At 61.7% G+C, this 57,671-nt stretch carries 54 protein-coding genes (2 of these 54 only partly in view); 40 read left to right on the plus strand and 14 right to left on the minus strand.

Features of this window, described 5'->3' with window-relative positions:
* The 3 genes from GJB56_RS02130 to GJB56_RS02140 form a co-directional block, all read left to right on the plus strand.
* Positions 1-9,172, plus strand: partial view of a non-ribosomal peptide synthetase gene (locus GJB56_RS02130; RefSeq protein ID WP_113684471.1) — the 3' portion only. Its footprint begins 4,577 nt before the window's first position; 9,172 of the gene's 13,749 nt are visible here — the last part of the coding sequence; the start codon falls outside the window, past its left edge; it ends in the stop codon at positions 9,170-9,172.
* Between the two features lie 257 nt (positions 9,173-9,429).
* Entirely contained in the window at positions 9,430-15,288 is a 5,859-nt protein-coding gene (locus GJB56_RS02135; protein ID WP_154606639.1) for a non-ribosomal peptide synthetase, read from the plus strand.
* A gap of 65 nt (positions 15,289-15,353) precedes the next feature.
* Positions 15,354-15,923 carry a histidine phosphatase family protein gene (locus GJB56_RS02140; RefSeq protein ID WP_230091116.1) on the plus strand — a complete coding sequence of 190 codons (570 nt, stop codon included), beginning with the start codon at positions 15,354-15,356 and terminating at the stop codon, positions 15,921-15,923.
* Positions 15,924-16,006: 83 nt separating this feature from the next.
* Here the strand turns inward: GJB56_RS02140 and GJB56_RS02145 are convergent, their stop codons facing one another.
* The 4 genes from GJB56_RS02145 to GJB56_RS02160 all read right to left on the minus strand — a co-directional run bounded on the left by GJB56_RS02145 (position 16,007) and on the right by GJB56_RS02160 (position 19,891).
* Entirely contained in the window at positions 16,007-17,056 is a 1,050-nt protein-coding gene (locus GJB56_RS02145) for an alpha/beta hydrolase (RefSeq protein WP_054188111.1), read from the minus strand.
* 140 nt (positions 17,057-17,196) lie between these two features.
* Positions 17,197-18,051 (minus strand): ABC transporter permease, encoded by an 855-nt coding sequence (locus GJB56_RS02150; RefSeq protein WP_113683119.1) that lies wholly within the window; start codon positions 18,049-18,051, stop codon positions 17,197-17,199.
* A complete protein-coding gene (locus GJB56_RS02155) occupies positions 18,051-18,914 on the minus strand; it encodes an ABC transporter permease (protein WP_054188112.1) in 864 nt (287 codons plus the stop codon). The genes GJB56_RS02150 and GJB56_RS02155 overlap by 1 nt, the downstream gene beginning before the upstream one ends.
* Complete coding sequence (locus GJB56_RS02160; protein WP_054188113.1) at positions 18,911-19,891, minus strand: daunorubicin/doxorubicin resistance ABC transporter ATP-binding protein DrrA; 981 nt, start codon at positions 19,889-19,891, stop codon at positions 18,911-18,913. Before GJB56_RS02160 ends, GJB56_RS02155 begins: the two co-directional genes overlap by 4 nt.
* Before the next feature lie 434 nt (positions 19,892-20,325).
* On the opposite strand from GJB56_RS02160, the gene GJB56_RS02165 reads away from it, so the two are divergent.
* Positions 20,326-21,180: a glycosyltransferase family 2 protein gene (locus tag GJB56_RS02165; RefSeq protein ID WP_069145813.1), complete on the plus strand. Its 855-nt coding sequence runs from the start codon at positions 20,326-20,328 to the stop codon at positions 21,178-21,180.
* 7 nt (positions 21,181-21,187) lie between these two features.
* Here the strand turns inward: GJB56_RS02165 and GJB56_RS02170 are convergent, their stop codons facing one another.
* From GJB56_RS02170 to GJB56_RS02190, 5 genes are all read right to left on the minus strand, one after another.
* Positions 21,188-22,132 (minus strand): diiron oxygenase, encoded by a 945-nt coding sequence (locus tag GJB56_RS02170; protein WP_113683090.1) that lies wholly within the window; start codon positions 22,130-22,132, stop codon positions 21,188-21,190.
* A gap of 6 nt (positions 22,133-22,138) precedes the next feature.
* Complete coding sequence (locus GJB56_RS02175; protein ID WP_113683089.1) at positions 22,139-23,080, minus strand: prephenate dehydrogenase dimerization domain-containing protein; 942 nt, start codon at positions 23,078-23,080, stop codon at positions 22,139-22,141.
* A gap of 8 nt (positions 23,081-23,088) precedes the next feature.
* A complete protein-coding gene (gene pabB / locus GJB56_RS02180) occupies positions 23,089-25,173 on the minus strand; it encodes an aminodeoxychorismate synthase component I (protein ID WP_113683088.1) in 2,085 nt (694 codons plus the stop codon).
* Positions 25,170-25,694, minus strand: a complete 525-nt coding sequence (locus GJB56_RS02185; RefSeq protein WP_019747551.1) for a chorismate mutase family protein — start codon at positions 25,692-25,694, stop codon at positions 25,170-25,172. Before GJB56_RS02185 ends, pabB begins: the two co-directional genes overlap by 4 nt.
* Before the next feature lie 85 nt (positions 25,695-25,779).
* Positions 25,780-26,256, minus strand: coding sequence for a hotdog fold domain-containing protein (locus GJB56_RS02190; RefSeq protein WP_003940943.1), 477 nt, complete (start codon positions 26,254-26,256; stop codon positions 25,780-25,782).
* Between the two features lie 575 nt (positions 26,257-26,831).
* Here GJB56_RS02190 and rpsJ point away from each other — a divergent pair.
* From rpsJ to truA, 32 genes are all read left to right on the plus strand, one after another.
* On the plus strand, positions 26,832-27,137 hold the full coding sequence (rpsJ, locus tag GJB56_RS02195; RefSeq protein ID WP_003938093.1) for a 30S ribosomal protein S10: 306 nt from the start codon (positions 26,832-26,834) through the stop codon (positions 27,135-27,137).
* Positions 27,138-27,154: 17 nt separating this feature from the next.
* Entirely contained in the window at positions 27,155-27,811 is a 657-nt protein-coding gene (gene rplC, locus GJB56_RS02200) for a 50S ribosomal protein L3 (protein WP_003940826.1), read from the plus strand.
* On the plus strand, positions 27,808-28,482 hold the full coding sequence (gene rplD, locus GJB56_RS02205; RefSeq protein ID WP_003940723.1) for a 50S ribosomal protein L4: 675 nt from the start codon (positions 27,808-27,810) through the stop codon (positions 28,480-28,482). Before rplC ends, rplD begins: the two co-directional genes overlap by 4 nt.
* Positions 28,479-28,784, plus strand: a complete 306-nt coding sequence (gene rplW / locus GJB56_RS02210; RefSeq protein WP_003940990.1) for a 50S ribosomal protein L23 — start codon at positions 28,479-28,481, stop codon at positions 28,782-28,784. Before rplD ends, rplW begins: the two co-directional genes overlap by 4 nt.
* Positions 28,785-28,823: 39 nt before the next feature.
* Positions 28,824-29,660, plus strand: coding sequence for a 50S ribosomal protein L2 (rplB, locus tag GJB56_RS02215; protein WP_003940895.1), 837 nt, complete (start codon positions 28,824-28,826; stop codon positions 29,658-29,660).
* Between the two features lie 13 nt (positions 29,661-29,673).
* Entirely contained in the window at positions 29,674-29,955 is a 282-nt protein-coding gene (gene rpsS, locus GJB56_RS02220) for a 30S ribosomal protein S19 (RefSeq protein ID WP_003940820.1), read from the plus strand.
* Entirely contained in the window at positions 29,952-30,356 is a 405-nt protein-coding gene (gene rplV, locus GJB56_RS02225; protein WP_003940717.1) for a 50S ribosomal protein L22, read from the plus strand. Before rpsS ends, rplV begins: the two co-directional genes overlap by 4 nt.
* Positions 30,356-31,162: a 30S ribosomal protein S3 gene (gene rpsC, locus GJB56_RS02230; RefSeq protein WP_003941003.1), complete on the plus strand. Its 807-nt coding sequence runs from the start codon at positions 30,356-30,358 to the stop codon at positions 31,160-31,162. Before rplV ends, rpsC begins: the two co-directional genes overlap by 1 nt.
* 3 nt (positions 31,163-31,165) lie before the next feature.
* Positions 31,166-31,582, plus strand: coding sequence for a 50S ribosomal protein L16 (rplP, locus tag GJB56_RS02235; protein ID WP_003940899.1), 417 nt, complete (start codon positions 31,166-31,168; stop codon positions 31,580-31,582).
* Positions 31,582-31,818 (plus strand): 50S ribosomal protein L29, encoded by a 237-nt coding sequence (gene rpmC, locus GJB56_RS02240; RefSeq protein WP_003940734.1) that lies wholly within the window; start codon positions 31,582-31,584, stop codon positions 31,816-31,818. Before rplP ends, rpmC begins: the two co-directional genes overlap by 1 nt.
* On the plus strand, positions 31,815-32,096 hold the full coding sequence (gene rpsQ, locus GJB56_RS02245; RefSeq protein WP_003941020.1) for a 30S ribosomal protein S17: 282 nt from the start codon (positions 31,815-31,817) through the stop codon (positions 32,094-32,096). Before rpmC ends, rpsQ begins: the two co-directional genes overlap by 4 nt.
* A 346-nt stretch (positions 32,097-32,442) precedes the next feature.
* Complete coding sequence (rplN, locus tag GJB56_RS02250) at positions 32,443-32,811, plus strand: 50S ribosomal protein L14 (protein WP_003940951.1); 369 nt, start codon at positions 32,443-32,445, stop codon at positions 32,809-32,811.
* Entirely contained in the window at positions 32,811-33,128 is a 318-nt protein-coding gene (gene rplX / locus GJB56_RS02255) for a 50S ribosomal protein L24 (RefSeq protein WP_003941019.1), read from the plus strand. Before rplN ends, rplX begins: the two co-directional genes overlap by 1 nt.
* Before the next feature lies 1 nt (position 33,129).
* Complete coding sequence (rplE, locus tag GJB56_RS02260) at positions 33,130-33,696, plus strand: 50S ribosomal protein L5 (RefSeq protein ID WP_003940924.1); 567 nt, start codon at positions 33,130-33,132, stop codon at positions 33,694-33,696.
* 4 nt (positions 33,697-33,700) lie between these two features.
* Positions 33,701-33,886 (plus strand): type Z 30S ribosomal protein S14, encoded by a 186-nt coding sequence (locus GJB56_RS02265; protein ID WP_003940698.1) that lies wholly within the window; start codon positions 33,701-33,703, stop codon positions 33,884-33,886.
* Between the two features lie 452 nt (positions 33,887-34,338).
* Positions 34,339-34,737: a 30S ribosomal protein S8 gene (rpsH, locus tag GJB56_RS02270; RefSeq protein WP_003940873.1), complete on the plus strand. Its 399-nt coding sequence runs from the start codon at positions 34,339-34,341 to the stop codon at positions 34,735-34,737.
* Between the two features lie 14 nt (positions 34,738-34,751).
* Positions 34,752-35,291, plus strand: coding sequence for a 50S ribosomal protein L6 (rplF, locus tag GJB56_RS02275; protein ID WP_003940970.1), 540 nt, complete (start codon positions 34,752-34,754; stop codon positions 35,289-35,291).
* Between the two features lies 1 nt (position 35,292).
* Positions 35,293-35,700, plus strand: a complete 408-nt coding sequence (rplR, locus tag GJB56_RS02280) for a 50S ribosomal protein L18 (protein ID WP_113683086.1) — start codon at positions 35,293-35,295, stop codon at positions 35,698-35,700.
* A 31-nt stretch (positions 35,701-35,731) separates the two neighbouring features.
* A complete protein-coding gene (gene rpsE / locus GJB56_RS02285) occupies positions 35,732-36,403 on the plus strand; it encodes a 30S ribosomal protein S5 (protein ID WP_003940718.1) in 672 nt (223 codons plus the stop codon).
* A complete protein-coding gene (gene rpmD, locus GJB56_RS02290; RefSeq protein WP_003940751.1) occupies positions 36,403-36,582 on the plus strand; it encodes a 50S ribosomal protein L30 in 180 nt (59 codons plus the stop codon). Before rpsE ends, rpmD begins: the two co-directional genes overlap by 1 nt.
* 2 nt (positions 36,583-36,584) lie before the next feature.
* Positions 36,585-37,028 carry a 50S ribosomal protein L15 gene (gene rplO, locus GJB56_RS02295; protein ID WP_019747555.1) on the plus strand — a complete coding sequence of 148 codons (444 nt, stop codon included), beginning with the start codon at positions 36,585-36,587 and terminating at the stop codon, positions 37,026-37,028.
* Positions 37,029-37,285: 257 nt separating this feature from the next.
* Complete coding sequence (gene secY / locus GJB56_RS02300) at positions 37,286-38,605, plus strand: preprotein translocase subunit SecY (RefSeq protein ID WP_020906895.1); 1,320 nt, start codon at positions 37,286-37,288, stop codon at positions 38,603-38,605.
* Positions 38,602-39,147, plus strand: coding sequence for an adenylate kinase (locus GJB56_RS02305; RefSeq protein ID WP_003940868.1), 546 nt, complete (start codon positions 38,602-38,604; stop codon positions 39,145-39,147). Before secY ends, GJB56_RS02305 begins: the two co-directional genes overlap by 4 nt.
* Positions 39,147-39,944, plus strand: a complete 798-nt coding sequence (map, locus tag GJB56_RS02310) for a type I methionyl aminopeptidase (protein WP_003940806.1) — start codon at positions 39,147-39,149, stop codon at positions 39,942-39,944. The genes GJB56_RS02305 and map overlap by 1 nt, the downstream gene beginning before the upstream one ends.
* Before the next feature lie 313 nt (positions 39,945-40,257).
* Complete coding sequence (infA, locus tag GJB56_RS02315) at positions 40,258-40,479, plus strand: translation initiation factor IF-1 (RefSeq protein WP_003418601.1); 222 nt, start codon at positions 40,258-40,260, stop codon at positions 40,477-40,479.
* Between the two features lie 90 nt (positions 40,480-40,569).
* Positions 40,570-40,683, plus strand: coding sequence for a 50S ribosomal protein L36 (gene rpmJ / locus GJB56_RS02320; protein WP_003938068.1), 114 nt, complete (start codon positions 40,570-40,572; stop codon positions 40,681-40,683).
* A gap of 250 nt (positions 40,684-40,933) precedes the next feature.
* On the plus strand, positions 40,934-41,308 hold the full coding sequence (gene rpsM / locus GJB56_RS02325; protein ID WP_003940834.1) for a 30S ribosomal protein S13: 375 nt from the start codon (positions 40,934-40,936) through the stop codon (positions 41,306-41,308).
* Positions 41,308-41,721 (plus strand): 30S ribosomal protein S11, encoded by a 414-nt coding sequence (gene rpsK, locus GJB56_RS02330; RefSeq protein WP_003940683.1) that lies wholly within the window; start codon positions 41,308-41,310, stop codon positions 41,719-41,721. The genes rpsM and rpsK overlap by 1 nt, the downstream gene beginning before the upstream one ends.
* A gap of 22 nt (positions 41,722-41,743) precedes the next feature.
* The gene (gene rpsD, locus GJB56_RS02335) at positions 41,744-42,349 is read left to right on the plus strand and encodes a 30S ribosomal protein S4 (protein WP_003940769.1); all 606 of its coding nucleotides are present in this window, start codon (positions 41,744-41,746) and stop codon (positions 42,347-42,349) included.
* A gap of 120 nt (positions 42,350-42,469) precedes the next feature.
* Entirely contained in the window at positions 42,470-43,531 is a 1,062-nt protein-coding gene (locus tag GJB56_RS02340) for a DNA-directed RNA polymerase subunit alpha (RefSeq protein ID WP_003941016.1), read from the plus strand.
* A 29-nt stretch (positions 43,532-43,560) separates the two neighbouring features.
* A complete protein-coding gene (rplQ, locus tag GJB56_RS02345; RefSeq protein WP_020906897.1) occupies positions 43,561-44,118 on the plus strand; it encodes a 50S ribosomal protein L17 in 558 nt (185 codons plus the stop codon).
* Positions 44,119-44,124: 6 nt separating this feature from the next.
* Positions 44,125-45,009: a tRNA pseudouridine(38-40) synthase TruA gene (truA, locus tag GJB56_RS02350; protein ID WP_113683085.1), complete on the plus strand. Its 885-nt coding sequence runs from the start codon at positions 44,125-44,127 to the stop codon at positions 45,007-45,009.
* Between the two features lie 57 nt (positions 45,010-45,066).
* Here truA and GJB56_RS02355 read toward each other — a convergent pair whose 3' ends face one another.
* Positions 45,067-46,209 (minus strand): acyl-CoA dehydrogenase family protein, encoded by a 1,143-nt coding sequence (locus GJB56_RS02355; protein ID WP_020906899.1) that lies wholly within the window; start codon positions 46,207-46,209, stop codon positions 45,067-45,069.
* Positions 46,210-46,266: 57 nt separating this feature from the next.
* On the opposite strand from GJB56_RS02355, the gene GJB56_RS02360 reads away from it, so the two are divergent.
* Both GJB56_RS02360 and GJB56_RS02365 read left to right on the plus strand, forming a co-directional pair.
* A complete protein-coding gene (locus GJB56_RS02360; RefSeq protein ID WP_021343562.1) occupies positions 46,267-46,845 on the plus strand; it encodes a TetR/AcrR family transcriptional regulator in 579 nt (192 codons plus the stop codon).
* Between the two features lie 22 nt (positions 46,846-46,867).
* Positions 46,868-47,425 carry an NADPH-dependent FMN reductase gene (locus GJB56_RS02365; RefSeq protein ID WP_020906901.1) on the plus strand — a complete coding sequence of 186 codons (558 nt, stop codon included), beginning with the start codon at positions 46,868-46,870 and terminating at the stop codon, positions 47,423-47,425.
* 16 nt (positions 47,426-47,441) lie between these two features.
* Here GJB56_RS02365 and GJB56_RS31585 read toward each other — a convergent pair whose 3' ends face one another.
* Entirely contained in the window at positions 47,442-48,281 is an 840-nt protein-coding gene (locus GJB56_RS31585; RefSeq protein ID WP_230091117.1) for a hypothetical protein, read from the minus strand.
* Positions 48,282-48,302: 21 nt separating this feature from the next.
* Complete coding sequence (eccE, locus tag GJB56_RS31590) at positions 48,303-49,082, minus strand: type VII secretion protein EccE (protein WP_230091118.1); 780 nt, start codon at positions 49,080-49,082, stop codon at positions 48,303-48,305.
* Positions 49,083-49,179: 97 nt separating this feature from the next.
* Here eccE and eccB point away from each other — a divergent pair, with 97 nt between their 5' ends.
* Positions 49,180-50,646, plus strand: a complete 1,467-nt coding sequence (gene eccB / locus GJB56_RS02375) for a type VII secretion protein EccB (protein ID WP_092763845.1) — start codon at positions 49,180-49,182, stop codon at positions 50,644-50,646.
* Positions 50,647-50,660: 14 nt separating this feature from the next.
* Here the strand turns inward: eccB and mycP are convergent, their stop codons facing one another.
* Together mycP and eccD are read right to left on the minus strand one after the other, a co-directional pair.
* Positions 50,661-52,073, minus strand: coding sequence for a type VII secretion-associated serine protease mycosin (gene mycP, locus GJB56_RS02380; protein WP_020906904.1), 1,413 nt, complete (start codon positions 52,071-52,073; stop codon positions 50,661-50,663).
* A gap of 14 nt (positions 52,074-52,087) precedes the next feature.
* Positions 52,088-53,554 carry a type VII secretion integral membrane protein EccD gene (eccD, locus tag GJB56_RS02385; RefSeq protein WP_030535145.1) on the minus strand — a complete coding sequence of 489 codons (1,467 nt, stop codon included), beginning with the start codon at positions 53,552-53,554 and terminating at the stop codon, positions 52,088-52,090.
* Between the two features lie 224 nt (positions 53,555-53,778).
* Between eccD and eccCa the strand changes: the two genes are divergently transcribed.
* Positions 53,779-57,671, plus strand: the 5' portion of a protein-coding gene (gene eccCa / locus GJB56_RS02390; RefSeq protein ID WP_230091203.1) for a type VII secretion protein EccCa. 127 nt of this gene lie beyond the right edge of the window; only the first 3,893 of its 4,020 coding nucleotides appear in the window; the start codon lies at positions 53,779-53,781; the stop codon falls past the right edge of the window.

Here is a 57,671-nt window from a genome sequence, read left to right on the forward strand (position 1 = left end):
TACTGCCGAGAGGTTCGTGGCGAATCCGTTCGGGTCGGCAGGCTCGCGGCTGTACCGTACCGGAGATCAGGTCCGGTGGAACGGTTCGGGAGAGCTGGACTATCTGGGCCGCACCGACTTCCAGGTCAAAATCCGTGGACTCCGAATCGAACTCGGCGAGATCGAAGGGGCCCTGGTGGCACTCGATTCGGTATCGGCTGCTGTCGTGGTGGTACACAAGGACAGCCTGGTCGGAGACCGCCTGGTGGCTTATCTGGTACCAGCACACGGGGCCGACGTCGACATCGCGGCGATACGTTCGACCGTCGCGGCGCGTCTGCCTGACTACATGGTGCCGTCCGCGTTCGTGGCGATCGAGACGGTTCCATTGAACGCCAACGGAAAGGTCGATCGGCGGGCCCTGCCCGAGCCGACGTTCGCGACACTGTCATACCGCTCTCCGACCACTGTGGTCGAAGAAACTGTGGCCCAGATCTTTTCGGATGTTCTGGGTGTAGCTCAGGTCGGTCTCGACGACGACTTCTTCGAACTCGGCGGCAACTCGTTGATTGCCACGCGAGTTGTCTCACGGCTCGGTCAGTCCTTGGACACCGTAGTGCCGGTACGACTGCTGTTCGACGTGTCGACGGTCGAGGCCCTGGCCGCACGACTGAGCACTCATACCGGCGACGCGGGGCGGATGCCTCTCGTCCCGCAGGAGCGTCCCGAGCGAGTCCCGCTGTCGTTGGCGCAGCAGCGAATGTGGTTCCTCAACCGGTTCGAGCCGGAATCCGGGGTCGACAACATTCCGGTCGCCGTGCGGTTGACCGGTCCGTTGAACACGGCGGCTCTTGCGGGGGCCGTGCGGGACCTGATCGACCGTCACGAAAGCCTACGCACGATCTATCCCGAGATCGACGGCGTCGGTTACCAGCAGGTTCTCGGTTCGGCGGCAGTCGATCTCGATCTGTCACCGGTTGGAGTTCCGGCCGAGGCTGTGGAACTCCGTGTGCGGGAGCTGATCCAGCCCGGATTCGACGTCACGGTCGAGATCCCTCTCCGTACCGCGCTCTTCCAACTTGCCGACGATGAGTACGTGCTTGTCTTCGTCGTCCATCACATCAGCGGAGACGGTTTCTCGATGGTGCCGTTGGTACGTGACGTGGTGACAGCGTATGCGGCGCGATCGCACGGGCGTGCGCCGTCCTGGTCGCCGCTGGCTGTCCAGTTCGTCGACTACACCCTGTGGCAGCGTGAGGTGCTCGGCAGCGAGGACGATCCGCACTCGATCATCTCGGGCCAGGTCAACTACTGGAAGAGCCGGCTCGCGGGAATCCCGGATCAGCTGGACCTGCCGACCGATCGGCCACGTCCAGCCGTAGCAACGAACGGTGGTGCAGAGTACCAATTTGCCATCGAGCAGGGCGTCGTCGATTCCCTCGACCGAATTGCGCGTGAGCATCAGGCTTCGCGATTCATGATCGTGCACAGTGCATTCGCCGTGATGCTGGCGCGCCTGTCCGGCACCTCCGACATCGTGATCGGTACTCCGGTCGCGGGGCGTGGTGAGCAGGAACTCGACGATGTGATCGGAATGTTCGTCAACACACTCGTGTTGCGGACGAACGTCGATCTGTCGCTGTCGTTCACGGAATTGCTTCGCAGCACGCGTGAGTCGGACCTGCAAGCGTTCGCGCATGCCGACGTGCCGTTCGAGCGCCTCGTCGAAATCATCAACCCGGAACGATCGCAGTCACGCAATCCGCTGTTCCAGGTCATGCTCACGTTCCAGAACGTCGCCCAGGGCAGCGACGAATCGGCCGACATCGACGGCGTCACGGTATCGGCCCTCGACGTCGATGCGTCCGTGGCGAAATTCGATCTGCAATTGACGATCACCGAGCATGACGGTGAACTCCGTGGACTCTTCACTTACGCAACGGATCTGTTCGACCGTAAGACGGTGGCCTCCTTCGTCCAGTATCTGACCGCGACTCTCTCGGCGGTCGCGGCTGCCCCCGCTGGGCCGGTCGGGGACGTCGACGTCGTCGGCGACTCCGATCTGGGGCTGGTCGTCGAGCGCTGGAACAGCACCGGTCACGATGTTCGCGATGTGACGCTGGTGGATCTGTTCGATGAACAGGTCGTCCGCTCTCCCCATTCGATCGCGCTGACCTTCGATGGGAATCAGCTGACGTATCTCGAATTCGACCGGCGGGTCAATCAACTCGCCCGCAAACTCGTGTCGGAAGGCGTCGGCCCGGATATCCTGGTCGGCTTGGCCATTCGCCGAAGCTTCGATTTGCTGGTGGCGATGTACGCGGTAGTCAAGGCCGGCGGCGGCTATCTGCCCATCGACCCCGATCAGCCCGTCGAGCGCAACGAATACGTCGTGTCGACTGCAGCTCCGATCTGTGTGTTGACCACAGAGAGAGATGGATTCGACGCTGAGGGAGTGCTGGTAGTCAGGATCGATACCGTAGACCTGTCCGGTTGTTCCGACGCACCGGTCACCGACGCGGACCGCCTCGGCCCGCTGCGAGGGGAGAACACGGCGTACGTGATCTTCACCTCCGGGTCGACGGGCAAACCGAAGGGCGTTGCGGTGTCACACCGCGCGATCGTCAACCGGCTGATCTGGATGCAGGCCGAGTACAGCCTCCTCGGCGACGACGTGGTCCTCCAGAAGACTCCCTTTACCTTCGATGTCTCCGTGTGGGAGTTCTTCTGGCCGTTGCAAGTCGGAGCTCGACTGGCGATCGCTGCCGTCGACGGCCACCGAGATCCGGCCTATCTGGCCGCGCTGATCGCGTCCGAACGAGTGACCACCATTCACTTCGTGCCGTCGATGTTGGAAGTGTTCCTCGCGGATACGGTTGTCACGAGGTCTTCTACCCTTACCCGAGTCTTCGCCTCGGGTGAGGCGCTCGCCCCGCAGGTGGCCGCGCAGTTCCGGACGGTTCTTCCCGGAACTGAACTGCACAATCTGTACGGACCGACGGAGGCCGCGGTCGACGTGACCTTCCATGAGGTGACGGACGCCGACACCACCACCATGCCGATCGGCGCGCCGGTCTGGAACACACGCGTTCTGGTACTCGACTCACGACTGCATCCGGTGCCCGTCGGGGTCGCGGGCGAGCTCTACCTCGCGGGAGTGCAGTTGGCCCGGGGGTACGTGGCTCGGCCGGACCTCACCGCGGACCGGTTTGTCGCCGATCCGTTCGGACCTGCCGGCTCACGCCTGTATCGGACCGGAGACCTGGTGCGATGGAATGCGTCGGGTGAGTTGGTATACATCGGACGTACCGACTTTCAGGTCAAGCTACGCGGACTACGCATCGAGCTGGGGGAGATCGAGTCGATCCTGCGTGATCATCCGTCGGTCGGTTCGGTGGTGGTTGCCGTCCGGAACGATCAACTGGTCGCGTACCTGACGGCGGCCGGTGAGTCTCTGATCGATTGGCTGGAACTGGAATCGATACTGGGGAAACATCTTCCGTCATACATGGTGCCCACGGCACATGTTGTTCTGGACGAACTGCCGCTCAACGCCTCGGGAAAACTCGACCGGAAGCAACTGCGCGATCCTGAGGTCGAGATCGCGGTCTTCCGGGAACCCGAATCTGTGGTCGAGGTCGAAGTTGCGCGTATTTTCGCCGACCTCCTCGGTATCGGTCAGGTCGGCTTGGACGACGACTTCTTTGCGCTGGGCGGTAATTCACTGATCGCGACGCAGATCGTCGCTCGACTCGGGCATGCACTCGACACCACTGTGCCGGTCCGCATCCTGTTCGATGCATCGACAGTGGAGTCGCTCGCGGCGCGAATCGACGTGCTCGTGGGGCGGGGCGGCCGTCCGCCGCTCGAACCACAGGAGCGCCCTGAGTTGGTTCCGCTGTCGATCGCGCAGCAGCGCATGTGGTTCCTGAACCGATTCGATTCGGCGTCCGGAGTGGACAACATTCCGATCGCGATCCGGTTGACGGGGGATCTCGACATCGAGGCCATGCAGGCAGCTCTTCGTGATCTGTTCGAGCGACATGAGATTCTCAGGACCACATATCCGGAAGTCGACGGTATCGGATACCAGCGAGTCCTCGACACCGCGGATGCACTGCCTGATCTGTCGCCAGTACGTATCCACGAGTCCGTCGTCACCGACCGGGTGGCGGAATACGTACTCGCCGGATTCGATGTCACTGCAGACGTGCCGGTCCGGGCACGTTTGTTCGATCTTGCCGACTCGCAGTACGTTCTGGTGTTCGCCATCCATCACATCAGCGGTGACGGCTTTTCGATGGGGCCGCTGGTCCGGGACGTCGTCTCGGCGTACGCCGCGAGGTCGCAGGGAATCGCTCCGACGTGGAAGCCGCTACCGATCCAATTCGCGGACTTCGCGCTGTGGCAGCGCCGGGTACTCGGTGTCGAGTCCGATCAGGGATCGTTGATCTCGAAACAGATGGAATACTGGAAGTCGCAACTGGACGGATTGCCCGTCGAACTGACCCTGCCGTCGGATCGGCCGCGTCCGCGAGTCGCTTCACACTCCGGTGCCGAGTACTGCTTCGATATCGAAGCGGCCATGCACGAATCATTGAATCATGTTGCGCGAGAACATAATGTGTCACTCTTCATGGTTCTGCACAGTGCGCTGGCCGTCCTGCTGGCGAAGCTGTCCGGCACCGCCGACATCGTGATCGGTACACCAGCGGCCGGACGAGGTGAACAGGCTCTCGATGATCTGATCGGCATGTTCGTCAACACTTTGGTCCTGCGGACCGAGGTCGACCCGGGCGAGTCGTTCACTGCACTCCTGTCGAAGGTACGGGACACCGATTTGGCCGGTTTCGAGAACGCTGACGTTCCGTTCGAGCGTCTGGTGGAAGCACTGGACCCCGAACGGTCGCAGGCGCGTAATCCGCTTTTCCAGGTGGGCTTTTCGTTCCAGAATCTCGGTCAGGGTGCGCACGGATCCGTAGAGATTCCGGGCCTGAGCATTTCCGGTGTCGACATTGCGCCGACGTTGGCAAAGTTCGACCTGCAGTTCACGGTCTGGGAGACTCCGGCTCAGGCGGGCGGGCTCACCTTCGCCGTCACCTACGCCACCGATCTCTACGACGAATCGACGATTGCAGGCCTCGAGTCACGACTGAACGCCGTGCTGACATCCGTCGTCGCCAATTCGTCAAATGCAGTCGGCGACATCGACATTCTCGGTGAGGACGAACGCCGGACGATACTCGAAGGGTGGGCCACGCCCGGGGCGGTCGTCGACGACTCGACCACTCTGGCCGGACTGTTCGATGCACAGGTGACCCGATCACCGAACGAGATTGCGGTGGTCTTCGGAGACGAGCGATTGACGTATCGGGACATCGATTCCCGCGCAAACTGTCTGGCCCGCACGCTGATCGATTCGGGAGTCGGATCCGAGGACCTGGTAGCGGTCCTCTTGCCGCGATCGGTCGATCTGGTCGTGGCGCTGCTCGCCGTCGTCAAGTCTGGTGCCGCGTATCTGCCGATCGATCCGAGCTATCCGGATGAGCGGATCGCATATACCCTTGCCGACGCGTCTCCGGTGTGTGCGATCGTCGCTCCGGATTCGCTGCGGGAACTGCCCTGCCCTTCTGTCTCGCCCCGGGACGCCGCAGCCGACTCCCGCCCCGTGACCGACGCAGACCGCGTGCGGCCTTTGCGTTCGAGAGACCTGGCGTACGTCATCTACACATCAGGATCTACCGGCCGCCCCAAAGGTGTTGCGGTCACTCATCGGAACGTTGTGGAGTTGTTCGCCAACGCGCAGACGGAATTCGCATTCGATTCCTCGGATGTGTGGACTTTGTTCCACAGCTACGCATTCGACTTCTCGGTGTGGGAGCTGTGGGGTCCGCTCATTCACGGCGGTGTACTCGTGGTCGTCGACTTCGAGACGTCGCGTTCGCCAGACCAGTTCAGACAATTGCTGACCACCGAGGGCGTCACGGTGCTCAATCAGACTCCGTCGGCTTTCTACCAGCTTGCGGAGGCGGACCGTGTTTCCGGAGGATCGGACGGTACCGCGTCGGATCTTGCGCTCCGGTACGTGATCTTCGGTGGCGAGGCACTCGATCTCGCACAGCTGACCCGGTGGTACGACCGTCATCCGGACGACTCGCCGCAACTGGTCAACATGTACGGAATCACCGAGACCACGGTGCACGTCTCTTATCTCCCGCTCGATCGTGCGAGCGCGGAGACCGCGACGGCGTCGTTGATAGGTCGACCACTCGACGGCCTTCGGGTGTACGTACTCGACGACCGTTTGCAGCCCGCTGCGATCGGCACGGCCGGCGAGATCTACGTCGCTGGCGGACAACTGGCACGCGGGTATCTGGGGCAGAGCGGATTGACGTCCGGGCGGTTCGTCGCGAATCCGTTTGCATCACACGGCGAGTCGATGTACCGAAGCGGCGATGTGGCGCGCTGGAACCGCGCCGGCCAGCTCGAATACCTGGGGCGTTCCGATTCGCAGGTTCAGCTTCGAGGTTTCCGGATCGAACTCGGCGAGGTCGAGACGGCCCTGCTCCGAGTCGGTGGTGTCGCCCGTGCCGTGGCCGTCGTCCGCAAGGACGCAGATCTGGGCGATCGGCTCATCGCGTACGTCGTGCCCGAGGCCGGTTCGGACCTCGACGCGAGCACGGTCAGCACAAGTGCGGCCGACTTCCTCACCGGCTACATGGTTCCCGACGCGACAGTGTTGTTGGACGCCTTGCCCCTCACGGTGAACGGGAAGCTCGACTCCGCTCGGCTGCCTGCACCCGTCTTCGCTTCCGCCGAATATCGAGCGCCGGTGTCCGACACCGAGAAGGCCGTGGCGACGGTATTCGCCGAATTGCTGGAGGTTCCTCAGGTCGGACTCGACGACGAGTTCTTCGAACTCGGTGGTAACTCATTGATCGCGACCCGGGCGGCGGCACGACTGAGCCGATCCCTCGACGCCACAGTCCCCGTACGGACTCTGTTCGACACCCGGACAGTCGAAGAACTCGCGAGCGCGATCGAAGTCCACGTCGGAACCGGTTCGCGAAAGCAGCTCGTTGCCCAAGATCGCCCCGAGCGCATTCCGCTGTCTCTGGCGCAGCAGCGTATGTGGGTGCTCAACCAGATGGACACCGACGCCTCGACCTACAACATCCCGATGGCGCTGCGTCTGGCCGGGCAGTTGGACGTCGATGCGCTGAAATTTGCTCTGCGTGACGTGATTTCGCGCCACGAGTCACTGCGAACGCTTTACCCGTCCGACGAGCTGGGGCCGGTGCAGCGGATCGTCGGCGCCGACCTCGTGCCCATGTTCGGGGAACCGACAGCGGTCCACGACGGCGCGCAGATGTACACGAAGGTCGTCGAATCGACGACCGCCGGATTCGATGTGTCATCGGAGGTTCCGGTACGTACTGATCTTCTCCAGATCGGAGAAGATCAGTACGTGTTCGTACTCGTCGCGCATCACATCGCGGCCGACGGGCAGTCGATGGGGCCACTGGCCCGCGACGTGATGGTGGCCTACGAAGCGCGTACCCGGGGCAGTGCACCATCGTGGAGCCCACTCCAAGTGCAGTACGCAGACTTCGCGCTGTGGCAACGCGACGTACTGGGATCGGTAGATGACGCGGGAACGATCGCCGCGCGCCAACTCGACTTCTGGCGCACAGCGCTCGACGATCTGCCTACCGATGTCGGCTTGCCGACAGACCGACCGCGTCCCGTGGTGCAGTCCGCCGCAGCGGGGGCAGTCCAGTTCACCGTCGACGCTGATGTCCACTCGCGACTGAGCGATATCGCCCGAGCGAAGAACGCCACGGTGTTCATGACAATCCACGCCGCACTGGCGGTCCTGATCTCGAGGTTGGGTGGAGGCTCCGACTTCGCGATCGGTACCGCTGTCGGCGGCAGGGGCGAGCGCGCCCTCGACGATCTCGTCGGTATGTTCGTCAACACACTCGCGCTTCGCACCACGGTCGATGCCGGTGCACGCTTCGAGGATCTCGTTTCGCATGTGCGCGACGTCGACCTGGCCGCGTTCGGCGAAGCCGATGTTCCTTACGAGGAAATCGTGGAGGCGCTGCCGCCTCGGGCGGGGGGCCTGTTCCAAATCGTCCTGTCGCTGGAACCGACCGCCCAGACCGAGTTTGCATTGGCAGACCTGACCATAGGCGCCGTCGACAGCGGAGTCCTGACCACGAAGTTCGACCTTCAGCTCACCCTGACCACCGCAGCGGACGGCCTCGGACTCTCCGGCCTGTGGCTGTATTCCGAGGACCTGTTCGACAAGACCACGGTCGAGTCGTTCGCACAGCGGTTCGTTCGTGTACTCGAGCAGGTCACCGACGATCCGACCAGGCAGGTCGGCGATCTCGATCTGCTGACCGACATGGAGAAGTCCGAGGTCGCCGGCGGCGTTCGCGAAGCCAGCGCAGTCGCGAGCACGACGTTGCTGCCTCAGTTGCTCGCCTCCGTCGTGGAAAGCGACCCGGACGCGCCTGCGGTGGTAACAGACGGCGAGGAGACCCCTTACGCGGCACTCGACGCGAAGTCTTCGCGTCTGGCTCGCCTGCTCATCGAGGAAGGTGCAGGTCCCGGCACTGCGATCTCCATCGGTGGTGGTGTCGATGCCGTGATCGCCTACTGGTCTGTGGTGAAGGCCGGCGCAGCCTTTACCGGGGCGCATCCGTCGGATCCGGCAAGCCTGACCCTGTCGAATGACTCCGACACCTCGACGCTGCTCTTGACGTCACCGGAGATCGAGTCTCGGCTGGCGACGATGTCGGATCGTCCGATCAGCTACGTCGATCGCGCCCGGTCGACAATGGCGGACGATCCGGCGATCGTCGACGGTGACCGAGTGCTGACGTACGGCGACCTGTCGGACTCTCTGGCGGAGCTGCGTAAGCGGTATTCCGTCGACTTCGAGTCGAGGTTGGCATTCGCCGGCGCGGTCGGCTCGCCGGAGCACTCGGTCGCGGTCCTCCTGGCGGCGTCAGCCGGAGCGGCTGTCGTCATTCTCGGTGACGACGAGGCAATCGAAGACTCACTTGCTGACGACTGGGTGACGCATGTGGTGCTTCCGGACGAGGTCCGCTCGGCCGTCGACCGAACCGACTTACCCGATCTCGAGTACGTCCTCGCAACGGGCGAACTACTCGGGTGGTGAGATCGGGCTTCGTCGGCGACCGTGCCAGTGGCCGAATTCATAGGTGATCGTGCCGTTGCCCGGATCGGTGTTACCGGCTGTAACAATGGGCGGTAGGGGTTGGATGTGTTGGGGGAACCCACTGATGCAATTGTGGGTTCCCCGGCGTCCAGTCTGGACAGACCGGTAGTGACAGTTCAGAAGTATGACGCGAAGGTGAGTTGCTCGATGCAGCGTTGGGTCTCCGTACACACCGTTCGACTGCAGGTGGCGGTCGTATGAGTACTGACGACGCGACCCGGCGGAAGACATCTCGCGCCGGCAGGAACGAACGACCGGCACGCACCAGGCGCGCGCGGGTGCCATTGCTGCCTCAGTTACTCGCAGCTGCAGTGGACCTCAACCCAGCAGCACCGGCGATCACATTCGGGGGTCAAACCCTCACTTATGCCGAAGTGGACGCGCTGTCCTCGCGTCTGGCTCGGTTGCTCATCAGCCGCGGAATCGGGCCGGAGGACCGGGTGGCGGTGTCGATTCCCCGCTCCGTCGAGTCGGTCTGTGCGGTGTGGGCGGTGGCCAAGACCGGCGCAGCTTTCGTGCCGGTCGATCCCAGCTATCCTGCAGACCGCGTCGAACACATGATCACCGATTCTGCAGCCTCGATAGGGCTGACCACGGCCGCGTACGCTATCGACCTTCCTCGCAGCGTCCAATGGCTGGAAGTGGACGGCGACGTGTTGACGGCCGAGTTGTCCGGTATCTCCCCGGATCCGGTCTCGTATACCGAACGCGTTCGAACCCTTCGCGTGGATCATCCGGCATACGTGATCTACACCTCGGGGTCGACAGGACGGCCCAAGGGCGTCGTCGTCACCCACGCCGGGCTTTCAGACCTGTGTGCGGAACAGGTCGAACGGTATGCGCTCACCTCTACGTCGCGGACACTGCATTTTGCTTCGCCGAGTTTCGACGCTTCCGTGCTCGAACTGCTGCTCGCCGTCGGTGCAGGCTCGACGATGGTGATCGCGCGTCCGGACATGTTCGGCGGCGACGAACTCGCGGAACTCCTGGTGTCGGAAAAGATCACGCACGCGTTTGTGACCCCGGCAGCGCTGGGTTCGATTTTCCTTGACGGCGCCCACCAGTTCGACAATCTCGCCGTGGTGGTCGTCGGCGGTGAAGCGTGTTCACCCGCGCTGCTGTCCACCTGGGCACCCGGCCGACGGTTCTTCAACGCATACGGACCCACGGAAGCCACCGTCGCCAGCAACATCGCCGAGTTGACCGTCGATCGTCCCGTGACGATCGGTGGTCCCGTCCGTGGTGTCGGCGTGTTCGTCCTCGATTCTCGACTTCAGCCGGTCGCCACCGGAACCGCCGGCGAACTCTACCTGTCGGGCACCCACCTTGCCCGCGGGTACAACGGCCTGTCCGCAACTACTGCGGCAAGTTTTGTCGCAAATCCGTTCGGCGGCGCCGGGGAGCGGCTCTACCGGACCGGCGATACCGTGCGGTGGATCCGCACCGGCGGCGATGGCGGAGCCACCGATCAGACCGGTGGTGAGCGCGACCTCGAATATCTCGGGCGGGGGGACTCACAGGTCAAGATTCGCGGCTTCCGGATCGAACTGGGCGAGATCGATGCCGTCCTTGCCGCCCAACCCGGAGTCGACTTCGTCGCCACAGTCGCGATCACCGGTTCCTCAGGTGACGCCGCGCTGGTGTCGTATGTCATGGCGAATGCCGACGTCGACCTGGACCCAGACTCGTTGACCGCCAGCGCTCGGGCCGTTCTTCCGCGCCACATGGTGCCTGCATCGATCATGGTCATCGACCGGATTCCTCTCACCCCAGTGGGTAAGTTGGACACCGACAGCCTTCCCGAGCCGATCTTCATCTCGCGTGCGTACCGCGAACCATCAACGCCTGCACAGGTACTCGTGGCAGCGGCCTTCGTCGACCTGCTCGGAGTCGAGAGGGTCGGTGCCGAAGACGACTTCTTCGAACTCGGCGGCAACTCACTTGTTGCAGCAAGGCTGGCTGGACGTCTCGGAGCTGCGTTCGGGACACGCATTCAGGTGAAAACCCTCTTCGAGGTATCGACGGTCGAAGCATTGGCTGCCCGAATCGAAGCCGAGGCGGAGGGGTCCGTCAGAGTACAGCTTGCGCCGGTGATTCGTCCGGAACATGTGCCGTTGTCGCTGGCGCAGCAACGGATGTGGTTCCTGAGCCAGTTCGATTCCGAATCTGCTGTCAACAACATTCCGATCGTCCTCCGCCTGAGTGGTGAGCTTGACACGGTTGCGCTCGCCTCAGCGGTCGGTGACGTCCTAGCTCGGCACGAAGTCCTTCGTACTGTCTACCCAGGAATCGACGGTGTGGGCTATCAGCAAATTCTGCCGGAATCGACCGCAGACATCGACCTCGATCCCGTTCCGTTGGCCGATTCGGCACTTCTAGGCGAACTGTTGACGCTCGTTACCGCCGGATTCGACGTCAGCTCGGCAGTTCCGTTGCGGGTCAAGCTCTTCCAGACGGATCCGTCCGAGTATGTCCTGGCGATGGTCGTGCACCACATTTCAGCGGACGGCGTTTCCGTCGCGCCGTTGGTTCGGGACGTTGCGTTCGCCTACCTTGCGCGTGTGGACGGCCGGAGTCCGGAGTGGACACCGCTGCCGGTGCAGTACGCAGACTTCGCGATGTGGCAGCGTGAGGTTCTCGGCGTGGATTCCGATCCGACATCGTTGATGTCCGAGCAGCTCGCGTACTGGAAGACGACCTTGCGAGACCTGCCGGAGAAGATCGAACTCCCGGCCGACCGTCCACGACCCTCAATTCTCTCCACCAGAGGCGGCGTCCACCGTTCGGACGTGGACGCTGAATTGCACAGTGCCCTGGAGCAACTCGCACTTGACCACAACGTGTCACTGTTCATGGTCGTCCATGCGGCGCTGGCGGTCCTGTTGGCAAGGTCGAGCGGCAGCGGTGACGTGGCGATCGGTTCACCAATCTCTGGACGAGGGGAACCCGAACTCGACGATCTGATCGGCATGTTCGTAAACACCCTGGTGTTACGCACGGCCGTGAATCCAGGAGCAAGCTTCTCCGATTTGTTCGACCATGTGCGTGACATCGATCTGGGAGCTTTTGCCAACGCCGATGTGCCATTCGAGCGGCTTGTCGAAGTGCTCGACCCGGCACGATCCCAAGCGCACCACCCGTTGTTCCAAGTTGCGCTGTTCTTCCAGAACATGGCCGACGACGCACTGGAATTGCCCGGACTGCGTGTCTCCGGATTCGACGCGGGCGTCGACATCGCGAAGTTCGATTTGCAATTGACCGCAGCTCCACGGGAAAACGAGTCGGGGGATGCCGCAGGGATCGTGCTGTCCTGGCTCTACGCCACGGATCTGTTCGATGCCTCGACCGTGTCCGCCTTCACCGATCGGTTTGTCCGCATACTGCGCGCGATGGTCGCAGATCCCGGTTCAGCGGTCGGTGACATCGAGATCATGACGGCGCCTGAGCGTGCTTTGGTGCTCGAGTCGTGGAACGACACGTCTCGTCCGGTTGTGGGTGGGTTGTTGTTGGATGGTTTTGATTCTGTGGTGGGGGTTTGTTCGGGTTCGCGGGCGGTGGTGTTCGGGGATGAGGTGCTCTCGTATGGGGAGTTCGATGAGAGGGTCAATAGGCTTGCGCGTTATTTGATCGGTTTGGGTGTTGGGCCGGAGTCGTTGGTGGGGTTGGCTGTTCGGCGGTCGGTTGATTTGTTGGTTGGTTTGTATGCGATTGTGCGTGCGGGTGGGGCGTGGGTGCCGTTGGATCCTGATGCTCCGTCCTCGCGTAATGAGTATGTGTTGGATTCGGCTGATCCGGTGTGTGTGGTGTCGACGGAGCGTGATGGTTTCGTGGCGTCGGGTCGTCGGGTTGTGTGTGTGGATGTTGTTGATGTGTCTGGTTTTTCGGGTGCGCGGGTTTCTGATGTGGATCGGCGCTCGCCGTTGCGGGCGTCGAATACGGCGTATGTGATTTTCACGTCGGGGTCGACGGGTCGGCCGAAGGGTGTGGCGGTCTCGCATGCGGCGATTGTGAATCAGTTGGAGTTCATGCAGGGCGAGTATCGCTTGATGTCGTCTGATGTGTATTTGCAGAAGACGGCGACGACGTTCGATGTGTCGTTGTGGGGTTTTTTCATGCCGTTGCGGGTGGGTGCGGTGTTGGTGTTGGCGTCGGCTGATGGTCATCGGGATCCGGGGTATTTGGCGTCGGTGATTGATGATCAGGGTGTGTCGGTGACGGATTTTGTGCCGACGATGTTGTCGACGTTTTCGTCGTTGGTGGATCCGGGGTTGTTGGGTTCGTTGCGTGATGTGTTGGTGATCGGTGAGGCGTTGCCGGTGGAGGCGGTGCGTGAGTTCGGGTTGGTGTCGTCGGCGCGGTTGCATAATTTGTATGGTCCGACTGAGGCGGCGGTGTCGTTTACGTTTGCGGATGTGACGGCTGCTGGGTCGGGGTCGGTGGTGTCGATTGGTGTGCCGGAGTGGAATTGCCGGGTGTTTGTGTTGGATTCGCGCCTTCGGCCGGTTGCGGTGGGTGTTGCGGGTGAGTTGTATTTGTCGGGTGTGCAGTTGGCTCGGGGGTATGTGGGTCGTCCGGATTTGAGTGCGGATCGGTTTGTGGCGTCGCCGTTCGGTTCGGGTGAGCGGATGTATCGGACGGGTGATTTGGTCCGTTGGAACACAGTTGGTGAGTTGGAGTACATCGGTCGTACTGATTTTCAGGTGAAGTTCCGTGGTCAGCGGATCGAGTTGGGGGAGATCGAGGCGGCGTTGGTGTCGCATGGGTCGGTGTTGTCGGCTGCGGTGGTGGTGCGTGGGTCGGTGATGGGTGATCAGTTGGTGGGGTATGTGGTGCCGGCGGTGGGGTCGGTTGTGGATGTGAGTGTGTTGCGGGGGTTTGTGGGGGAGCGGGTTCCGGGTTATATGGTTCCGGCTGCTGTGGTGGTGTTGGATGCGTTCCCGCTTAATTCGTCGGGGAAGTTGGATCGGGCGTTGTTGCCGGAGCCGGTGTTCGAGGCTCGGGTGTTTCGGGCTCCGGTGTCGTCGGTGGAGTTGGTGGTGGCGTCGGCGTTTGTGGGTGTGTTGGGTGTTGATCGGGTGGGGTTGGATGATGATTTCTTCGAGTTGGGTGGCAACTCCCTCATCGCGATGAAATTGACCGCCAACTTGAGCAGCACACTCGATTTCGATGTTCCTGTCCGCATGCTCTTCGGTGCATCGACACCCGAATTACTCGCTGCCAGGATCGAAGAGGCTCGGGAATCAGGTTCGGCGACACCGGACGATCATGCGATCGGCGTGCTCTTTCCCGTTCGCATCGAGGGACAGCGGCCACCGCTCTTCTATATCCATGCAATGAGTGGTCTGGCGTGGAAGGCCTCGGGCTTCGCTCCGTATCTAGAGGCAGATACACCGATCTACGGCCTGCAAACTCCCGTAATGACGGAGGCGTGGGCATTACCGACCTCTGTCGACGAGCTAGCGCACCGTTACGTGCGTGAGATGATCGATGTGAATCCGACTGGGCCGTTTAACATAATCGGCCACTCAGTTGGAGGGTTCATCGGCCATGCATGTGCTGTTCTTCTACGCGAGCAAGGTTTCGAGGTCTCTCTGTTCATGGTGGATCCACGTCATCCGAGGGAGGTCGACGATGATGTAGCGCTCGAGAACACCCGTGACATGGCAGCTAGTTGGGGAGTGGAACTCGGTGAAGGTGCCGACGTCAATTCTCTTGATCGCAGCCAGATCATCGCCATCGGTAAAACGCTGGACTCGGTGTCGTTCATGACTGAGACACAGATTGGCGCACTTTACGACTTCGCTTCGGCGAGTGGTGAATTGATCTCCGGGTATGAGCCGCGCAAATATGATGGCGACGTGGTGATGTTCCGGGCAGCTGCGGGCATGGACATGGACTTCACAGTGACAGACGAATGGAGATCGGTGATCGGTGGACAGATCACTGACATCGATATCGACAGCAATCACACGTCGATGATGCATCCGGACAAGCTCGAGTTGATCGGGCCGATCGTCGCCGAGTACCTACGTACGCAGGAGAAGCGCTCGTCATGACTGATGAAACCCCGGCTCGGTCGGCCGAACCTCGCACTGTCGTGCATTTTGTACGTCACGGAGAGGTGTTCAATCCGTCGAAAGTAATTTACGGCCGGCTACCCGGATACTCGCTTTCCGAATTGGGCAATCGCCAGGCGAAGGCAGTCGCCGAGATTCTCGGTGATCGTCCAATCTCTTCGATCTTCTCCAGCCCGCTCGAACGCGCGATTGAAACTGCCACTCCGCTAGCCGATTTGTTGAATCTACCCATCGAGAAGAACGAAGATCTTGTGGAGTGGGAGGGAAGGTTCGACGGGATCGCAGCGGGAGACCCGAGACTGAAGCCGTCGGTCGGGTTGCTGCTCAAAACGTGGAATCCAGTGACGCCTTCGTGGGGGGAGAGCTACAAATCGATGGTCAGACGTATGTCTGCTGCCCTGGATTCGGCTCGGCGTCGGAGCGCGGGCAAGGAGGGCGTGTGCTTCAGCCACGAGCTGCCCATCTGTACCTTGCGGCGTTCGTTGAGGAGCGAATCATTGTGGCGTCGGCAGCATGAACGCGATGTGGCTCACACTTCGATCACTTCAGTCACTTTTTCTGGCGAAGCCCTCGTTGATGTCAGCTATTCCGCAAGCCATGTACCTACGGACTGAGGTATAGAGGAAAGCCAGCCTGTTCTTCTCGCATTTGATCGAGAAGAACAGGCTGGCTGGTTGAGAATGTTCCTGCGGTTGTCTCAGATTCCGAGCGAACCGGCGATGAACGGCCATGATTTGTGTAGCTGATCCTGCCAGTAGCCCCACGAGTGGGTCCCGACCGGCTGGAAGTCGACAACGGCCGGAATATTCAATTCATACAGGCGCTTGGCCATGTTCGAAGTGCAAAGGTTGGTCGCTGCTTCGATCGGGCCGCCGATGATGATCTGGTTCTCCGTATATGCGCGACCATCACTCAGACGTGGGTTGAGGAATGTGTCGTTCGGAATTCCAGGAAGCCCGTTTCCGGTGCTCATGTAGATGGGCGTCCCACGCAGCTTCTCTGCGTTGACGAGCGGATCGTGTTCGACCCATCCCGGTCCGTCCAATGGTCCCCACATATTCGTGATGTCGTCGACGCCGCCGATCCATTCCGTGGTCGTCCGGACGAATGCTTGTCCGAGGGGATCGCTGGTCTGTGCGCAGCCACTGTAAGCGGCAACAGAACTGTAGAAACCGGGGTACTCGATCGCCAAGTTCAGTACCGACGTACCGGACATCGAGATGGCCGAGATGGCTTGCTTACCGTTGCTCCCCAGCTCTTCGTTCAACAACGGGGGCAATTCTTTGCCCAGGAAGGTCGACCACTTGTTGCGTCCGGCCTTGGGGTCGTCCTTCTCCCAGTCGGTGTAGTAGGAGAGACGCCCACCGACAGGCGTGGCGACGTTCACGTTCTTGTCAGCGAAAAAATCGACTACATCAGTTTGTAGTTCCCATGTCGCGGCATCTTCTCCGCCGCCGGCACCGTTCAGCAGATAGACGATCGGGCGAGGTTCGGAGTTGTCGGCCGGGGTGATCACCTGAATCGGAACGTCCTTGTCCATCGACGCCGCATAGACGTTGACGACGAGCTGACGGTCATTGACCTTCTCGACGGATTTGATGTAGGAGCCCGTCGACGCTGTTTCGGATGAGTCGCCACCGACGCGCGCGGGGGTGGCCTGCGCGAGACCGGCTGTGAGCAGTGAGCCGGCAACGGCCAATGCACCGATCTGTACGGTGCGTCGCCAGGTCGTGGAATTTCGCGTCAAGACCTCATACCTTTCGGTTGATTCATTGTCGATTGCGACCTTGTCGCATTCAGAGAATTGAGTCGGTTATTGTTTGTGGACTGTTACCGTATTTAGATATTTAAATTCTGGTATAAGGCCACACTCGCTGGATGCGTCTGTCATGAAGTCTCCGCAGCCCGGCGGTAACCCCGAATCGCAGGATATAGAAAAACAGCGATCATTCCCGCTGACCAGGCAAGCATTTTCAGAACTGGCACCAGGACCGGGCCTCCGAGCGAAAGTCCGCGCATAGCGTCGACTGCGACGGACATCGGTTGTGCGGCAATTACGGGTTGAAGCCAGACCGGATATGCCATTGTCGGGACAAAACCACTGTTGAAGAACATCAACAGGGTGCACCCAATGGAAACCAATTCGACGAGCGGCACATTTTCCGACATCGTGGCGAGAGCCGTGACCATCACCGCGAACCCAATGCCGAATGCGATGGGTAGAAGTATCATTGCCACTGCCGCAAGCGGGCCCTGAGTGAACCGGAAGCCGACGGCATAACCAACGCCGATGATGACGATCGTTGTCAGTAGAACTCGAACGGCTTCAGCGATCATCCGGCCCACCAGGCCCGATGCTCGGTGTGCGGGCAGCGTCCAGAATCGACCGAGCAGACCGCTCTTCCGCTCGCCCCGCAAGCCAACTGCGCTGGCGATCGAACCGAACATCGCCCCCACGAGAATGATGAGCGGGACAGTCCCATAGATACTCGGCTGCCCGGTGGCAGCTGTGATGGAATTTCCCAGAACAACGCGAAATATGATCAAGGTCAACGCGGGATAAACGAGCGCCTGAACAGTCGTTGAAGGATCGCGCGCCCAGTTGATCAGAAGCCGCTTCGCCTGAATAAGGCTGTGGGTCCAGAGCGCGCTGGCCGAGTTCTCGGGTAGTGCCGCGTTGGGAAGAGGGAACGCGAGCGCCCTCCCACTGCGTATCTCCTCACGCTTCTCGAGAGAACTCATCACGCTCGCCTCGTACTTGCCCAGTATGCGAGTGGCCCGCATACCGCTATCAAACCGATCGACCAAGCCGCAACTGGCACCAACGTATTCGGGGTGAGGGTGCCGGCAGCCAGGTCCCGCATGGCGTAGGAGAACTGAGATACGGGCTGATTGCGTACGAACGGCCGGATCCATTCCGGGAATCCGCTCTCCGGAACAAATCCACACGAGAGCATTCCGAGGATCAATTGGGGAAGTGTCAATGCCTGACTGGTTGCTTGTGGGCTCTTCGACAGCGAGCCGATTGCATCACCGCCGAGCGACAAACACGTACTGAAAGTCAACGCGATCACGCAGAAGAGCATGGCCTGTGACAGACCACCGACGAAGCGAAATCCGATCGCGTATCCGTAGATCACTGCTGCCGTCAGTGAGACGACGGATCGGAGGAATCCACTACTCATCCGCGAAAACAGTGGAACCGGGCCGAAAACCGGCATGGTTTGCATCCGACTGCTGAAGCCAGTGATGCGTTCGGTCGCCGACATCTGCGCCGCTGAGATCGAAGTGAAGGCCATCGCCTGCAAGACGATGATCGGCATCAAGAACTGTGCGTAATTGATTCCCTGCAGCTGCATTACGAACTTGAGGGGCAGGTAAAAGCCGACCGTGAAGATCAATGGCGCGACGATTGCGACGAGCAATTCGTGCCGGCGAATCATTGCGCGAACGGTACGGCCGGTAAGGGTCCACCACTGTGTGACCGCGGATGGCTGCGGACGACGATGGCGTCCGATCCGAGCTGCATTCGGCACCGTGATGGACCGTTGACCTACCTGTTTCAAGGCAAGATCTTGAGTTGCGTATTTCGTCGTCGTGGTCACGTCGCATCGCTTGTTTCGCTCGGACGCGACTGCCCCGTCAACGACAGGAACACGTCGTCAAGTGAAGGCCTGCGCAGGGCGATGTCCGCGAGTGGTATCCGTGCGTGATCGAGACGCCGCAGAGCTTCTGCAAGGGTCGCAGAACCACGGGGTGCGGGAATTGCAATTCGGCCGTTCTCGACTGCCAGATCGAAGCGGAAGTCCGGCGGAACCAAATTACCCAACGCGTTGGCTGCTGGCCCCAGCAAGCTTGCCTCGGCGGGAACGATTTCGCAGAAGCTGGCGCCGGTTCGAGCCTTCAATTCGTTGGCCGTCCCTTCCGCGATGACAGATCCTTTGTCGATGACAATGATGTTGTCGCTGAGGAGGTCAGCTTCCTCGAGGTACTGAGTGGTCAGCAGAACCGTGATGCCTTGCTCCTTCAAAGTCTGCACGAGGTTCCACACGCTCTGGCGGCTGCGGGGGTCCAGTCCAGTCGTCGGCTCGTCGAGAAATACGACTTCTGGCCTCACTACCAATCCACACGCAATGTCGATGCGTCGTCGCATGCCGCCGGAGTAGCCTGCAACGGCTCGCCCCCCAGCTTCCACGAGATCGAATTCCTCGAGAAGGTCGACGGCTCGTTGCCTGGCGGATGCGCGATCAAGGCCCATCAGGCGAGCGAACAGTTCGATGTTCTCGCGTCCGGTGAGTGCGTCGTCGAGTGCGGCGAACTGGCCAGTCATCATGATCGAACGGCGAACGTCAGCTGGGTTGCGAGCGACGTCGTATCCGGCAACCATTGCGACGCCGCGGTCAGGCCGAATCAACGTGGACAGAACCTTGACGGTGGTGGTCTTACCTGCGCCGTTGGGTCCAAGGATGCCGAGCACTGTGCCCTTGGGAGCTTGGAAGTTGATGCCACGCAATGCGTGCACATCCTTGAAGGACTTGTGAACGTCCTCCACGACTACCGCCGCGTCCGTCGATAAGGGCATCAATTCTCCGCTGTCTACATGGGTTTTCGGGCCGAGCTGTGCTTGGACACGGCTTCTCGGCCGTGTCCTTTCTCGAGCAAGTCGTAGCCCGAGCCGGAGTCACTGGTAAGGCCCCCAGTGGTTGCGGGAACCTTGTACGTCTATCTCCGGATGCACAGTGGATGTTACCGGAGGGACAACCTCGTTCCGGCCTTCGCGCGGTGGGGATCGATGCAAACGTGCAGCTTGGCGATAAGCCGCGGTCAGGCCGACCGACTGGACTGTGCGATATCGCACAGTGTCCGATACCGGGCCTGATTTCGGGTCGCCGACAGGTGTGAACCGTGTTCGCGCGTGCTGAGTGCTCGTCGAGTACTACGAGTTCGTACTCGATCGACGGGCACCCCTGACTCGATCATCAAGTCGACTCCCTCTGGCGAGGTAACCTACTGCTCATGGATATCGGCACGTTGTCAGTGGTGGTTCCCGTGTACAACGAGGAGGACTACATCGCCGGGTGTTTGGAGTCCCTCGCTCGTCAAGGGGACGAAATCCTCGAGATAATTGTTGTCGACAACAATTCCACCGACCGCACCCCTGAAATCGCGCGTTCTTTCGAGCAGCGGGATTCTCGAATTCGATATCTTGTAGAACCGCGTCAAGGCGTTGTTCATGCACGTAATGCCGGGTTCGACATCGCAGTGGGTGAATTCATCGGCAGAGTCGATGCGGATTCGCGTGTCGCACCAGGGTGGGCGCGAGCGGTTCGAAGTTCCTTCGCTTCTCATGATCTTGATGCCGTTACCGGTTTCTCGTTGTTTTACGAGTCACCGTTTTCAGGTCTTCAGCGAGCAGCGGTGAAGAAAGCCGAGGCCCGTGGCGATTTCCACGGAATCAAACCGGCGCACGCACTGACTGGTTCGAATATGGCGATTCGGGCGACGTCGTGGCGCTCGATCCGCGACAAGGTCAGTGATCGCACCGACATTCACGAAGACGTGGATCTGTCGCTGTGCCTGGTGAAGGCAGGGATGCAGTTCGGCACTGACCTGGACATGCGGAGCGAAATCTCCGGTCGAAGGGGAGAGACTGGACCCATCGAGTTTCTGTCATACAACAAGGCTTCGGTGACAACGCTCGAGTATCACCAGGCTATGACTACACGACTTCGTTTGATGATTCTCAAGACGTCAATTCTGCATGCTCTGTTGTGGCCGGCGTACCGAATGTACGACCGGCAAACCGATCGGTTGTCATGGCGGAAACTGCTGTCAGGTTCCGGAGCCCGCACTATGCCCGTGGATTCGTGAGAGTCGGCTACATCCTGTCCAGATTCAAGGTCTTGTACAACCTCTCGATACCGCTGTAGTCCTGGACGAACAGGTTGTTGCGCCGTCCCGATTCGATGTCGTCGAGCATCTTCTGCCCTCGGGGTATGGCTTCGATCTCCATGATTGCTCGCCAAGCGCCGAAGTCGGTTCCACTGAAAGCGCGCATGGCGCCCTCGAAGCCTTCCAATAGATAGCTGCGATCTCCACGATCCAGGGAATCCCAGACCGACACGGCCAGTTCCCCGGCAATCGAGGCATGGCAGTACTCGTCGCGAGCGTGCAACCGGATCGTCGCGCGGTTGATCGACTGCACGCCCGGGTCATCCGAGATCAGGTCGAGGTATGCGGTGATCGACACCTCGGCGACGGTCATGAACGCCAACTGTGTCAGGGCGATCTTGCGAGGCCCCTCGGCTGCGTCGAGGGCTTGCGCCCGCGTGCGGACCGTCAGGACGTCTGGCAGTGCCTTCGACGGAAGCGCCCAGCCCCTGCCTCGACGGGTCGCTGAACTGGCATTGAAGTGCATGAGCGTGTGATATTGCTCGTCGACCATCGCCTGATTGACGGCCACTGCAGCCCAATCTCCGAGTCCGACGCCGAGTCGGTCTTCGGCGAGAACGTCGAAGCCGGGATTGACGACGTACTTCTCGATGTCCATGACGTTCTTGTTGAACGCGATCCATGCCCAGGCTTGCAGGCGTTGCTTCTGCTCGGGACTCAATGCCAGGTAGGTCGGATGCTCCGCGAACGGGAGAAGTGCTTCGGGGTAGTCGGACAACGACGAATCGAAGAGATCGTCCAGTTCCGGCTCCGCCTTCTTCACGGTTGCCCGGCGCGCCCAATTGCTCGCAAGCCGACTGACGATTGCACTCTCGACCGGATCCGAGGCGTCGTACTCCGGGAGGCTGGGCGGACTCACTCCAGGTCTCATCGTTCCCTACTCTCTGAGCCCTTCGGCAATCTCTCTGTGCCCTTCGGCAATCTCTCTGTGCCCTTCGGCGATTTCTCTGTGCCCTTCGGCAATGCGATCGAACAAGCTCTGGCACTCCGCGTTCAATTCGCCGGAGTGATCGTCGAGCGCTGCCTCGGCGGTTTTCATCAACGCTGTGAAGTCGCAGAGGGCCTCGGCCGCCGTGTCCACCTGTGCGGTGGCATCAAACAGTGCTTTTCGTGTCGCACCTGCATACGGATTGCCCGCTTGTACGTCCCAGTACACCTCCGGTTCGCCGCCGGCTATCCGCGCCAGGAGCGCGAGCAAGGTCCGATGCGGGGGAGGGGCTACCGCGAGGAGTTCGTCCGCGGAAACTCCGAGTTCGGCCAGGGCAACGCCGAAAGCCAGTACCGACGCGTGTGTCAGAACCTGGGTAGCCGCGGCCAACCGGTCGTGACGATCGGCGTCCATCACCGCGACCGACGCTCCCCACGAGCGCACGACGTCGAGGAATCTGGCGGACTGCGGACCGTCGACGTACGGCACTGCGATGACGGCCCGACCGCGTGGGCCGAGCGACGGACGGAACATGGGGTTGAGTCCGAGGAACTCCCCTTCTCGGCCGGCGTCGGCGATTGCTGCGTCCATCCGCGATTTGACCGACAGCGTGTCCACAACGAGAGCGCCGGATGCTCGAAGGCTCGGTAGTGCGGCTAGAGCGACCTGTTCGGGAACGGCGAGCACGATGACGCTCGAGGACTCCACGTGTGCGAGGACCCGGTCACTGGGTTTCGTGATGTCTCCGACGACTACATCTCCGTCAGGATCGCTGCCTGCTGGGTCGACGACGGTGACCGTCGACCCCCCGCCGCGAAGCAATTCGACGAACATGGATCCGACGGCACCCAGCCCGCCGACAACCGTCGCTGTGCCTGATGCCGCCGTCATGGCTGGATCTACCCGCCGTACTCGAGGACCCGCGAGGACACCGCATCGAGTGCACGGAGCAGAGTGGACGCCTTGACCGTGGTCTCGTCGAATTCTTCTTCCGGGTCGGACAACGCTGTAATGGCACCACCGATTCCGAAGGTCACGCCGCTCTCGGTGCAGACCAGCGACCGGATCACGATCGAGAGGTCTGCGGCGCCACCGAGGGCGAAGTACCCGATCGATCCCGAGTAGACCCCACGTGGGCCGGATTCGAGGCGGTCGATGATCTCCATCGTTCGTACCTTCGGAGCACCTGTCATCGATCCGCCGGGGAACGCGGCGCGGACACAGTCCACCGCCGACGACCCCGGGCTCAGATGTCCACGCACCGTCGACACCATTTGGTGAACGGACGAGTACGACTCGATCGCGAACAGCCTCGGAACGTGGACACTTCCCGGAACGCAGACCTTGGTGAGGTCGTTGCGAGTGAGGTCCACGATCATCAGGTTCTCGGCGCGGTCCTTCTCGCTGTCGAGCAGGTCCTGCCGTAGCGCAGCATCACGCGCTCGGGTGACGCCGCGCGGACGGGTCCCTTTGATCGGCTTGGACTCGACGTTGCCGTCCGAGTCGACACGAAGGAACCGCTCAGGCGAGGCCGAGACCACCGAGATGCTGGTGAAGTCGAGAAGTGCGCTGTACGGCGTCGGATTGATCGAGCGCAGATACTCGAACGCCTGCTGTGCATCGATCGTCTCGTCGACGCTCGCCATGTTGGTCAGACATACCTCGTAGGACTCACCTGCCCGGATCTCCGAGAGGGCCGTTCCGATCAACGACAGGTACTGATCGCGATCATGCCGAAGGCGAGCCTGCGTCCAGACGGTGTCGCTGATCAGCGGAACGGGGGTGCGTTCCGGAAGGTCCGCGCCGATCCGCGCCAGGGTGTCGACGGTCGATTCGAGCCAATCGTCATAGCCGGCGTCCCGGACTTTCTCGCGCAACCTCAAAACGTGAGTGCGGCCCGCGGTGTGATCGATGACGACGGCGCGATCGGCAAACACCAGAGCGGCATCAGGAGTGGGTGCCGGATGGACTGCCCTTCCTCCCGTCTGTGCTTTCAGTTCGTAGCCGAGGTAGCCCACGTAGCCGAGGTTGAAGTCGAGTTCCGGATGCGAGGGCACGAAGCGCGTCGAGAGTTGTGCGTCCAAGTAATCGAAGAACGGAACTCGAATGTGCTCGTCGGACAAGCCTTTTCGGCTGACAGTCAGTACCTCGGCTTGCACGTCGTACGTGATGAACTCGGCCAGCGGCCCCGACGAATCGCCGAGTATCGAAAAGCGCGCACTCGGCTCTGCGGTTGCCGCGCGGTCCAGCCAGAACGCGTTCGGGCCGTCGGCGAACAGTGCTGCATAGGCCGCAGACGGGTCCACTGCAAAATCGAGAGTCACGTCGTCGACGTCGTAGTTGATCGCCGGCCGCAGGTCGGGTGTTTGCGAAGTCGGTTCGGGTCGGATCACCGAATCCAGAGTGCGTCCGACGGACAGATCGCGGAAGTTCGCGAGCAAATCTATGCCGAACTCGGTACTGATGGACTCCGGATGGAACTGAACGCCCCACATCGGCTTGGTCCGGTGCCGGACACCCATGAGCAGACCGTCGGACGTCCACGCGGTACGAACGAAGGCGTTCGGCAGATTCTCGACGGTCAACGAGTGGTAGCGAACAGCTCGGAACGGCGACGGAAGTCCGGCAAAGATGCCCGAGCCGTCGTGATCGATCAGCGAAATTCGGCCGTGCATCGGTACGGGCGCAACCACCACGTCCGCGCCGAACAACTCGCACAGTCCCTGGTGGCCGAGACAGACACCGAGAAGTGGGAGAGGCGCTTCTTCGATGAAACGGCGGCTGATTCCGAAATCACGGTCGCGACCCGGCCGGCCGGGACCTGGGGAGATGACCACGTTGTCGTATGACGCGAGATCGATGGAATCCCAATCCGCGTCGTTGCGGACCACGGTCGGCACAACCCCGTTGACCTCGGTCAACAGGGTGAACAGGTTGTAGGTGAACGAGTCGTAATTGTCCACCAGAAGGGTGCGGGAACTCATGTCGATGATCCTGATCTCGGTCCGACGGATTCCCGAACAGTGTCCTCCTCCTCAACAGGTGCGTTGATCACCAGGTCTTCGAGTCGACAGGTCTCGGCAATCATCAGCTCGTACAGGGCGTTGAAGAAGTCGGGGGAGAGGTCGTGTCTACGGGCGAATTCACGCGCCCGCTCCTGCACGAGGCGGACGCGGCCGGGTTGCATCATCGGAACCTCGCGGGAGCGCTTCCACTCGCCGATGCGTAGGCAGAGTTCCAGCCGCTGCCGCACCGTCTCGAGAAGTAGAGCGTCGATGGCGTCGAGGTCGCGCCGGAAGCTGTCCAATCCCTCGGCCTCGTCCGGATACGACGAGGTCTGCGTGCCTGCTTCGGAACTCGTTGTGGTCAAGAACTCTTCCACGAGGCCTCCCGGTGCTCGGCGTGACGCGAGGTCGACAATGTGGTGCCCGGAACGCAACCCACCTCCGGACACCGGCACCCCGACCGACCATCGCCGTTCGGGGAGGTGTTCCACGATCGTCATTCGCCGAAACCTGCGGTAGTGCCTAATTCTGCGAAACCTGTTTGGCGGGCGAATCAGGTTGCGATGCAGGCGGGTTCGTGAGTGCCTACTTGGGGGAGACCCAGGTGGTGATTTCGGCGTGGACTACTTCCTTGCCGCCCCGGTCGAAGATCGAGATGGGAACGAGAAGTTCCGTGCCACTCTCGATCGCCGCGAAGTCCGGCAAAGTCTCGAGTCGGGCGACCGCCCGCAGGCCGGTCTCGGCCTTGGCGAGGTAGTCGACCTTCATGGACTTGGGGATCCAGCGGTGCGAGTTCGGAACCGTCGCTTCGCTCAGCATGCCCATTGCGACCTCCGCGAGATTGCATGCTGCGATCGCGTGAAAAGTGCCGAGATGGTTGTGGACGCCCCACCATTTGGGGGAGCGGACCTCGCACAGTCCCGGTTCCAACTTGGTCACCCGGGGGAGAACGGAGGCGAAGTAGGGCACGCGAATGGACATCGCCGCCGAGAAAACTGCATGTCCGAGGGCGTTGTCCGGCAATTTCTGCCATCCGCGATAGGTGGGGCTGGAAGTAGTCATCGGACTATCTTACTTCTGAGTAAGGTTGTTGTCGCGCAGCTCACTCGGAAAGGCTGGTTCGGGGGAGTTGAGGAATCGGGCCAGGTACGGCATACTGGTCGGGTTGCCTTGTCCGGGACGCGGTCGTTTGCGGCCGTGATCGGGTAAGGGTAAGACGTCACAGACGATCGATCGCAGATCCCGTCAGGGTAATCGGGTCAACGACTGTGACCATGCAAGACATGCAAGACGAGAAGTAATGCAGGACGGAAGCAGTACCTACTTTGTGTTCGACATCGAACACGTCCGGTACGCATCACGCGCCAGATGATCGAAAGATTGTCCGGCGCAGGATGAGTGAGAAGGCGACACGCCCGACCGCGTGTACCGGAGAACAATGACAAACGAACAGCGGCAGCAGATCCTGATCTGATCCGATGCTCGGTTTACCGCTAACACGGTCTTCCGAACTTTCGGACTTGGTCCCGATCGCTTCAGTGTTCGTCGTGTCATCGTCCAGGCAAGGACTGTGCAGACGAGGTAGCTCGAGCCTGACCAGGCGGGCTACGAAACGCGGCAAGAAAAGGACACTAAGCGTGGCGGGACAAAAGATCCGCATCAGGCTCAAGGCCTACGACCACGAGGCGATCGACGCGTCAGCGCGCAAGATCGTCGAGACGGTAACCCGTACGGGTGCCCGCGTCGTTGGACCTGTGCCGTTGCCGACCGAGAAGAACGTATATTGCGTCATCCGCTCGCCGCACAAGTACAAGGACTCGCGCGAGCACTTCGAGATGCGTACTCACAAGCGGCTGATCGACATTCTCGACCCGACGCCGAAGACGGTTGACGCGCTCATGCGCATCGACCTTCCGGCCAGTGTCGACGTGAACATTCAGTGACGGCGGAGACAAAAACAATGACTGATACCAAGATCAAGGGAATCCTGGGCACCAAGCTCGGCATGACCCAGGTCTTCGACGAGAACAACCGGGTTGTCCCGGTCACCGTCGTGAAGGCTGGGCCGAACGTCGTAACCCAGATCCGTACCGAAGAGCGTGACGGCTACAGCGCCGTTCAGCTCGCGTTCGGCGCCATCGACCCGCGCAAGGTGAACAAGCCGACTTCCGGCCAGTTCACCAAGGCTGGTGTGACCCCGCGTCGCCACGTAGTGGAGCTCCGCGTTGCGGACACCTCCGACTACGAGGTCGGCCAGGAGCTCACCGCCGAGGTCTTCGAGGACGGCGCATACGTCGACGTCACCGGAACCAGCAAGGGCAAGGGCTTCGCCGGAACCATGAAGCGTCACGGCTTCAAGGGACAGGGCGCGTCGCACGGTACCCAGGCTGTTCACCGCCGCCCGGGCTCCATCGGTGGCTGTGCAACTCCCGGCCGCGTGTTCAAGGGCATGCGCATGTCCGGACGCATGGGTAGCGACCGCATCACGACGCAGAACCTCTCGGTCCACAAGGTGGATGCCGAGAACGGCCTGCTGCTGATCAAGGGTGCGATCCCCGGCCGCAAGGGCGGCCTCGTGATCGTCAAGAGTGCAGTGAAGGGTGGTGCACGGGCATGACCAGCACCGAGACCAAGTTGACCCTGGACGTCAAGGTCGCCGGCGGCAAGACCAACGGCACCGTCGATCTCCCCGCTGAGATCTTCGACGCTCCGGCCAACATCGCGCTTCTCCATCAGGTTGTCGTCGCGCAGCTCGCAGCTGCTCGTCAGGGAACCCACTCCACCAAGACCCGCGGCGACGTCCGCGGCGGTGGCAAGAAGCCGTACCGCCAGAAGGGCACCGGCCGCGCACGCCAGGGCTCGACTCGCGCACCGCAGTTCGTCGGCGGCGGAACCGTTCACGGCCCGCAGCCGCGTGACTACAGCCAGCGCACCCCCAAGAAGATGAAGGCAGCCGCTCTTCGCGGAGCCCTCTCTGACCGCGCACGCAACGAGCGCATCCACGTCATCACCGAACTGGTTGCAGGGCAGACGCCTTCGACCAAGGGCGCAATCGCGTTCCTCGGCGAGATTTCGGATCGCAAGAAGCTGCTGCTCGTCGTGGGTCGCCAGGATGTAGCCGCTTGGAAGAGCGTGCAGAACCTGGAAGGCGTGCATCCCATTGCACCCGACCAGCTCAACACCTACGACGTGCTCAATGCAGACGATGTCGTGTTCAGCGTCGAGGCACTCAACGCGTTCATCCACGGGCCCGCAGAGAGCGCTCAGAACAAGGAGGACGCCAAGTGAGCACCATCGCTGACCCCCGCGACATCCTGCTCGCTCCGGTCATCTCCGAGAAGTCCTACGGACTGATCGAGGAAGGCACCTACACCTTCCTGGTGCACCCGGACTCGAACAAGACGCAGATCAAGATTGCCGTCGAGAAGGTCTTCGGCGTCAAGGTGACCAGCGTCAACACCGCCAACCGTCAGGGCAAGCGTAAGCGGACCCGATTCGGTTACGGCAAGCGCAAGGACACCAAGCGCGCGCTCGTGACCCTGTCCGCTGACAGCAAGCCCATCGAGATCTTCGGAGGACCGGTCGCGTAAGCGCCGGGACTTGACGAGACATAGAGGACGAGAAGACTCATGGCAATCCGTAAGTACAAGCCGACAACACCGGGCCGTCGTGGCTCGAGCGTCTCGGACTTCGCCGAGATCACTCGGTCAACCCCCGAGAAGTCGCTGGTTCGCCCGCTGCACGGTCGCGGTGGACGTAACGCACACGGTCGTATCACCACCCGTCACAAGGGTGGCGGACACAAGCGTGCATACCGACTGATCGATTTCCGTCGCAACGACAAGGACGGCATCCCGGCAAAGGTCGCTCACATCGAGTACGACCCCAACCGCACAGCAAACATCGCACTCCTGCATTACGCAGACGGTGAGAAGCGCTACATCATCGCCCCCAAGGGCCTGGTGCAGGGTTCACCGGTCGAGTCCGGTGCAGGCGCCGACATCAAGCCGGGCAACAACCTGCCGCTGCGCAACATCCCGACTGGTACCACCATCCACGGTGTGGAACTGCGTCCCGGCGGCGGAGCCAAGATGGCTCGTTCCGCAGGCGCCAGCATCCAGCTCCTCGGTAAGGAAGGCAGCTACGCCACGCTGCGTATGCCTTCCGGTGAAATCCGTCGCGTCGACGTGCGCTGCCGCGCATCCGTCGGCGAGGTCGGCAACGCCGAGCAGTCGAACATCAACTGGGGCAAGGCCGGCCGTATGCGTTGGAAGGGCAAGCGCCCGACCGTTCGTGGTGTCGTGATGAACCCGGTCGACCACCCGCACGGTGGCGGCGAGGGCAAGACCTCAGGTGGACGCCACCCGGTCAGCCCGTGGGGTAAGCCTGAAGGCCGTACCCGCAAGAACAAGGCAAGCGACAAGATGATCGTCCGTCGCCGCCGCACCGGCAAGAACAAGCGCTAGGAGGGAGTGAAGGATGCCACGCAGCCTTAAGAAGGGCCCGTTCGTCGATGACCACCTCCTCGCGAAGGTGGATGTACAGAACGAAAAGGGAACCAAGCAGGTCATCAAGACCTGGTCCCGTCGTTCGACAATCATCCCGGACTTCATCGGCCACACGTTTGCAGTTCACGACGGCCGCAAGCACGTCCCCGTGTTCGTTTCCGACTCCATGGTCGGACACAAGCTCGGAGAGTTTGCACCGACCCGCACGTTCAAGGGTCACATCAAGGATGATCGGAAGGCGAAGAGGCGATGAGCAACACCGAAACCGCCAACCCGACTGCCAAGGCTGTAGCGAAGCACGTTCGCGTTACGCCGATGAAGGCACGTCGAGTTGTGGACCTGGTCCGCGGGCGCTCGGTTGAAGACGCCCTGAACATCCTGAAGTTCGCGCCGCAGGCAGCGAGCGAGCCGGTCGCCAAGGTGATCGCCTCCGCAGCAGCCAACGCCGAGAACAACCTCGACCTCGACCCCAGCACGCTTGTCGTTGCTACGGCGTTCGTGGACGAGGGCGCGACCCTCAAGCGGTTCCAGCCGCGTGCACAGGGACGTGCGTTCCGTATTCGCAAGCGCACCAGTCACATCACCGTGATCGTGGAGAGCCTGCCGAAGACCGGAACATCGACCCGTAATCGCCGGAAGGGAAGTGCTCAGTAGTGGGCCAGAAAATCAACCCGCACGGCTTCCGTCTCGGCATCACCACCGACTGGAAGTCTCGCTGGTACGCAGACAAGCAGTACGCGGAGTACGTCAAGGAAGACGTCGCGATCCGTAAGCTCCTCGCCACCGGCATGGAGCGCGCAGGAATCGCGAAGGTCGAAATCGAGCGCACCCGTGACCGTGTTCGCGTGGACATCCACACTGCACGTCCGGGCATCGTCATCGGCCGCCGCGGCGCCGAAGCCGATCGCATCCGCTCCGAGCTCGAGAAGCTGACCGGCAAGCAGGTTCAGCTGAACATCCTCGAAGTCAAGAACGCAGAAGCTGAAGCACAGCTCGTCGCACAGGGTGTGGCCGAGCAGCTCTCGAACCGCGTTGCCTTCCGTCGTGCAATGCGCAAGGCCATCCAGTCGGCCATGCGTCAGCCCAACGTCAAGGGAATCCGCGTTCAGTGCTCCGGTCGTCTCGGCGGCGCCGAGATGTCCCGGTCGGAGTTCTACCGCGAAGGCCGTGTGCCGCTGCACACGCTTCGTGCGGACATCGACTACGGCCTCTACGAGGCCAAGACCACCTTCGGTCGCATCGGCGTCAAGGTCTGGATCTACAAGGGCGACATCGTCGGTGGCAAGCGTGAGCTCGCCGCCAACACGGCCGCACCGGCCGGGGATCGCCCGCGTCGTGAGCGTCCGAGCCGTCCGCGTCGTTCCGGTGCCACCGGTACCACTGCGACCAGCACCGAGGCCGGCCGCGCAGCGACCGCAACCGCCGATGCTCCCGCAACTGAACAGAATCAGGAGGGCTGACGCATGTTGATCCCACGGCGGGTCAAGCACCGCAAGCAGCACCACCCGAGCCGTTCGGGTGCCGCCAAGGGCGGTACCCAGGTGACCTTCGGTGACTACGGCATCCAGGCTCTCGAGCCTGCCTACATCACCAACCGGCAGATCGAGTCCGCTCGTATCGCCATGACTCGGCACATCAAGCGTGGCGGCAAGATCTGGATCAACATCTTCCCGGATCGCCCCCTCACGAAGAAGCCGGCCGAAACCCGAATGGGTTCCGGTAAGGGTTCGCCCGAGTGGTGGATTGCCAACGTCAAGCCCGGACGCGTTCTGTTCGAGATGACATACCCCAACGAGGAGATTGCTCGTGAGGCCCTGCGCCGCGCGATGCACAAGCTCCCGTGCAAGTGCCGGATCGTGACCAGAGAGGAGCAGTTCTGATGGCTACTGGAACCCCAGCAGCAGAGCTCCGCGAGCTCAGTGAAGACGAGCTGGTCACCCGGCTCCGTGAGTCGAAGGAAGAGCTTTTCAACCTTCGTTTCCAGATGGCTACCGGCCAGATGGACAACAACCGACGACTGCGCACCGTTCGTCACGAGATCGCGCGCATCTACACCGTCCTGCGTGAGCGTGAGCTCGGACTCGCTGTGGGTCCGGATGCAGGTGACGCGGCATGAGTGAGGAAAAAGCAGTGAGCACAGAAGAGCGCGCGAGCCGTAAGGTCCGTGTCGGATACGTCGTGTCCGACAAGATGGAAAAGACGATCGTGGTCGAGCTCGAAGACCGCGTCAAGCACAAGCTCTACGGCAAGATCATCCGCCGTACGACCAAGGTGAAGGCGCACGACGAGAACGGCGTTGCCGGCGTCGGCGACCGCGTTCAGCTGATGGAAACCCGTCCGCTGTCCGCGACGAAGCACTGGCGTCTGGTCGAGGTCCTCGAAAAGGCCAAGTAAGCCTGATCGAATCCTCGAGCTGATCGAGTATCACCGAATGGCCCGCTTCCCCTTGGGGGAGTGGGCCATTCGGCTTTCCGGGGGCTTTCGGGGCTTTCCGGCTGAAGGGTTCGAGTTGCGTCGAGTACGGCTGATTTGGTATTCGGTGAACCCTTCCCTACAATAGAACGGTTGCCTGTGGCAGAGGTGTGTCTTCACGTGCGCAGCTCGAACGGTGCTTGCAGTGATCGTCTCCCGACGTCAGTCGGTGGGACTGCAGCTCAGACACGACGCAGGTGGCAACAATGACCGCGCGCACCGGGTCGGTAATCCGTTGCGCACGAAATTCCAGGTCTAGGGAGATCAAGTGATTCAGCAGGAGTCGCGAGTTCGCGTCGCTGATAACACGGGTGCCAAGGAAATCCTTTGCATCCGCGTTCTCGGCGGTTCGTCACGTCGCTACGCCGGGATCGGTGACGTCATCGTCGCCACCGTCAAGGACGCAATCCCCGGTGGAAACATCAAGAAGGGTGAGGTCGTCAAGGCCGTCATCGTTCGCACGACCAAGGAGCGCCGTCGTCCGGACGGTTCCTACATCAAGTTCGACGAGAACGCTGCAGTGCTCATCAAGGCTGACAGTGATCCCCGTGGAACCCGCATCTTCGGACCCGTCGGCCGTGAGCTGCGCGAGAAGAAGTTCATGAAGATCGTTTCGCTTGCCCCGGAGGTGCTGTGATGAAGGTGCACAAGGGTGACACCGTTCTGGTCATCGCCGGCAAGGACAAGGGCGCGAAGGGCAAGGTCATTCAGGCCTACCCCGCGACCGACAAGGTCCTCGTCGAAGGCGTGAACCGAATCAAGAAGCACACCGCGGTTTCCGCGAACGAGCGCGGAGCATCCTCCGGCGGGATCGTCACGCAGGAAGCCCCGATCCACGTTTCCAACGTTGCAGTCGTCGACTCGGACGGAAACCCCACCCGCGTGGGCTACCGCACCGACGAAGAGTCCGGCAAGCGCGTTCGGATTTCCCGGAAGAACGGGAAGGACATCTGACATGACCTCCACCGAAAACAAGGTCCAGCCGCGCCTCAAGGCACGCTACCGAGCTGAGATCAAGGACGCGCTCAACAGCGAGTTCGACTACTCGAACGTCATGCAGATCCCCGGCGTCGTCAAGGTTGTCGTCAACATGGGCGTCGGCGACGCTGCCCGTGACGCCAAGCTGATCAACGGCGCTGTCCATGACCTGTCGCTGATCACGGGCCAGAAGCCCGAGATCCGCAAGGCACGTAAGTCCATCGCGCAGTTCAAGCTCCGCGAAGGTATGCCCATCGGCGCACGCGTCACCCTCCGTGGCGACCGCATGTGGGAGTTCCTGGACCGCCTCGTGTCTGTCGCTCTGCCCCGTATCCGCGACTTCCGCGGTCTCTCGGGCAACCAGTTCGACGGCAACGGCAACTACACGTTCGGCCTCAACGAGCAGTCGATGTTCCACGAGATCGACGTGGACAAGATCGATCGCCCCCGCGGTATGGACATCACCGTCGTGACCACCGCAACCAACAACGAAGAAGGCCGTGCACTGCTCAAGCACCTCGGCTTCCCGTTCAAGGAGAACTGAGCGCATGGCTAAGAAGGCATTGGTCAACAAGGCCAACAAGAAGCCCAAGTTCGCGGTTCGCGCCTACACCCGCTGCCAGCGGTGCGGTCGCCCGCACTCGGTGTTCCGCAAGTTCGGCTTGTGCCGTATCTGCGTTCGCGAGATGGCTCACGCCGGCGAGCTTCCCGGAGTTCGCAAGAGCTCTTGGTGATCTGAGGCCCTCGGGCTTCGTCACACCACGCATGTGAATGGACGTGGGTTCCTTTGGAACCCACGTCCATTCGTGGTTTCCATCGAGTTGTGTATCGCGCCGATCCTGAAAAGAACTGTCGCGCTGCGACTCTGGTTGAAAGCGATCATCGTTCGTCGATGTCGTTCTTCGGTGCCGAACGAGCAGTTCAGATTTCGGGGTGCGTCGATACCTTCCCGATCAGCGACCTTCGGGTGGCGGTGGGGGAGCCGACGTGGCATCCCGGTGGACACCTGCGCCAAAGTTCCCTACACTAGAGCGGTTGCCGTGGCTGACGCATGCGTTCAGCTCGGTGCGGTAACTTACGCCGTCTGACACAAGTCGGACGGCCCAGCCGAATTGCTGGAGGCCCACGATCGGATTCGTCCGGTGTTGCATGGGAACCACAGCGAGAAAGGTGTCGAGGTCGACCTATGACCATGACTGACCCCATCGCAGACTTCTTGACGCGTCTGCGCAACGCCAACACGGCGTACCACGATGAGGTGAAGCTTCCCCACTCGAAGATCAAGGCGAACATCGCCGAGATCCTCAAGCGCGAGGGCTACATCTCCGATTTCCGTACCGAAGACGCAGAGGTCGGCAAGACCCTCATCGTCGATCTGAAGTACGGTCCCAGCCGCGAGCGTAGCCTCGCCGGCGTGCGTCGCGTTTCCAAGCCCGGTCTCCGGGTTTACGCGAAGTCCACCAACCTGCCCAAGGTCCTCGGAGGCCTCGGCGTGGCCATCATCTCCACGTCGTCCGGTCTGCTCACCGATCGCCAGGCGGCCAATCAAGGAGTAGGCGGGGAAGTCCTCGCCTACGTCTGGTAAGGGAGGCCACCACAATGTCGCGTATTGGAAAGATTCCGGTCACCGTCCCCGCGGGCGTTGACGTCACGATCAGCGGCCAGGATGTCACCGTCAAGGGTCCCAAGGGCACCCTCGCGCTGACCATCTCCGAGCCCATCGCAATCGAAAAGGCAGAGGACGGCTCGCTGAGCGTCACGCGCCCCGACGACGAGCGTCGTAGCCGCGCGCTGCACGGTCTGTCGCGGACCCTGGTTGCGAACATCATCACCGGTGTCACCGAGGGTTACACGAAGAAGATGGAGATCCACGGTGTTGGTTACCGTGTGGCACTGAAGGGCAAGGACCTCGAGTTCGCGCTCGGCTTCAGCCACCCGGTGCCGATCGAGGCTCCTGAAGGCATCACCTTCGTCGTCGAGTCGCCCACCCGGTTCTCGGTGTCCGGCATCGACAAGCAGAAGGTCGGGCAGATCTCGGCCAACATCCGTCGTCTCCGTCGTCCGGACCCGTACAAGGGTAAGGGCGTGCGTTACGAGGGTGAGCAGATCCGCCGCAAGGTCGGAAAGACGGGTAAGTGATATGAGCCAGACTGCAAACCAGAAAGCCAAGCGGATTCCGCTGGGCAAGGATGCGTCCACCAAGCGTCGTCTCTCGAAGACGCGTCGTCACTTCCGTCTCCGCAAGAAGGTCTCCGGCACGCCCGAGCGTCCCCGCTTGGTCGTCAACCGGTCCTCGCGCCACATCCACGTCCAGCTCGTGGACGACCTGGCCGGCCACACCCTGGTCTCCGCGTCGACCATCGAAGCAGACGTGCGCGTGGCAGAAGGCGACAAGAAGGCTGCGAGCGCGAAGGTCGGTCAGCTGATCGCCGAGCGCGCCAAGGCTGCCGGCGTGGAAGCAGTTGTCTTCGACCACGGCGGACACGGCTACCACGGTCGCATCGCGGCCCTGGCAGACGCGGCTCGCGAAGGCGGGTTGAAGTTCTGATGACCAACATTTTCAACGGAAGGACAGCCTGATGCCGGGACGTCAAAGGCGTGACGGCGGAAGCGGACCCGCCGGACAGAATGGCCCCAACAGCGGTGACAACAGCAACGCTCGTGGGGACAACCGTGGTGGCGGCCGTGACCGTCGCGACGGTGGCCGTGGCGGAAACGCTGCGGAGAAGTCACAGTTCATCGAGCGCGTTGTCACGATCAACCGCGTTTCCAAGGTCGTCAAGGGTGGTCGTCGCTTCAGCTTCACCGCTCTGGTGATCGTCGGAGACGGCAACGGACTGGTCGGCGTCGGCTACGGAAAGGCCAAGGAAGTTCCCGCGGCCATCCAGAAGGGTGTCGAGGAGGCTCGCAAGAGCTTCTTCCGCGTCCCGATGATCGCCAACACCATCACTCACCCCGTTCAGGGTGAGGCTGCTGCCGGCATCGTCATGCTTCGCCCGGCAAGCCCCGGTACCGGTGTTATCGCCGGTGGCGCTGTGCGCGCCGTGCTGGAGTGCGCTGGTATCGCGGACATCCTGTCGAAGTCGCTCGGTAGCGACAACGCCATCAACGTCGTGCATGCGACCGTTGCTGCGCTCAAGGGTCTGCAGCGTCCCGAGGAAGTTGCGGCTCGCCGCGGCCTCACCCTCGAAGAGGTTGCACCCGCCGGCATGCTTCGCGCTCGCGCACAGGCTGCTGGGAGTGTGAAGTAATGGCAGATCTCAAGGTCACTCAGATCAAGAGCATCATCGGGACCAAGCAGAACCAGAAGGATTCTCTGCGCACGCTCGGTCTCAAGGGCATCCGTCAGACCGTTGTTCGTGAGGACAACGCACAGAACCGCGGTCTGATCAACGTGGTGCGCCACCTCGTAACAGTTGAGGAGGTCTAACCATGACCATCAAACTGCACCACCTGCGCCCCGCTCCGGGATCCAAGTCCAACAAGATTCGTGTTGGACGCGGTGAGGGCGGCAAGCGTGGTAAGACCGCAGGTCGCGGTACCAAGGGCACCAAGGCACGTAACACCGTGCGCGTGGGCTTCGAGGGTGGACAGATGCCGCTTCACATGCGTCTGCCCAAGCTCAAGGGCTTCACGAACCCGTTCCGCACCGAGTACCAGGTCGTCAATGTCGGCGACATCGCCCGTCTGTTCCCCGAAGGTGGAGCAATCACGGTCGAGGATCTCGTTGCCAAGGGCGCAGTCCGCAAGAACCAGCTCGTCAAGGTTCTGGGCGACGGCGAACTGACAGTTGCCGTTCAGGTGACCGTCGACAAGTTCACCGGTTCCGCCAAGGAAAAGATTGCTGCTGCCGGTGGTTCCGCCACCGAGCTGTGAGTAATCACGCGTAGCTAGTCCGATGGCCGCAGCGCAGCGTTTGCTGCGCTGCGGCCATCGGCGTCTACCAGGTCTTGTCACAGATTGGTCGTGCATGCCTCGGATGGGCCAGTATTCTGGTCACCGAGTGGCAAATGTATCTTCGGCTTACCCGGTTTTCGTGGTCTGCCCGCTTAGTTCCCAAATGCTCACTGTTAGAGTTCAAAAGTTCGACAGGTCAAACGATCTGTCTCCCTACCGTCGTGCCAGGAGGATCTTTGCTTTCCGCCTTCGTCTCGGCCCTCAGGACCCCAGACCTGAGGCGGAAGATCCTCTTCACCCTCGGCTTGGTGGCTCTGTATCGGGTCGGCGCTCTCATTCCGTCCCCAGGTGTCGACTACGGCCGCGTGCGTCAGTGCATCGATATCGCCAACTCCGGTGACTCAGCAGGTATCTACTCGCTGATCAACCTGTTCTCCGGTGGCGCTCTGCTGCAGATGTCGATCTTTGCGATCGGCATCATGCCGTACATCACGGCAAGCATCATCGTGCAGCTACTGACCGTGGTGATCCCGAAGTTCGAGGAACTTCGAAAAGAAGGCCAGTCCGGTCAGGCCAAGATGACGCAGTACACGCGTTACCTGTCCATCGCTCTGGCAATCCTGCAGTCGACCGGCATCGTCGCTCTTGCGGCACGCGGACAGCTGCTCCAGGGCTGTGACGACATCATCGCCGACAAGTCGATCTTCGGTCTTGCCATCATCGTGCTGGTCATGACTGCCGGTGCTGCCATGGTCATGTGGTTCGGCGAGGTCATCACCGAACGTGGCGTGGGTAACGGTATGTCGCTCCTCATCTTCGCCGGTATCGCATCGCGTATCCCGAGCGAGGGCAAGTCGATTCTCGACAGCCGCGGTCCACTGGTCTTCGCCTTCGTCTGCCTCGCAGCGCTGTTGATCATCGCCGGTGTCGTCTTCGTCGAGCAGGGTCAGCGCCGGATCCCGGTTCAGTACGCAAAGCGGATGGTCGGACGCAAGATGTACGGCGGATCCTCGACGTACCTGCCTCTGAAGGTGAACCAGGCCGGCGTCATCCCGGTGATCTTCGCGTCTTCACTGCTGTACCTCCCGAACTTGATCGCACAGCTGACTTCGGCCAGTACAGCGGTCGACCCCAGTTGGTGGCAGCGCCTCATCAACACCTACCTGGTGAACCCGGCCAACCCGGTGTACATCGCGATCTACTTCGGCCTGATCGTCTTCTTCACATACTTCTACGTCGCCATCACCTTCAATCCCGAAGAGCGCGCCGACGAGATGAAGAAGTTCGGCGGCTTCATCCCCGGTATCCGACCAGGTCAGCCGACCGCGGACTACCTCAACTACGTGCTGAGTCGCATCACCCTTCCGGGTGCGATTTACCTCGGCACCATTGCTGTTCTGCCCAACCTGTTCCTCGACATCGGGAATGGCGGCGGCGCGCAGAACCTGCCGTTCGGTGGCACCGCGGTGCTGATCATGGTCAGCGTCGGCCTGGACACCGTGAAGCAGATCGAGAGTCAGCTAATGCAGCGTAACTATGAAGGGTTCCTCAAGTGAGACTTGTCCTCCTTGGTCCTCCCGGTGCCGGCAAGGGCACCCAGGCCGCTATCTTGTCCGAGAAGTTCGGCGTTCCCCATATCTCCACGGGTGATCTCTTCCGCGCGAACATCGGTCAGGCCACCGCTCTCGGTGTGGAAGCAAAGAAGTACATCGACGCCGGCGAACTCGTACCGAGTTCGATCACCAACGACATGGTGAAGGCTCGCGTCGCAGAACCGGACGCAGCAAACGGTTTCCTTCTCGACGGATTTCCGCGCTCGGTCGAACAGGCTCAGGCACTCGAGGGAATCTTGAAGGATCTCGACACCAAGCTCGACGGTGTCCTCTCTTTTGTTGTCGACGAGGACATCGTGGTCGAGCGCATGCTCGCCCGCGGTCGTGCAGACGACACCGAGGACGTCATTCGCAACCGACTCCGGGTCTACCGCGACGAGACGTCACCGCTGTTCGATTACTACAAGGACAGCATCGTCTCCGTCGACGCGATCGGCGAGGTCGAAGAGGTCAACGCACGCGCACTGGCAGCGTTGGGTAAGTAATGGTCTTCGGGCGTAAACGCAAGGTTGTTCCGTTCCGCTCCGCGGGCGAACTCGACGCGATGGCTGCCGCCGGTGCGATCGTGGGTTCGGCCCTGGTGGCGGTGCGCGCTGCGGCAAAGCCCGGTGTCAGCACTTTGGAATTGAACGCGGTCGCAGAATCGGTCATTCGTGACGCCGGCGCCGTGCCCTCGTTCCTCGGGTACCACGGCTTCACCGGTTCGATCTGCTCTTCGGTCAACGATCGCGTCGTTCACGGGATCCCCTCAGCTCAGGACATCCTGGCTGAAGGCGACCTCGTTTCCATCGACTGTGGCGCGATCCTCGACGGTTGGCACGGTGACTCTGCCTGGACGTTCGGAGTCGGTGAGATCAGCGTCGCCGATCAGGAACTCAGCGAAGCTACTCGGCTTTCGATGGAAGCCGGGATCGCGGCGATGATCGCCGGTAACCGTCTGACGGATGTTTCGCACGCGATCGAGGTCGGTACTCATGCCGCCGAGAAGTTGCACGGTCGTTCCTACGGCATCGTCGACGGATACGGTGGACACGGAATCGGTCGGGAAATGCACATGGATCCGTTCCTCGCCAATGAAGGTGCCCCGGGTAAGGGTCCTGAACTGGTTGTCGGATCGTGCCTCGCGATCGAGCCGATGCTCACGCTCGGCACCACCGACACGGTGATTCTCGACGACGACTGGACCGTTGTGACGACCGACGGGTCCCGGGCGGCGCACTGGGAACACACTGTCGCTGTGACCGAGGACGGTCCGCGGATTCTGACACTCCGGCCGGAGTAGTTGACGCCGTCGCTGACAAGTGTTGGCAGCGAGCATGATTCACGTTCGAGAAGTCCCAGCCTCATGTCGAGGCTGGGACTTTTTCGATGGGGGAGCGGTGTGCGTCGTCACCCTGACCGGAGGCGCATTTGGCCTGGTCGTTTACATCGCGTAACATGGCTAGGCGGTGCGCTATGCGCGTCGATAGTTCGTGTGCCTACGCCCGGATCGCTCCGGGATCGGGCCCCCGAAGTGCCGACGATCTTTCCATTGCGTGCCAATGTAACGGAAGCCGATGCACGAAGCATGCCAAACCAAACGGATCGCGGAGGATATGGCTAAGAAAGACGGGGCCATCGAGGTCGAAGGACGAGTAGTCGAGCCGCTGCCCAATGCGATGTTCCGCATTGAGCTCGAGAATGGCCACAAGGTCCTCGCCCACATCAGCGGAAAGATGCGTCAGCACTACATTCGCATCCTCCCGGAAGATCGCGTTGTCGTGGAGCTCTCGCCCTACGATTTGTCGCGCGGACGCATCGTTTACCGCTACAAGTAACGAACTTCCCGGACCTGACCTGGGTCAGGGAGAAGTATGTCTGCCGCGGTTCATCGCGGCGGGCTGCGACAAAACAGGAGATCAGAAGACGTGAAGGTTCAGCCGAGCGTCAAGAAGATCTGCGAGAAGTGCAAAGTGATTCGCCGTAACGGTCGAGTCATGGTGATCTGCGAGAACCTGCGTCACAAGCAGCGTCAGGGCTAGATCTAGCTTTTCGAAGATCTGCTTGGCAACAAGCAAAGAAGACCTCCCAGTACCAGCCATTGTTGACGAGACCCCACGCGATCGTTCACCGATCGCCAAGGTCGGACAATGGTTCACCCCCGGCACGGAGGCCGGGGCCCCACTGAGTTAGTTGATGAGATCATCTGCGCCTTCGGGCGTCGGTACTCGGCAAGAGGCACAGGGGAAGGGCTGGGAGCAGACCTCCGCACACCGATAAGGAAATGCCACCATGGCACGTCTCTCTGGTGTTGATCTTCCTCGCGAAAAGCGTATGGAGATCGCACTGACATACATCTACGGCATCGGCCGTACCCGCTCCAAGGAAATCCTTGACGCCACCGGCGTCAGCCCGGATCTCCGGAGCAAGGACCTCTCGGACGAGGACCTGGCAAAGCTCCGCGAGTACATCGAGGAGTCGCTCAAGGTCGAGGGTGACCTTCGCCGCGAGGTTCAGGCCGACATCCGTCGCAAGATCGAGATCGGCTGCTACCAGGGCCTGCGCCACCGTCGTGGTCTGCCCGTGCGTGGTCAGCGCACCAAGACCAACGCCCGTACCCGTAAGGGTCCGAAGCGCACCATTGCCGGCAAGAAGAAGGCGAAGTAATGCCCCCGAAGTCACGTAGCACCGGTCCGAAGAAGACCCAGAAGACGCGTCGCAGGGATAAGAAGAACATCCCGCACGGCGCCGCTCACATCAAGAGCACCTTCAACAACACCATCGTGTCCATCACGGACCCCGCCGGAAATGTTATTTCCTGGGCGTCTTCGGGACACGTCGGCTTCAAGGGTTCGCGTAAGTCGACTCCCTTCGCCGCTCAGCTTGCTGCTGAGAGCGCTGCCCGTAAGGCGCAGGAGCACGGTGTCAAGAAGGTTGACGTCTTCGTCAAGGGACCGGGATCCGGTCGCGAGACCGCAATCCGTTCCCTCCAGGCTGCTGGCCTCGAGGTCGGCACCATTTCCGATGTAACCCCCCAGCCGCACAACGGCTGCCGTCCGCCCAAGCGGCGTCGGGTATAGCGGGAAGGATAGGTAGAAGAAAATGGCACGTTATACCGGACCCATCACCCGCAAGTCGCGTCGTCTGCGCGTCGACCTCGTTGGAGGCGACCAGGCATTCGAGCGTCGCCCGTACCCGCCCGGACAGCACGGCCGCGCGCGTATCAAGGAGAGCGAGTACCTGCTCCAGCTGCAGGAGAAGCAGAAGGCTCGCTTCACCTACGGCGTCATGGAGAAGCAGTTCCGCCTGTACTACAAGGAGGCGAACAACCGCCCCGGCAAGACCGGCGAGAACCTGCTTCGCATCCTCGAGTCGCGTCTCGACAACGTCGTGTACCGCGCAGGCCTCGCTCGCACGCGCCGTCAGGCACGTCAGCTGGTCACGCACGGTCACCTTCTCGTGAACAACAAGAAGGTCGACATCCCGAGCTACCGCGTCTCGCAGTACGACATCATCGATGTCAAGGAGAAGTCGCTCTCCACGCTTCCGTTCCAGGTTGCGCGTGAGACCGTCGGCGATCGCCCGGTTCCCGGGTGGCTGCAGGTTGTCGGCTCGCGTCTGCGGATCCTGGTTCACCAGCTTCCCGAGCGCGCGCAGATCGACATCGCTCTGCAGGAACAGCTCATCGTCGAGTACTACTCGAAGTAAGGCGCTTCGCACCCCGTGAGTGGTTGAGGAGTCTCCGGACTCCTCAACCACTCACAGGGCCGCAGGCCCTTTCCCATCGTGGGCGTCAAATAGTGGACGTCCGTACAGGAGGAAATACCAATGCTCATTTCTCAGCGACCCACGCTGACCGAAGAGGTCATCGCTGATAACCGCTCGAAGTTCGTCATCGAGCCCCTGGAGCCAGGTTTCGGGTACACGCTCGGCAATTCGCTGCGCCGCACGCTGCTCTCGTCGATCCCCGGCGCTGCTGTCACCAGCATCCGTATCGACGGCGTTCTCCACGAGTTCACCACCGTCCCGGGAGTGAAGGAAGATGTCACCGACATCATCCTGAACCTCAAGGGCCTCGTCGTGAACTCCGAAGAGGACGAGCCGGTCACCATGTACGTCCGCAAGCAGGGCCCCGGCGCTGTTACTGCAGGCGACATCGTGCCCCCGGCAGGCGTCACCGTGAACAACCCTGATCTGCACATCGCCACCCTGAACGACAAGGGAAAGCTGGAGATCGAGCTCGTTGTCGAGCGCGGTCGTGGCTACGTCCCCGCCGTCCAGAACAAGGCGTCCGGCGCAGAGATCGGCCGTATCCCGGTCGACTCGATCTACTCGCCGGTGCTCAAGGTCACCTACAAGGTGGAGGCCACTCGCGTCGAACAGCGCACCGACTTCGATCGGCTCGTTCTCGACGTGGAAACGAAGAACTCCATCACCGCACGGGACGCGCTCGCTTCGGCGGGCAAGACCCTGGTTGAGCTCTTCGGCCTGGCCCGTGAGCTGAACGTCGAAGCAGAAGGAATCGAGATCGGACCCTCGCCCGCCGAGGCCGATCACATCGCTTCCTTCGGACTCCCCATCGAGGATCTGGACCTCACGGTCCGCTCCTACAACTGCCTCAAGCGCGAAGGTGTTCACACCGTCGGTGAGCTTGTCGGCCGTACCGAGTCCGATCTGCTCGACATCCGCAACTTCGGACAGAAGTCCATCGACGAGGTCAAGGTCAAGCTGCATTCGCTCGGCCTGTCCCTCAAGGACAGCCCCGCATCCTTCGATCCCACCACCGTTGCCGGCTACGACGCCGCCACCGGAACGTGGAGTGACACTGATGCCGGTTCCTTCGGCGATGCCGAAGGTACCGAGGACTACGCCGAGACCGAACAGCTGTAGCAGCTCAGGTCCTTTACTAGGAGATCATCATGCCCAAGCCCAAGAAGGGTGCCCGCTTCGGCGGGTCGGCTTCCCACCAGAAGGCGATTTTCGCCAATCTGGCTACCGCGCTCTTCGAGCACGGTCGCATCACCACCACCGAGTCCAAGGCCAAGGCACTGCGCCCCTACGCCGAGAAGCTCGTCACGCACGCGAAGGCCGGCACGCTGGCTCACCGTCGTGAGGTGCTGAAGGTCATCCGCAACAAGGATGTCGTTCACACCCTGTTCGCCGAGATCGGCCCGTTCTACGCGGACCGTAACGGTGGATACACCCGCATCATCAAGACGATCCCCCGCAAGGGCGACAACGCTCCGATGGCAATCATCGAGCTCGTCAAGGAAAAGACCGTCACCTCCGAGGCTGACCGCGCTCGTCGCGTCAAGTCCTCGCAGGAAGCTCCCGCCGCAGAGAACGTCGTCGAGGCCGTAGAGGCCGACGCGACCGAGGCTGAGGTCGAGAACGCTGACGCAGTCGTCGAGGCCATCGAGGACGAGACCGCAACTGCGGCCGACGCTCCCGAGGCCGAAGAGGCCAAGAAGGACTAGTCCCCCTTGGTTTCGGCACACGCTGAATCGAACGAGCCCGCCGCCCCCATCGGGGACGGCGGGCTCGTTCGATTGCGGCTGGACATCTCCTACGACGGCACCGACTTCTCGGGCTGGGCCCGTCAAACCGATCTGCGCACCGTGTGCGGCGAGATCGAAGACAAGTTGGGAACCGTACTACGGCAACCGGTTCAGCTGACTGTTGCCGGTCGCACGGACGCCGGCGTTCACGCCACGGGGCAGGTAGCGCACGTCGACGTCCCGAGCGAGTTGCTCCCCGACGATCCGTCGCGACTCGTGCGCAGACTTGCACTCTTCCTGCCCAAGGACGTTCGGGTCAAACAGATCTCGGTGGTTCCGGGTGACTTCGATGCGCGCTTCTCGGCGATGCGACGCTACTACGAGTACCGGGTGACCAACGCGGCATTCGGAGTGGAACCCCTACGCGCGCGCGATACGGTGTCGTACCCCAAACCACTTGATCTCACAGCGATGCAAGAAGCGTCGAATCGGCTTCTGGGCCTGCACAACTTCGCGGCATTCTGCAAGCGTCGAGAAGGCGCTACGACGGTGCGGGAGCTGCAACGCTTCGACTGGGCGCAGGAGGGCACGTTGTTCACGGCGTACGTGAATGCCGATGCGTTCTGCTGGTCGATGGTCCGGAGTCTTGTCGGGGCAGTCCTCTCGGTCGGTGAGGGACGCCGCACCGCCGACTGGGTGGCAGGTTTGCTCGACGAAACGTCGCGGTCGAGTTCGATCCTCGTTGCGCCGGCGCACGGACTTTCGTTGGTTCGCGTGGACTACCCCGGCTACTCGGAACTGGCTGCCCGCAACGCGATTACCCGTGAAACCCGCGAGATTCCGTCTTCGGGCGGGTGCTGCGGCGACTGACCGCCTTGATAGAAAATGCCCTCCCACTCTGCGTGGGAGGGCATTTCATGTCGACGATTATCCCGCCAATTGGCGCGCGATGACCAGACGCTGAATCTGATTGGTGCCCTCGAAGATCTGCGTGATCTTGGCCTCGCGCATGTAGCGCTCGACGGGGAAGTCCTGGGTGTAGCCATACCCACCGAATACTTGAACGGCGTCGGTGGTGACCTTCATTGCTGCGTCGGTGGCAACGAGCTTGGCGACGCTGGCGTTGCGCGAATACGGAACTCCGGCGTCGCGGCGGCGGGCTGCATCGAGGTAAGTGGCTCGCGCGGAGTCAACTGCGGCCGCCATGTCCGCGAGGACGAATCCGAGGCCCTGGTGATCGATGATCCGCTTGCCGAATGCCTTGCGCTCCTTCGCGTAAGCGACCGCGTCGTCGAGTGCGCCCTGAGCGATTCCGACGGCAACAGCAGCGATTCCGAGCCGGCCGGAGTCGAGCGCGCTGAAGGCGATCGGCAATCCCTGGCCGCGCTGACCGATCAACCGCTCGTCAGGGACGAAGGCGTCGTCGTAATTCGCGGATGCAGTGGGGACCGCGCGCAGTCCCATCTTCTCCTCGGGCTTGCCGAAGCTGAGGCCTTCGGTGTCCTTGTCCACCAGGAGGCAGGAGATGCCGCGAGAGCCGTCGTCACTGGTGCGGGCGAAGAGGTTGTAGAAGTCTGCCTTGCCGCCGTTGGTGATCCAGGCCTTCGAGCCGTTGATGCGGTAGCCACCGTCGGTGGCCGTCGCCTTGCACGACAATGCGGCGGCGTCGGATCCGGCCTGCGCTTCGGAAAGGCTGTATGCGCCGATGGTGTTGCCGCCCAGCATGTCCGGCAGCCAGCGGGCCTTCTGTTCGTCGGTGCCGAAGGTGAACAGTGGGAAGCACGAGAGGCTGTGTACGCTCACCGCCACTGCAACCGCTGCCCAGCGCGAGGCGATTTCTTCGAGGACTTGGAGGTACACCTCGTACGGCTGATCGCCGCCACCGAATTCCTCGGGATACGGAAGGCTCAGCAGGCCTGCCTGTCCGAGTGCGGGGAATACGCCTTCGGGATACTTCTCGGCCTTCTCGTATTCGTTGACCTTGGGCGCGAGTACCTTGTCCGCGACATCACGCGTCAGTTCGATGAGATCGCGAGCTTCTTGGCTGGGCATCAGGCGTTCGACGGGCACGGTCGGCTCCTAGCTAGGTAGTAGTACTGAGAACGATACTGCAGTACTGTCTTGCGTATGGCAAGGCTGGTTCACAAGACGACTGCGCGCAGGGCAGAGTTGTTCGATCAATTGGTCGAACTGTTCTTGAGCGAGGGTTTCGCCCACCTCACGCTCGACGAGATCTCAGCTCGTCTGCACTGCTCCAAGAGCACCTTGTACACCGTGGCGGCCGGCAAAGAGGATCTGGTGCGGGCTGTGACGGTGCACTTCTTCCGTGCGGCGACCGATGCGGTGGAGAGTGCCGTCGCTGCCGAAGCGGCACCGACTCGTCGAGTCGCGGTGTATCTCGAAGCAGTCGGTGATCAACTGACCGCGGCGTCCCGTCAATTCATGGAAGACCTGGCTGAATCGGTGTCGGCGAGTCAGGTTTACGAGAAGAACACGTCGATCGCCGCGGATCGTGTGCGAGCGCTCATCGTCGAGGGAGTGGATTCGGGCGCATTCCGGCGGGTACACGCGTCATTTGTCGCTGATGCGGCCGCAGCGACAATGGTTCGGATCCAGCAACGCGCGGTCTATCGGGCAACTGGTTTGGACGATGCCAGCGCGTATCGGGAACTGGCCGCACTCATCACGGACGGGATCACTGCGTGACGAGTCGCTAGCATCGACGTTCATGGCACCTTTGAAGGTCGAAGTCATCGTAGGTTCGGTCCGCGAGGGGCGAATAGGACGAGCAGTGGCGGATTGGTTTGTCGAGCGCGCAACCGCGAACCCGTCGTGGAACGTATCGGTGATCGACCTCAGAGAGCTGTCGTTGCCCCAGGATTTCTCGGATTCACCTGCCACGGAGGTTTTCCGCCAGCGAATCGGACGAGCCGACGCTGTTGTTGCTGTGACCTCCGAATACAACCACGGGTACCCGGCTGCCCTCAAGACCGCATTCGATTCCGTGAAACACGAGTGGCGTGCCAAGCCGATCGGATTCGTGTCCTACGGCGGGATTTCAGGTGGTGTTCGGGCCGTCGAACAACTGAGGCAGGTAGTGGCGGAGCTGCACATGGTCTCGGTGCGTCAAAGCGTGACCATTCACCGGGTACGCAAGCAATTCGGACACGAGCCGTACGGCGTCGATTCGATCGCGATCGATGCGAGCGAGAAGATGATTCGTGAATTGCATTGGTGGGGGAGCGGATTGCGGATGCAGCGTGCGAGTGATCCCTATCCTGGCTGATCTTGGACATACGCGATCACGCCATCTGGTGAGCGTCGCCGGCTCGAGGACGGCCGATGAACGAGGTCTCGGAAGCAATGGTTACCAGAGTCAGTTCGACGCGCGTGCGGCCGGTTTCGACTGTGATCTTGTCACCGAGTGCGAATGGCTGGACTATCGAGATTTCAGGGTCGATCCGAGGCCATTGGCGTGGATGTCCGTACACGTAGATCGCGGTCACGCCGGCACGCGGCGGTAACCCCTCGACTCCGTCGAACACGACAGTGTTGAAAGCGCCCTCGAGCCCACCACCCTGCCCGGACACGCGGAGTCGGTCAGGCACTCCCATGGAGTCGGTGAGCGCGGTCCATGCTTCCGGTCGATCGGTGTGGATGAGTACCAGTGCGCCGGTCGCGATGGCTCGAAAGATCAATTGCTGAGCCAGATAGAGTTCGCCGGCGACAAAAACGGTGTTGACGCCCGGCCCCGAAATTCTGGCCGCGACACCGTGCCCGTTTCGGTCCGAGCCGATGAGCTGGCCGCACCCGGCAAGAGGTAGAGCGAGTGAGTCGAGTGTGCCCCCGTCCATGCGAATATGCGGCGTGATGCGGTCCAGCGCGGCCAATGCGGTTGGCAGGTTGGTCAGCAATCCGTCGCGCTGGCGCCCACGTAGCGAGACCAAACCGGCCAGCGGTGCGTTCTCAGGTGGATTGCGCGTGGTGAAGCGACATGTCGCACTGACCTTCGCCTCTCCGCGTTCGCCCGTGGGGCGCAACCGAATTGTCACGGACGTCCCGACCGTTGCCACTGCCCATACTCGGGTCAGGGTCGAGGTGGTGATGAAACGGGGTTCGATTCCGTATCCGACGTTGGACACACCAGGCAAGGGGGTACTTCGTCACGTTTCGGTGACCTCGTGGCTGGCGACTCCTCTTGCGACCTGGGCAGTGGACGACGCGATCTCCGGTGCGGTCAGAATCCGCGCCTTGCATCCCGCTGAATCGAGCACCCGGATGACACGATTGGCGGCAACAGCGATCGCGCGGCCCGCGCCCTGTTCGCCCCCGCCTCGGCGTTCGACTGCTGCACGACCCTCCAAAGCGTCGAAACGTAGTGCAAGCCAAACACTTCTGGTGGCGGTGGCTGGTAGTGGCCCGATGAGACGTTCGTAGACTTCGGTGGCCGGCGTTCCTGATGCGGCGCGGTATCCATGACTGACAATGTCGATGCCGGTGAGTGAGATGTCGTGCTGATACAGACAATTGACCAGGGCTGCTGTGGGCAGAAGGTGGGAAGCGTCGAATGAATGACGCCCGATCCTGGTCAGGTAGTCGCGTGGGGGAGCGATCTCGACGACAGCGACGAGTGAAGATCCGTCCACTCGGAGCCCGATCGACTGTTCGGAGGGAGTGTGAAAACTGACGATCGTGCTGACGTCGACGTCCTTGCGGCGCAAATAGCGAAAGTACTTGACAATCCAGGACATTACCGACCAACCGCCCACATGGAGGAGCATTGATCCGGCAACCACACAACCGATTGCCAGCGCCCAGAGCCAATCCAGCCCACTGGCCATCGCGATTCCGCCTGCGCTGATTCCGAGAATCTGTGCCGAGACGAATTCGTGCGTCGAAATCCTGTGTGACGACGGCCAATGCTTCAACCGCGATCGGTCCACGGTTCCTCCCCGATACCTGACCTGCGAACTACCCGAAAATTTCCGCCCCAGCCAAACTGTACTGTGTCTTCGCAAGGGGATGTAAGGCACGGGGGGAATGATGGCTGCAACACCTACCACGCGCTGGCAGGTCAATGGGTACCGATTCTTGGTCAGGCGGATGGAACATGCGCTGGTCAGACGAGACGTGCGGATGCTTCACGATCCGATGCGGTCACAGTCCCGCGCCTTCACCGTCGGAATAGTCCTCGCTGCACTGGGATTGGCGGGTTGCGCGGTACTTGCTCTGTTTCGGCCACAGGACAAGATCGGCGATGCAGAAATCGTTGTTGCAAAGGAATCTGGCGCAATGTTCGTCGCCATGGAGGGTACTTTTCGCCCGGTGCTGAACTTGGCCTCCGCCCGACTGATTCTGGGTTCGCCAGGAAAACCGGCAATTGTCAAGGCGTCTGAGGTCGAGGCGAAACCGAGGGGCGCGCTCGTCGGCATTCCCGGCGCACCGTCCGCGCTGCCGGAATCAGCCGACCCGAGCAACGCCTTGTGGACGGTATGCGATTCCGTCGGATCCGACGGGAGGAAATCGTTGACGACTTCGGTCCTGGTCGGCTCGTCCAATGTCGGTAAAAACACGACATATCTGACGAGGGACCGTGCATTCCTGGTGAAGTCGGGTTCCGATCACTTTCTCGTATACGACGGGAAGCGAGCGGAAATCGATGTGGACAATCCGGCGATCATGCGGGCTTTGGGGCTGGAAGGAGCACAGGCGCGACCGATCAGTGCCGGATTTCTCAATTCGATCCCCGAAGTTCCGCGCATCGAGGCTCCGCGAATCCGCGAACTGGGATCAGCGCCCCGGTTCCCGCTGCAGAACAAGACTGTCGGCTCCGTCGTTCAGGTTTCGGTGGGCGCGGACCTGCAGTACTACGTGGTGCTCGAGAACGGTATCCAGAAGGTCGGTGCGGCGCTCGCCCAACTGATCTACTTCTCGGATTCGCAGGGCGCCACCGGGATCGCGAGCGTCACCCCTGATGCCATCAGTCGTATTCCCTCGGTAAGGGAGCTGGCCGTCGACTCTTTGCCGCAGGTGGTTCCGGAGATCGTCGATGATCATGGCGCACCGGTCGGCTGTCTGGAATGGGCTCCCTCACGTGCAGTCGACGGCGGCGAAAGTAGTTCTGCAACATTGAAACTCGTCGCAGGATTGCAGGTTCCGATCCCGGAGGGTGGCAAGTTGGTGGCCTTGGCGCAGGCGGACGGATCGGGCGACAATCTCGACAGCGTCCACGTCGAACAGGGCTTCGGTGGGTTTGTTCAAGCGACCGGAATCGAGACGAACAGCACCAGGCACGACGGAGTGTTCTACGTAGCGGATACCGGTGTGAAATACGGAGTACCGGACGAAACCTCCGCTCGCGCGCTCGGATTGACGCGAACGCCTGATCGCGCGCCTTGGCAGATACTCGATCTACTTGCATCAGGTCCGGCGCTCGAGAAGAGCAATGCACTGATAGCTCACGACGGAGTCGCCCCCGATGCAACGCCGGCCGCTCCAGTGAACTGAACACCGTTGACGGTTCAGAGATCGACGTCCCGTCGTTCGGGAAGTCTCCGACGAATTACTCGACGAATGGGCATCGACGCCAACAGCGTCAGTAGGGCTAGGGTGCCGACCGTTCCGGCTCCGACGAGTGCCGCGTCGCGAGATCGGTTGTCGGGGGCCGGCGGCGTGGGTAGGGGATCGATCGTTACCGACTGATGATTGACCTTGACGCGTTCCCCCGGTGCCAATTCGCCCGTTACCGCGGCGAGTGGATCGATGACGCCGTGACCGACGTAGGGATTCCAACCCTGCGCCGGAGCGTGGGCGGTGGCTTCGATACGTTGCATGACCTGAAGTGCAGTCAGTTCCGGGTGAACCGACCGGACCAGCGCGGCGGTTGCCGCGACATAGGGCGCAGCGAAACTGGTCCCGTTGAACGACTGTACGGCGCCGTCGGAGCCGTAGACTCCGTTGGTCAGACCAGGCGACGTCGGGTGAAGTGAGATGATTCCGGTGCCGGGCGCCGCAACGTCGACCCATGGACCGCCGAGGCTGAAGGAGCTGGCGGTGCCATTGGGGTCGACCGACCCGACGGTGAGGACATAGTCGTCGTACCAGGCAGGACTGGCAATCGTCGTAACCGAGTTCCATGGATCGGCTTGTGGATCGAGGGGATCCGGCGGTGGATTCTGGTTCTTGCAACCTCCGGATCCGACGTTCCCTGCAGCAGCGACGACTACGGCGTTCTTCGCGATCGTGGCGTATTCGATTGCAGCGCCCAGTCGTTGGTCGTTGATCCCGTCCCCGGCAGGCTTGCAAGCGACCTCGGAGATGTTGATAACGCTTGCACCCAAGTCAGCAGCGTGACGTACGGCCAGTGCCATGGTGTCGACGTTTCCGTAGCCAGACGAATTCTCGGCTACGGCAGGGTCTTCGCGTTGGCCGGCCACCGAGAAAGCGGCACTGGACTGCCTGATCGAGATGATCTGTGCGTCCGGCGCAGCTCCGGAAAATCCGGAACCGTCGACCTGCTCGGCGGCGATGAGACCGGCGACGACTGTTCCGTGTGAGTCACAATCGTCGGTGCCGTCGGAGGTCCCGACATAGTCACCGCCGCCTTCGAGGGCCGGTAGCCGCGGATGTCTGCTGACGCCGGTGTCGATGACAGCAATTCGCTGCCCCGCCCCTCGGGTGATCGACCACACCGAATCGAATCCGAGATCCTGTTGAGAACGTGGAATATCCGCGCCGTCACCACCCGCTACGGCGGGGACGCACAGGGTTCGTTGTTCGGTGGGTTGGGGAGGCGCGGGTGGACCGTCCTCCGGCAGCATTGCAGGATCGATGGGGGAAGGAACCGCACTCGATGCGCCACCCGCCCCGGCGAGGACTGTTAAGACAACGATCACGAGTGCGGCACAGATGTTCGTCGCGCGTCGAATCACCATCGAGATCCGATCGCTCAGAGACCGCGCATGAGCGCGAAGAGCCCACTGACCCAGCAGATCAGCGGAACGATTGCTGCAATCGCAGCGAGGTCCAACAGTTCGGCCGCGCGTCGCATCACGGGGCTGAATGTGTTCTGGGGGGCGAGGATTCCCAGAATCAGTGACAGGAGGAGAACAGTCATCGTGATGGCGAAGACGACCAATGCATGGTCGCGATGGGTCCATGCCATGCCGCCCAGGAGAGCGAGAACCACCGAGATGCCTGCCGAGATGAGTGGGACCGCCTGATGTGCGCCCGCGTAGGTGCGCCCGCGAAACATCAGCACGACGGCCGTCGCGAATGCGAGAGCAAGGTTCGGCCAGACGATTCCCTGACCGGGCCAGGACCACGCGAGCGCGACTGCGGCAGTGAGCGCGACCACTGACGTGGCCACGATCAGTCCGGTCAGGTAGCTACGAGCCCGCCCTGCCCTTTCAGTCAACTCGGTCAGCCCGGGCAGTTCGGGCTCGGGCAGTCCGTCGCGATCGTCGTCGAGGGGATTACTCGGCGTCGGAACCGGGGGAAGCGGTAATCGCGCGAACAGCATCGACAGTCGAGCGGTGAACGTGAGAACGATCAATGCTGCGGCAATCACCGCGCTGCTGACGGTTGCGGTGCGCGCCTCGGGAAGCGTCGTCGCGACGGCGAAGGTGCCCACCGCAGCAAGGAGGACGACGAGAAGTGCGGTGAAGACGGCTAATCCGGCACCGCACAAGCGGAGGCAGATCAGAGTCACCGCGGCTGCGAATGCCGAACCGAGAAGGAGATGAGCAGAAAGAACAGTGCCGGGTACGCAGAGGGCGCCGGAGACGAACGCCAGTGGCACCGCTGTGCATCCGAGCGTGATGGAGCTTGCAGTGTCTCCGTACACCCGCGCTGCCACGACGGCGGCGACGGTGAGCACCAAAGACGTCACTCCACCGCAGACAGCGCCGATCAGACCTGTATCGCCGAGGACCAGGGCGAGGGCCGCGACGAGCGCAGCGACGAGGGCGGCGGACGAGCCGACAATGCGCGCGGTGATCGGAGTCCAGCGTCGGTAGATGTCTGCATCCGTCGCCGCGACGGTGTACATGATGTCGTCGAAGAGTGGGGGCGGGGCAGCGGTGTCCGCGGCCGCGAGTACGAGCAATTCCCCATCGCGGATTCCATGCTCGTGCAGCGACAGCGTCGGTGCCAGCGGTGCCCTGCCGACTTTCGACAGAGTCCAGTCGACGGGCTCGAATTGTTCGGCGCTGTGGTCGAACTCGTTGAAATTGCTGTGGTTGACAATTGTGTCCACAATGCCCGGAATGACCACCGCGAGTGGAACACGAAGCGGCACCGCAAGATCCACCTGCGAATGGGCTGAAAGTACCGTCAACCTGCACAGTTCGGCAGAATGGGTCGCGCGTCGTCCGTTTGCGGTGTGCGCAGCGCTGGTTTCAGTGGTGCTGGTCAAGATCTGTCCCCTCCCATGACGCGATTCCCCTGTCACGTCACCCCAGTTCACCCGAACAATACGACATGAACTGTGCGCCTGTGTCGGCGACAGCGCAGACAACAGGTGGCACCGACCCGAGTGTCGGTGTTGTGATCTACTCTCTTGCAATTGCGTGACTACGCCTTGGGGGGCGGGCCGGCGGTAGTCGGACGAGGCGCGTGGCGGCAACAGCTGCAGCACCGATGGGGGTGGGTGAATTGAGCACTGTCAGATTTGCGCGTCGAGCGCGCCGTGAATCGCCGCGTACACCGGGCGGCGAGGTGACGCTTCAGGCCCCACCGGAGATTACTCGCGTCACGCCGGGAAACCTACTGACCAAACTACTTCCGGTGATCATGGTGGTTGCCATGATCGGCATGGTGGCGCTGATGTTCTCTTCCGGCATGGCGCGCAATCCGATGTCTCTGCTGTTTCCGGTCATGATGATGGTGTCGATGCTCGGGATGCTCGCCGGGGGCGGTCGTAGCGGTGGGGCACGAGCGTCCGAAGCGAACGAGGACCGCAAGGACTACCTGCGGTACCTGGATCAGATACGCAGCGATGTTGCTGCGACGTCTGGTGCGCAGCGTGCTGCTCTCGAGTGGAGCAATCCCGAGCCGTCGCAGCTTTGGACACTGGCCGGGACTGTGCGGATGTGGGAACGTCAGATCACCGACTTGGACTACTGCCACGTTCGGGTCGGTCTGGGTACACAGCGATTGGCCACCAGGCTTGTATCTCCGGAGACGGGGCCGGTCGAGGATCTCGAACCCGTCGCTGCTGTCTCACTTCGGCGATTCGTCCGTGCGCATTCGGTTGTAAAAGACCTGCCGACCGCCGTCTCGCTTCGCGGATTTGCTGCGATGTCCATTGAGGGGCAGAGGGATTCCGCTCGAGCGCTCGTCCGCTCGATGTTGATGCAGCTGTGCACTTTTCACGGTCCGGACACCGTCCAAGTTGCAGTGGTGTGCGGTCCCGATACCGAAGCCGAGTGGGAGTGGGTCAAGTGGCTCCCACACGTACAACACCCGGAGTCTCAGGACGGCGCCGGCACTTCACGCATGGTGTTCGGTTCGTATCTCGAGTTCGAAAGTTCCCTCGGGGAAACGCTTTCAATGCGTGCTCGATTTGCTCGCAACACTCCAGCGAGTGCGGGCGTTCCGCATCTCGTGTTGGTCGTGGACGGTGGATTGCTCGAAGGTGACACCGGCCTGTTGTCCGAATCCGGGCTCGACTCGGTGACCGTCCTCGACCTGTGCGGGTTCTGCCCGCGGCTGGCGGCGGCGCGTGGTTTGCGACTGGTCGTCGGTAGCGATCAGATCGGCGCGGTGAGCAGCGCAGGAGTCGAGAACTTTGCGACGCCTGACGCCGCGACGACGAGCCTGGCGCAGTCGTTCGGACGTCGCATCGCACCGTTCCGTGCGGCATCGCAGAACGGCGTGGACGCAACTGACGACGACCGATCCCTTCGGACCTGGAGCCAGATGTTGGGGATAGGAAATGTTGCGAGGTTCAATCCTGAGCATGGCTGGCTGCCACGTCAGGGGCGCGACCGACTCCGCGTGCCGATCGGTGTCGGACAAGATGGAAACCCTGTCGAACTGGATCTGAAGGAGTCGGCCGAGAACGGTATGGGTCCGCACGGGCTGTGTATCGGAGCCACCGGTTCTGGTAAGTCGGAGTTCCTGCGAACCTTGGTACTCGGCCTGATCGCGACGCACTCACCCAACGCACTGAACCTCGTCCTGATCGACTTCAAAGGTGGTGCAACCTTTCTCGGCCTGGAGGAGGCGCCGCACGTTGCTGCGATCATCACCAACCTTGCCGAGGAATTGGCGATGGTCGATCGTATGAAGGACGCGCTCGCCGGCGAAATGAATCGTCGACAAGAACTGCTGCGTGCGGCAGGAAACTTCGCAAACGTGTCCGATTACGAGAAGGCGAGGCTGGCCGGCGCTGCACTCGATCCGTTGCCTGCACTCTTCGTCGTTGTCGACGAGTTTTCCGAACTGCTCAGTCAACAGCCGGAATTTGCCGAATTGTTCGTGGCCATCGGGCGATTGGGCAGGTCACTTCATATTCACCTGCTGCTGGCCAGTCAGCGGCTCGACGAAGGAAAGCTTCGGGGTCTCGACAGCCATCTTTCGTATCGCGTCGGTTTGAAAACGTTCTCGGCGAACGAGTCTCGTTCCGTTCTCGGCGTTCCCGATGCTTATCACCTGCCGGGCACACCCGGTGCGGGATACCTGAAGTCCGATTCTGCGGAGATCGTTCGCTTCCAAGGTGCATACGTGTCAGGCCCGTACGAGGGCGAGCGGATAGTACCCACTCGATTCTCGGTAGATTCCCCCGTCGAACTCGCGCCGCTGCCGTTTACCGCGACGCCCGTGGTCGGGCCAGAGGCTGTTGTCGTTCCCGTCGAGCCCGATGTCATCGACATGGGTGAAATCGGTGACGATGCACGTACTCTCATGGGGGTCCTCGTCGACCGCATGCGCGCTCACGGTCCACGCGCGCACGAGGTGTGGCTACCGCCGCTCGAGGCATCCCCGACGCTTGACCAGTTGTTGCCGCGGTGGGCGGCCGGTGATCAACCTCGCGGAAATCTGAGCGCACCCTTCGGCGTAGTCGACAGGCCGTTCGATCAGCGCCGCGATCTTCTCGTCGCCGATCTGAACGGATCAACGGGCAACCTCGCGATCGTCGGCGGCCCGCAGTCGGGAAAGTCGACGGCCTTGCGCACGTTGATCTTGTCTCTGAGCATGACGCACACGCCGGAACAGATTCAGTTCTACTGCCTCGACTTCGGTGGTGGAACGCTCCTCGGATTGAAAGATCTGCCGCACGTCGGATCGGTGGCAAACCGCTTGGATTCCGACCGCGTCCGCCGCACGGTCGCCGAGGTACTCGGTGTGGTCGCGAAACGGGAGCGGCTGTTTCGTGACCTCGGCATCGACTCCATGGCCGATTTCCGAGGATTGCGAACAGCTGATCCCGCCGGGGAAGGTGTGGCGGCGGGACTCCGAGATGACCCGTACGGTGACGTCTTCCTCGTCGTCGATGGTTGGCCCAGCGTTCGTTCGGATTTCGAATCACTCGAGCCTCAGATCAACATGCTCGCCGGTCAAGGTTTGTCCTTCGGTGTGCACGTGATCGTCACGACGTCGAGGTGGGCCGAGATCCGGCCGGCACTCAAGGATCAACTGGGTACTCGCATCGAACTTCGATTGGGTGATCCGGGAGATTCGGATGCGGGTCGCCAGAAAGCCAGCCTGGTGCCGGAAGGTCGACCGGGTCGTGGCATCACGCGCGACGGGCTTCACCTTCTCACCGGACTACCTCGAATCGGCGGTTCGCCAGGTAGTGAGAATTCCGGTGGTTCTGTGGCGTCGACGGTCGAACATATTGCAGCCATGTCGAATTCGCGCCCGGCGCCCACCGTGCGGATGCTTCCGGATTCGTACTCGCGGGCAGAACTTCTCGAAGCTGTCGGGACCCGGTGGCCCTCACCGAGTGCGGCCGACGGTCGGTGCCTCACCGCGCCGATCGGGCTCGGTGAGACCGACCTCGCCCCGGTGTACATGGACTTCCGGGAACACGCGCACCTTTTGATATTCGGCGACACCGCGTGTGGCAAGACATCTCTTCTGCGCGGAATAGCGGAAGGGATCATCGCGTCGAACACACCGGCGCAGGCCAAGCTGATTATCGGTGACTATCGGCATTCCCTACTCGGAGTGGTCGAAGGGAATCACCTCGGCGGGTACTCGGCGTCGTCGACGACCTTCGGTGAGTTGATGGTCGACTTGGCTCGGATCGTCGCCGCCAGAATGCCGAACGCCGAAACAACACAGCAGCAATTGCGGGAAAGGTCGTGGTGGAGTGGGCCGGAGATTTATGTACTGATCGACGACTACGACCTGGTGGCCACACCGAGTGGTAATCCGGTGGCGCCGTTGCTCGAATACATTCCGCATTCCAAGGACATCGGTTTGCACCTGGTGATTGCCCGCCGTTCCGGTGGCGCGGCCAGAGCACTCTACGAGCCGGTCATTGCGAGAATTCGCGACATGGCACCGGCCGGATTGATCATGAG

Source organism: Rhodococcus sp. AQ5-07 (assembly GCF_009707305.1).
In the GTDB taxonomy this organism is placed as follows: Bacteria; Actinomycetota; Actinomycetes; order Mycobacteriales; family Mycobacteriaceae; genus Rhodococcus_F; species Rhodococcus_F erythropolis.

Excerpts from the sequence above, each read along its gene's own strand:
- rplB (WP_003940895.1), top strand. The coding sequence starts at position 28,824 with ATGGCAATCCGTAAGTACAAGCCGACAACACCGGGCCGTCGTGGCTCG.
- GJB56_RS02150 (WP_113683119.1), bottom strand. The coding sequence starts at position 18,051 with ATGAGTTCTCTCGAGAAGCGTGAGGAGATACGCAGTGGGAGGGCGCTC.
- mycP (WP_020906904.1), bottom strand. The coding sequence starts at position 52,073 with ATGGTGATTCGACGCGCGACGAACATCTGTGCCGCACTCGTGATCGTT.
- rpsQ (WP_003941020.1), top strand. The coding sequence starts at position 31,815 with ATGAGTGAGGAAAAAGCAGTGAGCACAGAAGAGCGCGCGAGCCGTAAG.
- rpmC (WP_003940734.1), top strand. The coding sequence starts at position 31,582 with ATGGCTACTGGAACCCCAGCAGCAGAGCTCCGCGAGCTCAGTGAAGAC.
- pabB (WP_113683088.1), bottom strand. The coding sequence starts at position 25,173 with ATGAGTTCCCGCACCCTTCTGGTGGACAATTACGACTCGTTCACCTAC.
- rplC (WP_003940826.1), top strand. The coding sequence starts at position 27,155 with ATGACTGATACCAAGATCAAGGGAATCCTGGGCACCAAGCTCGGCATG.
- GJB56_RS02190 (WP_003940943.1), bottom strand. The coding sequence starts at position 26,256 with ATGACTACTTCCAGCCCCACCTATCGCGGATGGCAGAAATTGCCGGAC.
- rpmD (WP_003940751.1), top strand. The coding sequence starts at position 36,403 with ATGGCAGATCTCAAGGTCACTCAGATCAAGAGCATCATCGGGACCAAG.
- rpsH (WP_003940873.1), top strand. The coding sequence starts at position 34,339 with ATGACCATGACTGACCCCATCGCAGACTTCTTGACGCGTCTGCGCAAC.
- GJB56_RS02340 (WP_003941016.1), top strand. The coding sequence starts at position 42,470 with ATGCTCATTTCTCAGCGACCCACGCTGACCGAAGAGGTCATCGCTGAT.
- GJB56_RS02170 (WP_113683090.1), bottom strand. The coding sequence starts at position 22,132 with ATGAGACCTGGAGTGAGTCCGCCCAGCCTCCCGGAGTACGACGCCTCG.
- GJB56_RS02365 (WP_020906901.1), top strand. The coding sequence starts at position 46,868 with ATGGCACCTTTGAAGGTCGAAGTCATCGTAGGTTCGGTCCGCGAGGGG.
- GJB56_RS02135 (WP_154606639.1), top strand. The coding sequence starts at position 9,430 with ATGAGTACTGACGACGCGACCCGGCGGAAGACATCTCGCGCCGGCAGG.
- eccB (WP_092763845.1), top strand. The coding sequence starts at position 49,180 with ATGATGGCTGCAACACCTACCACGCGCTGGCAGGTCAATGGGTACCGA.
- rplV (WP_003940717.1), top strand. The coding sequence starts at position 29,952 with ATGAGCAACACCGAAACCGCCAACCCGACTGCCAAGGCTGTAGCGAAG.
- rplE (WP_003940924.1), top strand. The coding sequence starts at position 33,130 with ATGACCTCCACCGAAAACAAGGTCCAGCCGCGCCTCAAGGCACGCTAC.
- rplP (WP_003940899.1), top strand. The coding sequence starts at position 31,166 with ATGTTGATCCCACGGCGGGTCAAGCACCGCAAGCAGCACCACCCGAGC.
- infA (WP_003418601.1), top strand. The coding sequence starts at position 40,258 with ATGGCTAAGAAAGACGGGGCCATCGAGGTCGAAGGACGAGTAGTCGAG.
- rplR (WP_113683086.1), top strand. The coding sequence starts at position 35,293 with ATGAGCCAGACTGCAAACCAGAAAGCCAAGCGGATTCCGCTGGGCAAG.
- GJB56_RS02265 (WP_003940698.1), top strand. The coding sequence starts at position 33,701 with ATGGCTAAGAAGGCATTGGTCAACAAGGCCAACAAGAAGCCCAAGTTC.
- rpsD (WP_003940769.1), top strand. The coding sequence starts at position 41,744 with ATGGCACGTTATACCGGACCCATCACCCGCAAGTCGCGTCGTCTGCGC.
- GJB56_RS02175 (WP_113683089.1), bottom strand. The coding sequence starts at position 23,080 with ATGACGGCGGCATCAGGCACAGCGACGGTTGTCGGCGGGCTGGGTGCC.
- GJB56_RS02165 (WP_069145813.1), top strand. The coding sequence starts at position 20,326 with ATGGATATCGGCACGTTGTCAGTGGTGGTTCCCGTGTACAACGAGGAG.
- GJB56_RS02160 (WP_054188113.1), bottom strand. The coding sequence starts at position 19,891 with ATGCCCTTATCGACGGACGCGGCGGTAGTCGTGGAGGACGTTCACAAG.
- rpsS (WP_003940820.1), top strand. The coding sequence starts at position 29,674 with ATGCCACGCAGCCTTAAGAAGGGCCCGTTCGTCGATGACCACCTCCTC.
- map (WP_003940806.1), top strand. The coding sequence starts at position 39,147 with ATGGTCTTCGGGCGTAAACGCAAGGTTGTTCCGTTCCGCTCCGCGGGC.
- rplD (WP_003940723.1), top strand. The coding sequence starts at position 27,808 with ATGACCAGCACCGAGACCAAGTTGACCCTGGACGTCAAGGTCGCCGGC.
- rplF (WP_003940970.1), top strand. The coding sequence starts at position 34,752 with ATGTCGCGTATTGGAAAGATTCCGGTCACCGTCCCCGCGGGCGTTGAC.
- GJB56_RS02360 (WP_021343562.1), top strand. The coding sequence starts at position 46,267 with ATGGCAAGGCTGGTTCACAAGACGACTGCGCGCAGGGCAGAGTTGTTC.
- rplO (WP_019747555.1), top strand. The coding sequence starts at position 36,585 with ATGACCATCAAACTGCACCACCTGCGCCCCGCTCCGGGATCCAAGTCC.
- rpsM (WP_003940834.1), top strand. The coding sequence starts at position 40,934 with ATGGCACGTCTCTCTGGTGTTGATCTTCCTCGCGAAAAGCGTATGGAG.
- GJB56_RS02185 (WP_019747551.1), bottom strand. The coding sequence starts at position 25,694 with ATGACGATCGTGGAACACCTCCCCGAACGGCGATGGTCGGTCGGGGTG.
- rplX (WP_003941019.1), top strand. The coding sequence starts at position 32,811 with ATGAAGGTGCACAAGGGTGACACCGTTCTGGTCATCGCCGGCAAGGAC.
- rpsE (WP_003940718.1), top strand. The coding sequence starts at position 35,732 with ATGCCGGGACGTCAAAGGCGTGACGGCGGAAGCGGACCCGCCGGACAG.
- rpsK (WP_003940683.1), top strand. The coding sequence starts at position 41,308 with ATGCCCCCGAAGTCACGTAGCACCGGTCCGAAGAAGACCCAGAAGACG.
- rplQ (WP_020906897.1), top strand. The coding sequence starts at position 43,561 with ATGCCCAAGCCCAAGAAGGGTGCCCGCTTCGGCGGGTCGGCTTCCCAC.